General features: G+C 66.6%; 54 protein-coding genes and 1 other RNA gene (2 of these 55 only partly in view). 5 read left to right on the top strand and 50 right to left on the bottom strand.

Going from position 1 to position 55819, the window contains the following annotated elements; translation table 11 throughout:
- From PQU89_RS15340 to PQU89_RS15235, 22 genes are all read right to left on the bottom strand, one after another.
- Nucleotides 1-173 carry the start of an HlyD family type I secretion periplasmic adaptor subunit gene (locus PQU89_RS15340; protein ID WP_272766578.1) on the bottom strand. 1225 nt of this gene lie to the left of the window's left edge, so only the first 173 of its 1398 coding nucleotides appear in the window; the start codon lies at nt 171-173; its stop codon lies off the left edge, out of view.
- Nucleotides 170-2338 (bottom strand): type I secretion system permease/ATPase, encoded by a 2169-nt coding sequence (locus PQU89_RS15335; protein WP_047968111.1) that lies wholly within the window; start codon nt 2336-2338, stop codon nt 170-172. Before PQU89_RS15335 ends, PQU89_RS15340 begins: the two co-directional genes overlap by 4 nt.
- Nucleotides 2339-2553: 215 nt before the next feature.
- Nucleotides 2554-2904, bottom strand: a complete 351-nt coding sequence (locus tag PQU89_RS15330; protein ID WP_272766577.1) for a DUF2069 domain-containing protein — start codon at nt 2902-2904, stop codon at nt 2554-2556.
- Complete coding sequence (gene tatC, locus PQU89_RS15325) at nt 2897-3628, bottom strand: twin-arginine translocase subunit TatC (RefSeq protein WP_255909344.1); 732 nt, start codon at nt 3626-3628, stop codon at nt 2897-2899. Before tatC ends, PQU89_RS15330 begins: the two co-directional genes overlap by 8 nt.
- Nucleotides 3625-4107 (bottom strand): Sec-independent protein translocase protein TatB, encoded by a 483-nt coding sequence (gene tatB, locus PQU89_RS15320; RefSeq protein ID WP_272766576.1) that lies wholly within the window; start codon nt 4105-4107, stop codon nt 3625-3627. Before tatB ends, tatC begins: the two co-directional genes overlap by 4 nt.
- A gap of 5 nt (nt 4108-4112) precedes the next feature.
- Nucleotides 4113-4313: a Sec-independent protein translocase subunit TatA gene (gene tatA, locus PQU89_RS15315; RefSeq protein WP_189375102.1), complete on the bottom strand. Its 201-nt coding sequence runs from the start codon at nt 4311-4313 to the stop codon at nt 4113-4115.
- Between the two features lie 42 nt (nt 4314-4355).
- Nucleotides 4356-4676, bottom strand: coding sequence for a histidine triad nucleotide-binding protein (locus tag PQU89_RS15310; protein ID WP_272766575.1), 321 nt, complete (start codon nt 4674-4676; stop codon nt 4356-4358).
- Nucleotides 4677-4694: 18 nt separating this feature from the next.
- Nucleotides 4695-5024, bottom strand: coding sequence for a phosphoribosyl-ATP diphosphatase (locus PQU89_RS15305; protein ID WP_047968117.1), 330 nt, complete (start codon nt 5022-5024; stop codon nt 4695-4697).
- Nucleotides 5025-5117: 93 nt separating this feature from the next.
- The gene (gene hisI / locus PQU89_RS15300; RefSeq protein ID WP_272766574.1) at nt 5118-5519 is read right to left on the bottom strand and encodes a phosphoribosyl-AMP cyclohydrolase; all 402 of its coding nucleotides are present in this window, start codon (nt 5517-5519) and stop codon (nt 5118-5120) included.
- A 12-nt stretch (nt 5520-5531) separates the two neighbouring features.
- Nucleotides 5532-6299, bottom strand: coding sequence for an imidazole glycerol phosphate synthase subunit HisF (hisF, locus tag PQU89_RS15295; protein ID WP_047968104.1), 768 nt, complete (start codon nt 6297-6299; stop codon nt 5532-5534).
- Nucleotides 6300-6365: 66 nt separating this feature from the next.
- Nucleotides 6366-7109 (bottom strand): 1-(5-phosphoribosyl)-5-[(5-phosphoribosylamino)methylideneamino]imidazole-4-carboxamide isomerase, encoded by a 744-nt coding sequence (hisA, locus tag PQU89_RS15290; protein WP_120812437.1) that lies wholly within the window; start codon nt 7107-7109, stop codon nt 6366-6368.
- 24 nt (nt 7110-7133) lie between these two features.
- Nucleotides 7134-7775: an imidazole glycerol phosphate synthase subunit HisH gene (gene hisH / locus PQU89_RS15285; protein WP_272766573.1), complete on the bottom strand. Its 642-nt coding sequence runs from the start codon at nt 7773-7775 to the stop codon at nt 7134-7136.
- A complete protein-coding gene (hisB, locus tag PQU89_RS15280; RefSeq protein WP_189375115.1) occupies nt 7772-8365 on the bottom strand; it encodes an imidazoleglycerol-phosphate dehydratase HisB in 594 nt (197 codons plus the stop codon). The genes hisH and hisB overlap by 4 nt, the downstream gene beginning before the upstream one ends.
- Before the next feature lie 6 nt (nt 8366-8371).
- The gene (hisC, locus tag PQU89_RS15275) at nt 8372-9436 is read right to left on the bottom strand and encodes a histidinol-phosphate transaminase (protein WP_272766572.1); all 1065 of its coding nucleotides are present in this window, start codon (nt 9434-9436) and stop codon (nt 8372-8374) included.
- Between the two features lie 212 nt (nt 9437-9648).
- A complete protein-coding gene (gene hisD / locus PQU89_RS15270) occupies nt 9649-10950 on the bottom strand; it encodes a histidinol dehydrogenase (RefSeq protein ID WP_272766571.1) in 1302 nt (433 codons plus the stop codon).
- Nucleotides 10951-11007: 57 nt separating this feature from the next.
- Entirely contained in the window at nt 11008-11649 is a 642-nt protein-coding gene (gene hisG / locus PQU89_RS15265) for an ATP phosphoribosyltransferase (RefSeq protein ID WP_047968098.1), read from the bottom strand.
- A gap of 27 nt (nt 11650-11676) precedes the next feature.
- Complete coding sequence (locus PQU89_RS15260) at nt 11677-12441, bottom strand: flagellar brake protein (protein WP_272766570.1); 765 nt, start codon at nt 12439-12441, stop codon at nt 11677-11679.
- A 52-nt stretch (nt 12442-12493) separates the two neighbouring features.
- The gene (locus PQU89_RS15255) at nt 12494-13081 is read right to left on the bottom strand and encodes an SCO family protein (RefSeq protein ID WP_272766569.1); all 588 of its coding nucleotides are present in this window, start codon (nt 13079-13081) and stop codon (nt 12494-12496) included.
- A gap of 4 nt (nt 13082-13085) precedes the next feature.
- Entirely contained in the window at nt 13086-13988 is a 903-nt protein-coding gene (locus tag PQU89_RS15250; RefSeq protein WP_272766568.1) for a heme o synthase, read from the bottom strand.
- Nucleotides 13985-14956 carry a COX15/CtaA family protein gene (locus tag PQU89_RS15245; RefSeq protein ID WP_272766567.1) on the bottom strand — a complete coding sequence of 324 codons (972 nt, stop codon included), beginning with the start codon at nt 14954-14956 and terminating at the stop codon, nt 13985-13987. Before PQU89_RS15245 ends, PQU89_RS15250 begins: the two co-directional genes overlap by 4 nt.
- A gap of 50 nt (nt 14957-15006) precedes the next feature.
- Entirely contained in the window at nt 15007-15420 is a 414-nt protein-coding gene (locus PQU89_RS15240) for a hypothetical protein (protein WP_272766566.1), read from the bottom strand.
- Nucleotide 15421: 1 nt separating this feature from the next.
- Nucleotides 15422-16165, bottom strand: a complete 744-nt coding sequence (locus PQU89_RS15235) for an SURF1 family cytochrome oxidase biogenesis protein (RefSeq protein WP_272766565.1) — start codon at nt 16163-16165, stop codon at nt 15422-15424.
- Between PQU89_RS15235 and PQU89_RS15230 the strand changes: the two genes are divergently transcribed.
- Nucleotides 16164-16358 carry a DUF2909 family protein gene (locus PQU89_RS15230; RefSeq protein WP_272766564.1) on the top strand — a complete coding sequence of 65 codons (195 nt, stop codon included), beginning with the start codon at nt 16164-16166 and terminating at the stop codon, nt 16356-16358. The two genes, PQU89_RS15235 and PQU89_RS15230, sit on opposite strands and share 2 nt — an antisense overlap.
- A 20-nt stretch (nt 16359-16378) precedes the next feature.
- On the opposite strand, the gene PQU89_RS15225 is transcribed toward PQU89_RS15230, so the two are convergent.
- The 11 genes from PQU89_RS15225 to ilvB form a co-directional block, all read right to left on the bottom strand.
- Nucleotides 16379-17233, bottom strand: a complete 855-nt coding sequence (locus PQU89_RS15225) for a cytochrome c oxidase subunit 3 (RefSeq protein ID WP_272766563.1) — start codon at nt 17231-17233, stop codon at nt 16379-16381.
- Nucleotides 17234-17248: 15 nt separating this feature from the next.
- Nucleotides 17249-17428, bottom strand: a complete 180-nt coding sequence (locus PQU89_RS15220; RefSeq protein ID WP_189353779.1) for a DUF2970 domain-containing protein — start codon at nt 17426-17428, stop codon at nt 17249-17251.
- Nucleotides 17425-17967: a cytochrome c oxidase assembly protein gene (locus PQU89_RS15215; RefSeq protein WP_272766562.1), complete on the bottom strand. Its 543-nt coding sequence runs from the start codon at nt 17965-17967 to the stop codon at nt 17425-17427. The genes PQU89_RS15220 and PQU89_RS15215 overlap by 4 nt, the downstream gene beginning before the upstream one ends.
- Before the next feature lies 1 nt (nt 17968).
- Nucleotides 17969-19612: a cytochrome c oxidase subunit I gene (ctaD, locus tag PQU89_RS15210; RefSeq protein WP_272766561.1), complete on the bottom strand. Its 1644-nt coding sequence runs from the start codon at nt 19610-19612 to the stop codon at nt 17969-17971.
- Nucleotides 19613-19624: 12 nt separating this feature from the next.
- Nucleotides 19625-20740 carry a cytochrome c oxidase subunit II gene (gene coxB / locus PQU89_RS15205; RefSeq protein ID WP_272766560.1) on the bottom strand — a complete coding sequence of 372 codons (1116 nt, stop codon included), beginning with the start codon at nt 20738-20740 and terminating at the stop codon, nt 19625-19627.
- 146 nt (nt 20741-20886) lie between these two features.
- A complete protein-coding gene (gene bioD, locus PQU89_RS15200) occupies nt 20887-21528 on the bottom strand; it encodes a dethiobiotin synthase (RefSeq protein WP_272766559.1) in 642 nt (213 codons plus the stop codon).
- 214 nt (nt 21529-21742) lie between these two features.
- On the bottom strand, nt 21743-23533 hold the full coding sequence (locus tag PQU89_RS15195) for a 2-isopropylmalate synthase (protein ID WP_272766558.1): 1791 nt from the start codon (nt 23531-23533) through the stop codon (nt 21743-21745).
- 200 nt (nt 23534-23733) lie between these two features.
- Entirely contained in the window at nt 23734-24498 is a 765-nt protein-coding gene (gene pssA, locus PQU89_RS15190) for a CDP-diacylglycerol--serine O-phosphatidyltransferase (RefSeq protein ID WP_272766557.1), read from the bottom strand.
- A gap of 270 nt (nt 24499-24768) precedes the next feature.
- Entirely contained in the window at nt 24769-25785 is a 1017-nt protein-coding gene (gene ilvC / locus PQU89_RS15185) for a ketol-acid reductoisomerase (RefSeq protein ID WP_047968083.1), read from the bottom strand.
- Between the two features lie 51 nt (nt 25786-25836).
- On the bottom strand, nt 25837-26328 hold the full coding sequence (gene ilvN, locus PQU89_RS15180) for an acetolactate synthase small subunit (RefSeq protein WP_189375149.1): 492 nt from the start codon (nt 26326-26328) through the stop codon (nt 25837-25839).
- A 9-nt stretch (nt 26329-26337) separates the two neighbouring features.
- Nucleotides 26338-28104, bottom strand: coding sequence for a biosynthetic-type acetolactate synthase large subunit (ilvB, locus tag PQU89_RS15175; RefSeq protein ID WP_272758535.1), 1767 nt, complete (start codon nt 28102-28104; stop codon nt 26338-26340).
- Between the two features lie 234 nt (nt 28105-28338).
- On the opposite strand from ilvB, the gene PQU89_RS15170 reads away from it, so the two are divergent.
- Entirely contained in the window at nt 28339-28857 is a 519-nt protein-coding gene (locus PQU89_RS15170) for an RDD family protein (RefSeq protein ID WP_120812389.1), read from the top strand.
- A gap of 79 nt (nt 28858-28936) precedes the next feature.
- Here PQU89_RS15170 and nagE read toward each other — a convergent pair whose 3' ends face one another.
- From nagE to yedA, 6 genes are all read right to left on the bottom strand, one after another.
- Nucleotides 28937-30583, bottom strand: a complete 1647-nt coding sequence (nagE, locus tag PQU89_RS15165) for an N-acetylglucosamine-specific PTS transporter subunit IIBC (protein ID WP_272766556.1) — start codon at nt 30581-30583, stop codon at nt 28937-28939.
- A gap of 79 nt (nt 30584-30662) precedes the next feature.
- Entirely contained in the window at nt 30663-33185 is a 2523-nt protein-coding gene (gene ptsP / locus PQU89_RS15160; protein WP_272766555.1) for a phosphoenolpyruvate--protein phosphotransferase, read from the bottom strand.
- Between the two features lie 120 nt (nt 33186-33305).
- Entirely contained in the window at nt 33306-34316 is a 1011-nt protein-coding gene (locus tag PQU89_RS15155; RefSeq protein ID WP_272766581.1) for an SIS domain-containing protein, read from the bottom strand.
- Nucleotides 34309-35433, bottom strand: a complete 1125-nt coding sequence (gene nagA / locus PQU89_RS15150; RefSeq protein WP_272766554.1) for an N-acetylglucosamine-6-phosphate deacetylase — start codon at nt 35431-35433, stop codon at nt 34309-34311. Before nagA ends, PQU89_RS15155 begins: the two co-directional genes overlap by 8 nt.
- On the bottom strand, nt 35430-36164 hold the full coding sequence (locus PQU89_RS15145) for a GntR family transcriptional regulator (RefSeq protein ID WP_272766553.1): 735 nt from the start codon (nt 36162-36164) through the stop codon (nt 35430-35432). The genes nagA and PQU89_RS15145 overlap by 4 nt, the downstream gene beginning before the upstream one ends.
- A 384-nt stretch (nt 36165-36548) precedes the next feature.
- Entirely contained in the window at nt 36549-37421 is an 873-nt protein-coding gene (yedA, locus tag PQU89_RS15140) for a drug/metabolite exporter YedA (RefSeq protein ID WP_272766552.1), read from the bottom strand.
- A gap of 255 nt (nt 37422-37676) precedes the next feature.
- On the opposite strand from yedA, the gene PQU89_RS15135 reads away from it, so the two are divergent.
- Together PQU89_RS15135 and PQU89_RS15130 are read left to right on the top strand one after the other, a co-directional pair.
- A complete protein-coding gene (locus PQU89_RS15135; RefSeq protein ID WP_272766551.1) occupies nt 37677-38219 on the top strand; it encodes a PAS domain-containing protein in 543 nt (180 codons plus the stop codon).
- The gene (locus PQU89_RS15130; RefSeq protein ID WP_272766550.1) at nt 38216-39658 is read left to right on the top strand and encodes a methyl-accepting chemotaxis protein; all 1443 of its coding nucleotides are present in this window, start codon (nt 38216-38218) and stop codon (nt 39656-39658) included. Before PQU89_RS15135 ends, PQU89_RS15130 begins: the two co-directional genes overlap by 4 nt.
- Before the next feature lie 126 nt (nt 39659-39784).
- Here the strand turns inward: PQU89_RS15130 and PQU89_RS15125 are convergent, their stop codons facing one another.
- The 10 genes from PQU89_RS15125 to rnpB all read right to left on the bottom strand — a co-directional run bounded on the left by PQU89_RS15125 (nt 39785) and on the right by rnpB (nt 49283).
- Nucleotides 39785-41164 carry a class II fumarate hydratase gene (locus PQU89_RS15125; RefSeq protein WP_272766549.1) on the bottom strand — a complete coding sequence of 460 codons (1380 nt, stop codon included), beginning with the start codon at nt 41162-41164 and terminating at the stop codon, nt 39785-39787.
- Between the two features lie 153 nt (nt 41165-41317).
- Nucleotides 41318-41941: a glutathione S-transferase family protein gene (locus PQU89_RS15120; protein WP_272766548.1), complete on the bottom strand. Its 624-nt coding sequence runs from the start codon at nt 41939-41941 to the stop codon at nt 41318-41320.
- Nucleotides 41942-42062: 121 nt separating this feature from the next.
- The gene (gene tolQ / locus PQU89_RS15115) at nt 42063-42731 is read right to left on the bottom strand and encodes a protein TolQ (RefSeq protein WP_189354228.1); all 669 of its coding nucleotides are present in this window, start codon (nt 42729-42731) and stop codon (nt 42063-42065) included.
- Nucleotides 42732-42751: 20 nt separating this feature from the next.
- Nucleotides 42752-43324 carry an L-threonylcarbamoyladenylate synthase type 1 TsaC gene (gene tsaC, locus PQU89_RS15110; protein WP_272766547.1) on the bottom strand — a complete coding sequence of 191 codons (573 nt, stop codon included), beginning with the start codon at nt 43322-43324 and terminating at the stop codon, nt 42752-42754.
- A gap of 59 nt (nt 43325-43383) precedes the next feature.
- Nucleotides 43384-44109, bottom strand: a complete 726-nt coding sequence (locus tag PQU89_RS15105) for a substrate-binding periplasmic protein (protein ID WP_272766546.1) — start codon at nt 44107-44109, stop codon at nt 43384-43386.
- Between the two features lie 130 nt (nt 44110-44239).
- A complete protein-coding gene (purD, locus tag PQU89_RS15100) occupies nt 44240-45517 on the bottom strand; it encodes a phosphoribosylamine--glycine ligase (protein WP_272766545.1) in 1278 nt (425 codons plus the stop codon).
- 73 nt (nt 45518-45590) lie between these two features.
- Nucleotides 45591-47168 carry a bifunctional phosphoribosylaminoimidazolecarboxamide formyltransferase/IMP cyclohydrolase gene (purH, locus tag PQU89_RS15095; RefSeq protein ID WP_272766544.1) on the bottom strand — a complete coding sequence of 526 codons (1578 nt, stop codon included), beginning with the start codon at nt 47166-47168 and terminating at the stop codon, nt 45591-45593.
- Nucleotides 47169-47351: 183 nt separating this feature from the next.
- Nucleotides 47352-47591: a DNA-binding transcriptional regulator Fis gene (fis, locus tag PQU89_RS15090; protein ID WP_047968348.1), complete on the bottom strand. Its 240-nt coding sequence runs from the start codon at nt 47589-47591 to the stop codon at nt 47352-47354.
- 23 nt (nt 47592-47614) lie between these two features.
- Nucleotides 47615-48655: a tRNA dihydrouridine synthase DusB gene (gene dusB, locus PQU89_RS15085; protein WP_272766543.1), complete on the bottom strand. Its 1041-nt coding sequence runs from the start codon at nt 48653-48655 to the stop codon at nt 47615-47617.
- A 178-nt stretch (nt 48656-48833) separates the two neighbouring features.
- An RNA gene (gene rnpB, locus PQU89_RS15080) (RNase P RNA component class A) lies at nt 48834-49283 on the bottom strand.
- Nucleotides 49284-49393: 110 nt separating this feature from the next.
- Between rnpB and PQU89_RS15075 the strand changes: the two genes are divergently transcribed.
- Nucleotides 49394-52522 carry a bifunctional diguanylate cyclase/phosphodiesterase gene (locus PQU89_RS15075; protein ID WP_272766542.1) on the top strand — a complete coding sequence of 1043 codons (3129 nt, stop codon included), beginning with the start codon at nt 49394-49396 and terminating at the stop codon, nt 52520-52522.
- Between the two features lie 137 nt (nt 52523-52659).
- Here PQU89_RS15075 and PQU89_RS15070 read toward each other — a convergent pair whose 3' ends face one another.
- Nucleotides 52660-55819, bottom strand: the 3' portion of a protein-coding gene (locus PQU89_RS15070; protein ID WP_272766541.1) for a translocation/assembly module TamB domain-containing protein. Its footprint extends 668 nt past the window's final position; 3160 of the gene's 3828 nt are visible here — the last part of the coding sequence; the start codon falls outside the window, past its right edge; it ends in the stop codon at nt 52660-52662.

Raw genomic sequence — 55819 nt, 5'->3', positions numbered from 1 at the left:
ATAAACATGCGCGGCCGCTGCGGATTCTGCTCCAGAATCGCCCACTCGGCGTCGGCAGCAAAATCCTGGCGGTCCTGCAGGTCTTCCGCCGTGGTCCAGTCCAGCACGCGGCGCACCAGCGGGCTGCGCTTGGCCTGCGACGTTTGCCACAGTTTGTTGATCAGTTTTTTCATACTTGTGCCCTTCCGATCTTGCCTTGTTGCAGGGCCTGGACCACCTCTGCCTTCGGACCATCCGCCAGGATGCGGCCCTGGTCGATCACGATGATGCGATCCGCCAGATCCAGCAGCGCGGTGTGGTGCGTCACCAGCACCATGGTCTTGCCCGGCATGATTTTCTCGAAGGTACGTTTCATCGCCGCCTCGGTACTGTGGTCCATATTGCTGGTCGGTTCGTCCAGCAGCATGATCGGCGGGGCGTTCAGCAGCGCGCGGGCGATGGTGATCGCCTTGCGCTGGCCGCCGGACAGCGATTCGCCGCGCTCGCCGATCACCATGTCGAAGCCTTCCGGATGGCTGTTGACGAACTCGCTCAGCCCGGCCAGATCCGCGGCGGCGGCGATACTGGCATCGTGTACGTGCGGCTGGCCCATGCTGATGTTCTGGCGCAGCGTGCCGTAGAACAGTACCGGCTCCTGCGACACGTAGCCGACGTTGCGGCGCAACTCGGCCGGATCGATCTGGCGCAGGTCGACACCGTCAATGCGGGTCGAACCCTGCTGCGGCTGGTACAGGCCCATGATCAGCTTCTGGATGGTGGACTTGCCGGAGCCGACACGGCCGAGGATGGCCACCTTCTCGCCGGCCCGGATACGGAACGACACATTGTGCAGCGCGCCAAGCGGGCTGTTGGGATAGGTGAACGATACGTTGGAGAACTCGATGTCGCCGTTGAAGTGGGTACGGTGGAAGAAGGTGGCTTCCTCTTCGCGCTCCACCGGCATTTTCATCAGCCCTTCCAGCGAGTCCAGCGACGACTTGGCGTTGTTGAACTGCGTCATCAGTCCGGCCACCGCGCCCATCGGCGCAATGGCGCGACCGGCCAGCATGGTGCAGGCGATCAGGCCGCCGACCGACGACAGCCCCTCCTTGATCAGGTAGACACCGATGATGATGATCGACACCGACATCAGCTGCTGGATGAAACCGGCGAAGTTCATGGTCACCGCCGACAGGAACTTGAGGCGGCTGCCGACCTGCGCCAGGAACAGCGTCGCCTTCTCCCAGCGCCCCTGCAGCACGCCTTCGGCGCCGAGGGTCTTGATGGTTTCCAGGCCGACCAGGCTTTCCACCAGGTGGGCGTTGCGCTGCGACGAGGCGCGGAAGGTGGTCTCGGTCAGCTCCTGCATCTGCCCCTGTACCGTGAACGCCAGCAGCAGCATCAGCAGGATCGCCACCAGCGGCGGCAACACCATCCACGGCGAGATCCAGAAGATCACGAACACGAACAGCAACGCGAACGGCACGTCCACCAGCGTGGTCACCGTGGCGGAGGCGATGAAGTCGCGTACCGTCTCGAAGGCGCGAAGGTTGGCCGCAAAGGCACCGACCGAGGCCGGTCGCGCCTCCATGCGGATGCCGAGCACGCGCTCCATGATCAGTGCCGACAGCATCACGTCCACCCGCTTACTGGCCAGGTCGATCAGGTAGCCGCGGGTCAGCTTGAGGATGAAATCGAATACCAGGATCAGCAGTACGCCCAGCCCCAGCACCCACAGCGTGTCAAACGCCATATTGGGCACCACGCGGTCGTACACGTTCATCGAGAACAGCGGAAACACCAGTGCGAACACGTTGACGAAGAAAGCGGCGATCAGCGCGTCGCGGTACAGCGGACGCCCCTGCAGGATGGCGTGCCAGAACCAGTGCTGGGTACGTGCCTTGTTCAGCTCCGGCACCCGCTTGTCGAAGCGGAAGCGCGGCTTGACCACGATGGCCAGCCCGCTGTAGCGCGCGGCCAGCTCGCTGCCGCTCAGCACCTGCACCGCTTCCGGCAACTCGGCCGGGCTAATGTAGTAGTTACCGTCGGCGTCGATCTCGCGCAGCAGGCAGGCGTCGTTGCCGTTGAGCAGCAGCACCGCCGGCAACAGCGCCGCCGGCAGCTCGTGCAGCGGCTTGCGCAATACCCGCGACACCAGGCCGGCGCGCCGCGCCGCGCGCGAGAACATCGCCGGGGTCAGCCGCTGTTCTTCCAGCGGGATGCCGGCAATCAGCGAGTCGCGGGTGGTGGTGATGCCGTGCTGCCGTGTCAGTTCGAACAGGCAGTCCAGCAAGGGATCCAGATGGGTGGCACGTTGCGAAATATCCGCCTGTGCGCCTTTGTGTTCCTGATTATTCATATGCGGTCTTTGTCAAGGCATCGCCTTTGGGTCTTCGTGGGCAACGAAAGCTGCGGCCGGCATTGGCAAGCGGCATCATTATTAGCACGGCATGGCCAACTTGCAAATATCTTTTGATTGATTATAAACAAATGATTTCAATTGAGCACCATACGCGGCGCCAATAACAAAAGCCAGCTTACAGGAAGCTGGCTTTTTGCTGCACAAAACCCGGTTCAGGGCTGCTGTAAACGGATCGCCCTGACAAAAAGCACGACACTGGCGAAGTAGCACACCGTCAGCAGCACCTCGAACAAGGCCAGCGTTTGCGACAGTCCGCTATCCGACCAAGCGCGCATCACGCCTTCGGCAAAGAAGGCGAGAATGAACATGCTGGACCACTGGTAGGTGTAGACACGCTGGCGCAGCACCCCCATCAGCGGCAGCAGCAGCAGCACCGCCTTCAGCACCAGGAAGGAGCCGCCGGGACGCAGCGGCGCCAGCACCAGCTCCCACGCCAGACTGAGCAGGATCAGCGCGATCAGGCTGCAGACCGCACCCCAGTGGAACAGGCGGGCATTAGTCATGGCTCACCTCCGTCTGGCGGCCGGTCAGCACCGCCATCAGGATGCCGGCTTCGTACAGCAGCCACAGCGGCACCGCCATCATGATCTGCGACAGCACATCCGGCGGTGTCACCACCGCGGCGATGACGAAGGCACCGACAATGACGTAGGGGCGGCCTTCGCGCAGCTGCGCCAGGCTGACCACACCCATGCGATGCAGCACGATCACCACGATCGGCACTTCGAAGGTCACACCGAAGGCGACAAACATGCCGAGCACGAAGGACAGGTATTTGTCGATGTCGGTCATCATCGACACGCCTTCCGGCGTCACCGCGCTCATGAAGCCGAACACCACCGGGAACACCGCGAAGTAGGCAAAGGCCATGCCGACAAAGAACAGCAGCACGCTGGAGATCACCAGCGGCAGCACCAGCCGCTTCTCGTGGTTGTACAGCCCGGGCGCGACAAAGGCCCAGATCTGGTACATGGTATTGGGCAGCGACAGCAGGAAGGCGACCAGCATGGTGACCTTGACCGGCACGAAGAACGGCGCGGTCACGTCGGTGGCAATCATGTTGGTGCCGGCCGGCAGCACGTCCAGCATCGGCTTGGCCAGCAGGTGGTAGATGTCGCCGGACCAGTGGAACAGCGCCAGGAAGCACACCACGATGCCAAGCGTAATGCGCACCACACGGCTGCGCAGCTCGATCAGGTGCGCGAGCAAAGGTTGTTGATCGCTCATTCGCGCACTTTGACCACAGGGTTGTCCGGCGGTGCCGCAGACGGCGCCGCCTCGAAAAGATCCAGCTGATTATCGTCCGCCACCGCGGCCGGCACGGCAGTCGCACCGTTGCTGTCGGCCGCAGGTTCGGCCAGCGGGGCGATCTGGCGTGCCGCCTCGTCCAACAGCTGGCCGGCCTCCTGCTCCACCGCCTGCGCCGTCTGCCCGATCTGCTGCGACAGCTCGCGCACGCCGGCGACTTCGCTCTCGATCTGGCTGCGGAAGGCGTCGGCCGCCTGCTGCACGTCCTGCTTCAGGTCGTCGAAACCGGCCATCTGGCTGTGCTGATGGATGTCGGACTTGACGCTGGCGACAAAGCGCTGCGCGCGGCCGACCAGCGCACCGATGGTACGGGCGACGGTCGGCAACCGTTCCGGCCCCAGAACGATCAGGGCCACCAGGCCGACAATCAGCAGTTCACCGAAGCTGATATCAAACACGCGGCTTACTTCTTGTTGTCTTGGTCGACATCAATCACGCGGCCGCCCTGCTCCGGCTTGTCGCCTTCCTCGCCCTTCATGCCTTCCTTGAAGCCCTTGACGGCGCCGCCCAGGTCCTGGCCGATATTGCGCAATTTCTTGGTACCGAAGACCAGTACCACCACCAACAAAACGATCAGCCAGTGCCAGATGCTAAAAGAACCCATGACCACTACCTCAATGTTGAACGGACGCACTGCGTCGCATGGTTATTTGTTGCCGTAGACGTGTACGTGCAGGTGAAACACTTCCTGGCCGCCACCGCGCCCGGTGTTGATCGCAGTCTTGAAGCCGCCGGCCAGACCCTGCCCGGCGGCCAGCTTCGGCACCAGCAGCATCAGCTTGCCCAGCATCGCCGCGTCGTCGGCGCTGCAGTGCGCCAGCGACTCGACGTGCCGTTTCGGCACCAGCAGGAAGTGCACATCGCCGGCCGGCTTGATGTCGTGGAAGGCCACCACATCGTCGTCTTCGTATACCTTGTTGGCCGGGATGTCGCCGGCCGCAATCTTACAGAAAATACAATCGCTCATGTCTACTCTCTCTCCGCCTCAGGACTGCGGGTTGCGCGCGGCTTTCTCGTCGAGGCCGGAGATGCCCTCGCGGCGCTTCAGCTCCACCAGTACGTCTTCCGGGCGCAGGCCGTGATGCGCCAGCAGCACCATGGTGTGGAACCACAGGTCGGCCACTTCGCGCACCAGATGCAGGCGGTCCTTGTCCTTGGACGCCATCAGCACCTCGGCTGCTTCTTCCGCCACTTTCTTCAGGATCGCATCCTCGCCCTTGTGGAACAGCGAGGCCACGTAGGACGAGCTGGGGCTGGATTCCTTGCGGGCTTCCAGCGTGTCACCAATGTGCTGTAATACGTCAGCGGCAATCATGTGCATCCTTTCAAACCGTCAGCGCGGCCAGTATATGTCGATTCTGTGACAATTCGATAACAAGGCGTAGAGGGGCAACCCTTGCCCTGCGGCTCAGTGCTGATGCGCGCCGTAGATGGCGTGCGGATCCTTGAGCACCGCGTCGGTGACCTGCCACTCGCCGTCGCGCAGCACGCGATAGAAGCAGCTTTCGCGGCCGGTGTGGCAGGCGATGCCGCCGGCCTGTTCGATCTGCATGGTGATCACGTCGCCATCGCAGTCGAGGCGCAGTTCTTTCACCGTTTGCAGGTGGCCGGACTCCTCGCCCTTTTTCCACAGTTTCTGGCGCGAGCGCGTCCAGTAGTGGGCGATGCCGGTTTCGGCGGTCAGCTGCAGCGACTCGCGGTTCATGTAGGCGACCATCAGCACGCGACCCGTGTTGGCATCCTGGGCGATGGCGACCACCAGCCCCTTGTCGTCCCACTTCACTTCATCCAGCCAGTTCAGAGCAGTCATTGCGGCCAACCTTTACAAACGCACTTCGATGCCGGCGGCGCGCATCGCTTCTTTCGCCTGCCGCACGGTGTACTCGCCGAAATGGAAGATGCTGGCGGCCAGCACCGCGTCGGCCTTGCCCAGCGTCACGCCTTCCACCAGATGCTGCAGGTTGCCGACGCCGCCGGAGGCGATCACCGGCACCGGCACCGCATCCGACACCGCCCGCGTCAGCGGCAGGTTGAAGCCGATCTTGGTGCCGTCGCGGTCCATGCTGGTCAGCAGGATTTCGCCGGCGCCGTATTCCGCCATCTTGACCGCCCACTCCACCGCGTCCAGCCCGGTGGCCTTGCGTCCGCCGTGGGTGAAAATCTCCCAGCGGTCGTTGGCCGGCGACACCGCCTTGGCGTCGACCGCCACCACGATGCACTGGCTGCCGAACTTGTCGGCGGCCTCGCGCACCAGGTCGGGGTTGGTGATCGCCGCGGTGTTGATGCTGACCTTGTCGGCGCCGGCGTTGAGCAGGCGGCGGATATCCGCCACCTGGCGCACGCCGCCGCCCACCGTCAGCGGGATGAAGACCTGTTCCGCCACCGACTCGATCACGTGCAGGATCAGGTCGCGGTCGTCGGAACTGGCGGTAATGTCGAGGAAGGTCAGCTCGTCGGCGCCCTGCTCGTTATAGCGCTTGGCGATTTCGACCGGGTCGCCGGCATCGCGCAGGCCGACAAAATTGATGCCCTTGACCACACGACCGGCGGTCACGTCCAGGCAGGGGATAATGCGTTTGGCTAGAGACATGGTGTTCTGTACTGAAGGTTGGCCGCAAGCGCTTGCGGCCAACCCTGGAGATGATTGCAAACTGCCTCAGGCTTCGGACAGTTCGTCGGCCAGATCCTGCGCGGCGGCAAAATCGATGCTGCCTTCGTAGATGGCGCGGCCGGTAATGGCGCCCTCGATGCCTTCGCTCTCCACCGCGCACAGGTTGCGCACGTCGTCGAGATTGGTCAGGCCGCCGGAGGCGATCACCGGAACAGTCAGTGCCTGCGCCAGCTTGACGGTGGCGTCGATGTTGACGCCGTTCATCATGCCGTCGCGGCCGATATCGGTGTAGATCACCGAGTTCACGCCGTAGTCCTCGAAGCGCTTGGCGAGGTCGATCACGTTGTGGGTGGTGACCTTGGCCCAACCGTCGATGGCGACCATGCCGTCCTTGGCGTCGAGACCGACGATCACCTGGCCGGGGAAGGCGTCACAGGCATCGTGCAGGAAGCCCGGATTCTTCACCGCGGCGGTGCCGATGATCACGTATTTCAGGCCCAGATCGAAGTACTTCTCGATGGTATCCAGGTCGCGAATGCCGCCGCCGAGCTGTACCGGCATGTCGTCGCCGACCGCGCCGAGAATGTCGCGGATCACCGACAGGTTCTTCGGCTTGCCGGCAAAGGCGCCGTTCAGATCCACCAGGTGCAGGCGGCGGGCGCCCTGGTCACGCCAGTGCAGCGCGACCTTGACCGGGTCATCGGAGAAAACGGTGGCGTCGTCCATCACGCCCTGTTTCAGGCGTACGCATTGACCATCCTTGAGGTCGATAGCAGGTATCAGCAGCATGGTGCGAACAGAATCTTCGGTAAGTTAAACAGTGCCATCCCAGGCCAGGAAATTCTTCATCATCTGAAGTCCGGCGCGATGGCTCTTTTCGGTGTGAAATTGGGTGGCAAAGATATTGCCACGTCCGACGATACAGGAAAACCGGTCGGGGTACTCGCTTTGTGCCAGCGTCAGCTGCGGGTCCTGCGGTGCAAAGTGGTAACTGTGCACAAAATAGAAACGCTCGCCGTCTTCGATACCGGCAAACAGCGGGTGAGCCACGGTCTGGAACACGCGGTTCCAGCCCATGTGCGGCACTTTCAGGCGTTCGCCCTGTGCGTCGCGCAGGTTGGCCGCAAAGCGTTTGACCTCGCCCTTGAAGATGCCGAGGCCGGGGGTATTGCCCTCCTCGCTGCGCTCGAACAGCAGCTGGGCGCCGACGCAGATGCCGAAGAACGGCTTGGTCTGCGTGGTCTCGCGTACCGCCTCGGCCAGGCCGTGCGCGTTCAGTTCGCGCATGCAGTCCGGCATCGCGCCCTGGCCGGGAAACACCACCTTGTCCGCCTTCACCACCCGCTCCGGATCGGAGGTCAGGAAGATATCGGCGCCGATGTCGTTGACGCTCTGCACGGACTTCAGCACCGAGTGCAGATTGCCCATGCCGTAATCGATGACGGCTACCTTCATGCTGTCAGCGTCCCCTTGGTGGACGGCGTCTGGCCGGCCATGCGCTCATCAAACTCCACCGCCATGCGCAGCGCGCGGCCGAAGGCCTTGAACACCGTCTCGGCCTGGTGGTGGCTGTTCACGCCGCGCAGGTTGTCGATGTGCAGCGTCACCATGCTGTGGTTGACGAAGCCATGGAAGAATTCGCTGAACAGGTCGACGTCGAAACCGCCGATGGCGGCGCGGGTAAACGGGATGTGGTACTGCAGCCCCGGGCGGCCGGACAGGTCGATCACCACCCGCGACAGTGCCTCGTCCAGCGGCACGTAGGCGTGGCCGTAGCGGCGGATGCCCTTCTTGTCGCCGATGGCCTTGGCGAAGGCCTGGCCCAGGGTGATGCCGATGTCTTCGACGGTGTGGTGAGCATCGATGTGCAGGTCGCCGCGCGCGCTGATGTCGAGGTCGATCAGGCCATGGCGGGCGATCTGGTCCATCATGTGATCGAGAAACGGCACGCCGGTGTCAAAGCGGCCGACGCCGCTGCCGTCGAGATTGACGGTGGCGGTGATCTGGGTTTCCAGGGTATTGCGGGTAACGGTAGCGGTGCGCATGGTGGCTCAGGCAAAGTAGGTGGTGATCGCGGCCAGGACCGCGGTGTTTTCGGCCGGGCTGCCGACGGTCAGGCGCAGGCAGTTGGCCAGCAGTGGATGGTAACCGTGCAGGTTTTTCACCAGGATGCGCGCCTCTTTCAGCGCGGCAAACAGCGCCGGCGCATCCGGCACGCGCACGGTGAGGAAGTTGGCCTCCGACGGGAACACCTTCAGCTGCGGCAGCGCGCCCAGCGCTGCGGCCAACCTTTCGCGTTCACGGCGCAATTCCGCCGCCTGCGCGTCGAATACCTCGATGTGGCGCAGCGCGAACTTGGCGGCGGCCTGGGTCAGCACGTTGATGTTGTACGGCGGGCGCACCTTGTCCAGCTGCGCGATCACCTCCGGGTGACCGGCGGCGTAGCCCAGACGCAGCCCGGCGAGGCCCAGCTTGGACAGCGTGCGCATCACGATCAGGCGCTCGTGGCTGCCGGCCAGATCCATGAAGGTGTCGTCGGCAAACGCCTGGTAGGCCTCGTCGACCACCACCAGCCCCGGAGCGGCATCGAGTATCGCCTGCACCTCGGCGCGGGCAAAGCGCGGCCCGGTCGGGTTGTTGGGGTAGGAGACGAACACCACGGCCGGCTGTTCGCTGGCGATGGCGGCCAGCGTGGCCGGCAGGTCGAGGCTGAAATCGGCGGCCAGCGGCACGCCGACGTAGCGCACGCGCGAGAACTGCGCGTTCAGCCGGTACATCACGAACGACGGCTCCAGCGCCATCACCACGATGTCGGGGGCGGCCAGTGCCTGGGTGATCAGGGTGATGATTTCGTCGGAGCCGTTGCCGAGAATGACATCGGCGGCGGCGGGGATCGCAAAGGCAGCCTTGAGCTGCGCCTTCAGGCCATCGCCGTGCGGGTCGGGGTAACGGTTGAGGGCGACATCGGCCAAGGTCTGGCCCAGCTCGCTGCGCAGCGCTTCTGGCAGACGGTACGGGTTTTCCATGGCGTCCAGCTTGATGAAGCCGGCGGCATCGGCAACGTGGTAGGCCTGCATGGCCAGCACGTCGGGGCGGAACAGTTGCTGTATAGACATTTTATTCGACATTTCGTTACCGGCGGCGCCGGATGGAACTGCCGGCATAGCCCGACACAATCAATTCACAAGACTTTCATCCTACCTGTTTTGACAGGGGGCGCCTAGCTCCGCGGCGGCTTTTCTGCGGCAGCGCAGCAGCGTGGCGCCGCCGCGCCATGACATGAAAATGGCCAGCAGTGCTGGCCATGACAAGACAGGGTTGGGCGCGCTCAGTCGCCGGCCGGGTCCAGTCGCAGTTCCGCGGCGCGGGCGTGGGCGGTCAGCCCCTCGCCATGCGCCAGGATGCTGGCGATCTTGCCCAGCTTCTGGGCCCCGGCGTGCGACACGCGGATCAGGCTGCTGCGCTTCTGGAAGTCGTACACCCCCAGCGGGCTGGCAAAACGCGCGGTGCGGCTGGTCGGCAGCACGTGGTTGGGCCCGGCGCAGTAGTCGCCCAGGCTTTCCGAGGTGAAGCGGCCCATGAAGATGGCACCGGCGTGGCGTAGCTTGTCCAGCCACGCTTCCGGCTCCGCCACCGACAGCTCCAGGTGCTCCGGCGCGATGTAGTTGGAGATGGCGCAGGCTTCGTCCAGGTCGCGCACTTCGATCAGCGCGCCGCGGTTGCCGAGGCTGGCCTCGATGATGGCGCGGCGCGGCATCGCCGGCAGCAGCTTCGCTATGCTGGCCTCGACGCGGGCGATGAAGTCCGCCGACGGGGACAGCAGGATGGCCTGCGCGATTTCGTCGTGCTCGGCCTGGCTGAACAGGTCCATCGCGATCCAGTCCGGGTCGGTGTCGCCGTCGCAGATCACCAGGATCTCGGACGGGCCGGCCACCATGTCGATGCCGACCACGCCGAACACGCGGCGCTTGGCAGCGGCAACGTAGGCATTGCCGGGGCCGGTGATCTTGTCCACCTGCGGCACGCTCTCGGTGCCGTAGGCCAGTGCGGCGACGGCTTGTGCGCCACCACAGGTGAACACCTTGTCGACGCCGGCGATGTAGGCGGCGGCCAGCACCAGGTCGTTCTGTTCGCCGTTCGGCGTCGGCACCACCATGATGATCTCGCCCACGCCGGCGACCTTGGCCGGCAGCGCGTTCATCAGCACCGAGCTGGGATACGCCGCCTTGCCGCCGGGCACGTAGATGCCGACGCGGTCCAGTGGTGTCACCTGCTGGCCGAGCAGGGTGCCGTCCTCGTCCTCGTAGCTCCACGAGTGCGCCAGCTGCTTCTCGTGGTAGCGGCGTACGCGCTCGGCGGCGGCTTCCAGCGCGGTACGCACGTGCGCCGGCAGGCGGCCGTGGGCGGCCTGCAACTGCTCGCGGCTCAGCGTCAGCGCCGCCATGTCGGCCACGCTCATGCGGTCGAAACGGTTGGTGTATTCCACCACTGCCGCGTCGCCGCGCGCCTTGACGTCGTCGCAGATGGCGGCGACGGCGGCGTCGACCGCCGGATCCTGGGCGGTTTCAAAGGCCAGCAGCGCCTTGAGGCGGGCGTCGAAATCGGCTTGGGAGGAAGACAGGCGTTGCATGGTTACGGCTCCATAGGCTTGCGGCCAACCTCAAGGTTGGCCGCAATAGGCATAGGCTTACTGCGACACCGCGCCGGCAAAGGCGTCCAGCACCGGCTGGATGGTGTCGTACTTGAGTTTGAGCGCGGCCTGGTTCACCACCAGTCGCGAGCTGATGTCGATGATGTGTTCCACCGCCAGCAGGTTGTTGGCTTTCAGCGTGCTGCCGGTGGACACCAGATCGACGATGGCGTCGGCGAGGCCGACCAGCGGCGCCAGCTCCATCGAGCCGTACAGCTTGATGATGTCGACGTGCACGCCCTTGGCGGCGAAATGCTCGCGTGCGATCTGCGGGTACTTGGTGGCGATCTTCAGGCGCGCGCCGTGCTTGACCGCGGCGTCGTAGTCGAAGCCGTTTTCCACCGCCACCATCATCTTGCACTTGGCGATGTTGAGGTCCAGCGGCTGGTACAGGCCGGCGCCACCATGCTCGATCAGCACGTCGCGACCGGCGATGCCGAGATCGGCGGCGCCGTACTGCACGTAGGTCGGCACGTCGGACGCGCGCACGATCACCAGCTGCACGTCGGGACGGTTGGTGCCGATGATCAGCTTGCGCGACGATTCCGGGGCTTCGGCAGGTTCGATGCCGGCAGCGGCCAGCAGCGGCAGGGTTTCTTCAAAAATGCGGCCCTTCGAGAGGGCAATGGTCAGGGTCATGATATTGATGCGTTGCAATAATGGGGATCAGCGTACCAGAGCTCGGCGCTCGCGCTCAAGGTTGGCCACATAACGTTGCACCATGGTTTCGCGCGGGGTGTTCATATTGGCGAAGCAGCATCCGGCACGGATGCTTTCCTGGCCGTTTTTATGCTGAACCGGAATCAGGTGACGGATTTCCAGCAGCACCTGCAGCACGCCGAACGGCTTCAGCTCGATCGACACCTGGTAGTGGTCACCGATATGGAACTTGGCCGCCTGTGCCGTCGACAGCACCAGCGCGGCACCGCCGAGGCTGATGTCGGCCAGCGGCAGCGCCAGCTCGCCGGCGGGATGGTCCAGGAACTGGCACAGCACCGGGTTGGCGATCGGGGTCGGAATGCGGAAGAACTCGCGACGCTGCAGCTTGATCACCTGCTCCGGCAGGTCTACCTCGAAGGCGTCGCCGCCCTGGTAGCGGATGCGGCGCGGCTGGCCGGTGGTGAACTGGGTTTTGACCCCCGCCGGCGAACAGACGTAGATATTGCGCTCGCTCTCCAGGAACAGCTTGTTGGCGTGCTCGTTGGCGCCCCAGTCCAGCACCATGGTGCGGGCGACGTTGTCCAGTTCCAGGATGCGGGTCAGGATGAAGGATTTTCCCTTGTTGGAAAATACCGTCACCATCTGCCCCTGCTGCACGATGCCGCGCAGGTGATGCACCACTTCAGCCGCACTGGTCAGCGTGTATTTGCTCAGGTCTATGCTTGGCGGGGTGCTGCCACTGGCGGCACCTGGCGTGAGGTCATCGGTCACGGTTACGACGTCCGGAATGCGGTAGTAAAGGATACAACGGTCACTACGGAGTTTAACCCAATAAGGCCTTTACATCATGGGCGATATCGCTGGCCGGCGTGGCGTAGGGCAAATACACCCGCAACTTGCCGTCCCGATCGAACAGATAGCTGCCGGCGCTGTGATCCACGCTGTAGCCGCCGCCCGCCGCCGGCTGGCGCTGGGCGACGATCTTGAAGTTGCTGGCCACGGCGGCGACTTCCGCCTCGCTGCCGGTCAGGCCGAGAAAGCGCGGGTCGAAATGCGGGATGTAGCCGGCCAGCACCGGCGGCGTGTCGCGCTGCGGGTCGACGCTGACGAACAGCACCTGCAGCCGGTCACCATCGGCGCCCAGCTGCTTGGCCGCCTGGGCGAACTCCAGCATGGTGGTCGGACACACGTCCGGGCAGTGGGTATAGCCGAAGAACAGCGCCACCACCTTGCCCTTGAACTCGTCCAGCGAGTGGCGCTTGCCATCGTGGCCGGTGAGGGTGAACGGCTGGCCAAAGCTGGCACCGCTGATGTCGGTGCCCTTGAACGCCGGCGGCGGCGGTGCGCCATCACAGGCGGCCAATCCGGTCATCAGGGCAACAAGCAGCAGCAAACGTACAAGCAAGGGCATGAGGTCATCCACTCAGGGGCAGGAAAAAGACGCGGTCTAGCAGCAGTGCGGCGAACAGCCAGGTCAGGAACTGGATCGACCAGCGGAAGCAGCGCCGCGCGGAGTCGTCAGCATAATGACGGTGCAGGCGGGCGGCAAGCTGCACAAAGCGCGCGTTGAGCAGCAGGATCGCCAGCAGGTACACCGCCCCCGCCGCCTGCAACGCCAGCGGCAGCAGGGTCACCGCCGCCAGCAGCACGGTGTAGAGCAGGATGGACAGCGTGGTGAACGACTGGCCGTGGGTCAGCGGCAGCATCGGCAGGCCGGCGCGGGCGTAGTCGTCGCGGCGGTACAGCGCCAGCGCCCAGAAGTGCGGCGGCGTCCAGGTGTAGATGATCAGGAACAGCACCATCGCCATGGCGCTGACCTCGCCGGTCATCGCCGCCCAGCCGAGGATGGGCGGCATCGCGCCGCTGGCGCCGCCGATCACGATGTTCTGCGGCGTGTTCGGTTTCAGCAGCAGGGTGTAGACGATGGCGTAACCGGCAAAGGTGGCCAGGGTCAGCCACGCGGTCAGCGCGTTGACCAGCGCGATCAGCAGCGCCATGCCCAGCCCCAGTGCGGTCAGCGCCACCAATAGCGTCTCGGCCGCCCCCAACTCGCCGCTGGCGGTGGCGCGGCGCGCGGTACGGCGCATGCGCGCGTCGATGGTGCGCTCCACCAGGCAGTTGATCATCGCCGCGGCACCGGCCACCAGCGCGATGCCGAGCGTGGCGGCCAGCATGCGGCCGGGGTCGGGCCAGCCCGGCACCGCCAGCACCATGCCGATCACGGCGCAGAACACGATCAGCGCCACCACTTTCGGTTTCGCCAGCTGCCACAGGGCACCGGCATGACGACGCAGGGAAGGGGCGGTCAGGGCATTCATCGTGTTCTCCTCGGGGCGGGGTTCAGCGACAGCAAGAGCAGCGTGGCGACGATCAGCAGCAGCATGGCACCGGCGTTGTGCGCCACCGCCAGCGACAGCGGCAGCTGCAACAGCACATTGCCGATACCGAGCGACAGCTGCAGTAGCCAGCAACCCAGCAGCAGGCACAGCAGCGGCCGCAGCGGCGGCTGGCGCCACAGCCGCAGCGCCAGCCACAGCAACAATAGCGACACCAGCGCGGCGCCCAGCCGGTGCACCCAGTGTATGGTCAGCAGATGACTAGTCAGCAGCGGCGCGCCGTCCGGGCCTTCGCCCAGCTCGCGCAGCAGATGAAAGGCGCCGTGCCACTGCCCCGCCGGCCACCACTCGCCGTTGCAGGCCGGAAAGCCCTGACAGGCCAGCGCCGCGTAATTGCTCGATACCCAGCCACCGAGCGCGATCTGCAGCAGCAGCAGCAAGGGCAGCAACAGCGCCAGCGCGAAGCTGACCGCCCCCACCGCATGGCGCTGCGGCAGGCGCCGCTGCCACCAGCAGCAGGCGGCCAGCAGCGCCGCCAGCGTCATGCCGCCCAGCAGGTGGGCGCTGACGATGGCTGGTTTCAGCAACAGGGTAACGGTCCACATTCCCAGCGCGCCCTGTACGCACACCAGCAACAGCAGCAGCGCCGCCCAGCCTCGCAGCCGGCGCTGGCGCCAGGCCAGCACGTTCAGCGCCAGCAGCAGCAGACCGAGACTGGCGGCGAGATAGCGATGGCTCATTTCCTTCCACGCCTTGGCCATGCTCACCGGGCCGTCAGGGTTGGCCGCATGCTGTTCCTGGATCAGCGGCGCCGCGTGCAGCGGCGACAGCCGGCCATAGCAGCCCGGCCAGTCCGGACAGCCAAGCCCGGCATCCGACAGCCGCACGTACGCCCCCAGCGGCACCACGATGCACACCAGCAACAAGGCCAGCCACAGCACGTGTCTCATCCTGCCCCTTCCCTGCCCGCGCCAGCACGGACAGCCGTTGCCGCGGCCACTCAGCCGAGGCTGTTATTGTTTTTCAGCACACTGCGGATTTCCTTGATCACCGTCGCCGGTGCGGCGCCATCCGGGTAGAACAGCACGCCGTTGCCGTGCGGGTCCACCAGATAGAAGCCGTCCTGGCGCAGCCCGGCATCGGCTTGCTGGCGCCGCACCAGCCGCGTGGCGGCCTCGCCCTGCGCGGTGTGGATCTGGCGCATCGCAAAGCGGCGCTGCTCGCAGGCCGGGCCACAGGCCGCGGCGGCGTCGAGCAGCACCCAGCGCCCTTGCGGCCAACCTGGCTGCCGCGCCTGCGGCAGCGGTGTCGCCAGCAGCTGGCCGTAGCTCTTGCCGCCGGCCGGCGGCAGCCAGCGGTAGGACAGCCACGACGCCAGCACCGGCAGCGCGCACAGCAGCACAATCAGCAGCAACTTAATCCGTCCGCGATCCCGAGCGCTCATCCCGACCCCTCCTCTGCACAATCCATGCTCCTGTAGTCAGGCATAGCCCAAGCAGCAGCCATTGCAAGGCATAGGCATAGTGGCGCTGCGGATCGAACGGCGGCCGCACCGGCCACGGTGCTAGCGGCGGCAGGGTCACATCCAGCACCAGCAGGCCGTCATGCAGCCGCCCCGGCAGGCGCCGCGCCAGTGCCGCCCAGTCCAGCGCATCGACCTCGCCACTATCCGCCACCCGCGCGCCGGACAGCAGATAGGGCTGCGGTCGCGGCAACCAGTAGCCCTGCAGCCGCAACGGCGGCAGCGGGATGCGCACATAGGCCGCCGGCCCGCGCAGCCAGCCCCGATCGACCACCACCCAGCTGCCGTCGGGCAGCTGCACCGGCTGCCAGATGCGGATGCCGCTGGCGCCGCCGAGCAGGGCATTGGCCACCCGGATCTCCGGCTCGCTGCCGCGTACCTGCAGCCAGGCACGCTGGCCGGCCGGCGCCGTGCTGGCGGCCAGTGCGGCCAACGGCTGCGGCGCCTGCCGCAGGTTGAATTCATGGTGGGCCAGCTGCGCTTGCCGCTGCTGGCCGCGCTGCCACTGCCACAACGCCAGCAGGAAAGGCAGCAGCGCCAGCAACCACAACAGCCACGCCAGTCGCAACCGGCCACGCTGGCGGCGAAAGCCGGCACGGCTGCTAGACTGGATTACACCCACCGGAGAACATGTCATGAAGATTGCCGCCATCACCCTGCTGTTGCTGATCATGCTGACCCTGGCCTTTGCCCTGCGCAGCGTCAGCCGCGGCGACGCACCGCGCCAGACCGTCAAGGCGCTGACCCTGCGCGTGGCACTGTCGCTGGGGCTGTTCCTGCTGCTGATGGCCGGCGGCATGCTCGGCTGGTGGCTGCCCCACGGGCGCTGACGCGCTTCCGCCTTGCGCCGCTACAGCCAGTACACGAACACGAACAGGATCAGCCACACCACGTCGACAAAGTGCCAGTACCACGCCGCCGCCTCGAAGGCGAAGTGGTGCTCGGCATTGAAATGGCCGCGCAGCACTCGTAGCCACACCACCGCCAGCATGATGGCGCCCAGCAGCACGTGCAGGCCGTGAAAGCCGGTGAGCATGAAGAAGGTCATGCCGTAGGCGCCGGAGGCCAGCGACAGGCCTAGCTCGTTCATCGCGTGCGCGTACTCGTAGATCTGCAGCCCGAGAAACAGTGCGCCCAGCACCACCGTCAGCCCGAGACCGAACACCAGCCGCCACCGCAGGCCGGACAGCAGCCCCCAGTGCGCCCAGGTCAGCGTGGCGCCGGACGACAGCAGGATCAGGGTATTGACCGCCGGCAACCCCCACGGCCCCATCGCCTGGTAGGTGGCACTGATGCCGGGGCCGGTGGCCAGCGGCCAGCTGGCGGCAAAGCCGGGATACAGCAGCTGGTGCTGCTCGTTGCCCAGCTCCGGCACCGAGATGGTCCGCACGTAGAACAGCGCGCCGAAGAAGGCGGCGAAGAACATCACCTCGGAAAAGATGAACCAGCTCATGCCCCAGCGGAACGAGGCATCCTCGCGCCGCTGGTAGCGGCCGGACAGGCTTTCGCGGATCACGTCGCCAAACCAGCCGAACAGCATCCACAGCAGGATCAGCACTCCCAGCAGCAGGCCGAACTTGCCGGCAGCGATGCCGTTGACGGTGAAGGCGGCGCCCAGCCCCAGCGCAAACAGCGCCACCGCGCCGATGATCGGCCAGCGTGACGGATCGGGCACGAAATAGTGGTGCGACGTGTCGTTATGCATGATTCCTCCGTCCGCTCAGGGCGCCGTCAGCCAGCTGACCAGCAACAGCAGGCCGCCGACAAACAGCGCCACCAGAATGATCGCCGCCGCGATGAGGTCGGCGAAGCGCAACTGGCGGTCAACGTTGGCCGCACGGCCGCGCCGCACGCCGAAGAAGGCGGCCAGCACCGCGGCCAGGGCGCGCAGCGGTCTCATGATCGCCCCGGCACATCGAATACGGTGTAGGCCAGCGTGATGCTGTCGAGGCCGGCCGGCACGTTCTTGTCGACCACGAACACCACAGGAAAGCGCCGGGTCTCGCCCGGTGCAAACGCCTGCTGCGCAAAGCAGAAGCAGTCCAGCTTCTTCACGTACTCCGCCGCCGCCGCCGGCAGGTAGCGCGGGATCGCCTGGCCGATGACTTGGCGGTTGCTGGCATTGGTGATCTCGTAATCGACGCGCACGAACTCGCCCGGCACCGCGCGCAGCGTGCGCGTCAGCGGCCGCACCTGCCACGGCAGCCCCGGCTGCACCGTGGCATCGAAGGTCAGCAGCACCGGCGCCAGCGGCGTTGCGGCCAACCTTTGGCTGCCGACCTCATCCGGCCGCTGCAGGCTACCCAGCCCGGTCAAGCGGCACAGCGCGTCGTAGACCGGGATCAGCCCCCAGGCGAACACGAACATCACGCACGCCAGCAGCAGCAGCTTCAGCAGCAGCAGGCGGTTGTCGTGCAGGGTGGCGGGCGGCTTGTCCATGTCAGTGGTGCTTTCCGCCGTGCATGGCGTCGATGCGGCCGTTTTCGCCGACTTCCAGATCCGGCGCCTCGACAAAGCTGTGATACGGCGCCGGGGTGGCGATCTGCCACTCCAGGGTGTCGGCACCTTCCCACGGCTTGGCCGCGGCCGGCCGGCCGTGACGCAGGCTGTGCAGCATGTTGGCGAAGAAGATCAGCTGCCCCAGCCCGAAGCAGAAGGCGCCGACGCTGGCCATGGTGTTGAAATCGGTGAACTGCATGTTGTAGTCGGGAATGCGGCGCGGCATGCCGGCGAGGCCGAGGAAGTGCATCGGGAAGAAGGTGACGTTGAACCACAGCAGCGACCACCAGAAGTGGAACTTGCCCCAGAACTCCGAATACATGCGCCCCGTCATCTTCGGAAACCAGTAGTACACCGCAGCGAACAGGCTGAACAGCGCGCCGGCCACCAGCACGTAGTGGAAGTGCGCCACCACGTAGTAGGTGTCCTGCAGCTGGATGTCGATGGCGGCGATGCTCAGCGTCACCCCGGACAGGCCGCCGACGGTAAACAGGCAGATGAAGCCGATGGCGAACAGCATCGGCGTCTCGAAGCTCATGCTGCCCTGCCACATGGTGCCGATCCAGTTGAACACCTTCACCCCGGTCGGCACCGCGATCAGCATCGTCGCGTACATGAAGAACAGCTGCGCGGTGGCCGGCATGCCGGTGGTGAACATGTGGTGCGCCCACACCATGAAGCTGAGGATGGCGATGGAACTGGTGGCGTACACCATCGAGGTGTAGCCGAACAGCGGTTTGCGACTGAAGGTGGGGATGATGTGGCTGACGATACCGAAGGCCGGCAACGCCATGATGTAGACCTCCGGGTGGCCGAAGAACCAGAAGATGTGCTGGTACAGCACCGGGTCGCCGCCACCGGCGGCATTGAAGAAGTGGGTGCCGAAGTGGCGGTCGGTCAGCACCATGGTCACCACCCCGGCCAGCACCGGCATCACCGCGATGATCAGGTAGGCGGTAATCAGGCTGGCCCAGGCGAACATCGGCATCCTCATCATCGTCATCCCCGGCGCGCGCAGGTTGAGGATGGTGACGATGATGTTGATCGAGCCCATGATCGAGCTGACGCCCATGATGTGGATGGCGAAGATGGTCAGGTCCATGCCCATGCCCATCTGCGTCGACAGTGGCGCGTACAGCGTCCATCCGGCCGCCGCCGCCCCGCCGGGCACCGCAAACGAGATCAGCAGCAACAGGGCCGCCGGCGGCAGCAGCCAGAAGCTCCAGTTGTTCATGCGCGCAAACGCCATGTCCGGTGCGCCGATCATCAGCGGCAGCATCCAGTTGGCCAGCCCGGTGAACGCCGGCATGATGGCACCGAACACCATGATCAGCCCGTGCAGGGTGGTGAACTGGTTGAACAGCTCCGGCTGCCAGAACTGCAGCCCGGGGCGGAACAGCTCGGCACGAATGCACAGCGCCAGCACACCGCCGAAAATGAACATGCTGAACGCGAACCACAGGTACAACGAGCCGATGTCCTTGTGGTTGGTGGCGAACAGCCAGCGGGTGATGCCGCTTGGCTTGGCGTGGTGGCCGTGCGCGGTGTCGTGCGCCGGCTGCAGTGCAGTGTCGATCGCAGTCATGCCCTCTCCCCCTTACGCTTTGCCGCCGCGGGCAGCCTTGATGTCCTTGGGCTGCACCACGTCGCCGGTGTGATTGCCCCACGCGTTACGCTCGTAGGTGATCACCGCCGCAATATCGGTATCTGACAGCTGCTTGCCCCAGGCCGCCATCGCGGCATTCTTCTTGCTGCCGTTGAGCACGATGTCGATGTGGCCGGGCTTGTCCTTGGTCGCCATCGCCGAGCCGTCCAGCGCCGGGAAGGCGCCGGGGATGCCTTTGCCGTTGGCCTGGTGGCAGGCGACGCAGTTCTGCGTGTACACCTTCTCGCCGCGCGCCATCAGCTCGGCCAGCGGCCAGACCTTGTTCGGGTCTTCAAGGTTGGCCGCAGCGGTTTTTTGTCTTGCGGCCAACCATGCCTGGTAATCGGCCGGCGCCCTGGCCTCGACCACGATGGGCATGAAGCCGTGATCCTTGCCGCACAGTTCGGCGCACTGGCCGCGATAGGTGCCGGGGCGATCGACCTTGAACCAGACATCGCGCACGAAGCCGGGAATCGCGTCCTGCTTCACCCCCAGCTGCGGCACCCACCAGGCGTGGATCACGTCGTTGGCGGTCAGCAGCAGCCGTACCTTGGTGCCGGTCGGCACCACCAGTGGCTGGTCGACCTCCAACAGGTAGTGCTCGCCACGGTCGGCCACCTGGTGGATGGCGCTTTGCGGCGTGGCCAGATGACTCATGAAGGCGACGCCGTCGTCGAGGTAGTCGTAGTGCCACTTCCACTGGTAGCCGGTGACCTTGATGGTCAACTCGGCGCCGGCACTGCTCTTCTGCTGCAGGATCAGCCGCGTCGCCGGCCACGCCATCGCCACCAGGATCAGCAGTGGAATCAGCGTCCAGATGATCTCGACGGTGGTGTTTTCGTGAAAGTGTTTCGCCTGATGGCCGGCGGATTTGCGGTGGCGCAGGATGGCCCAGAACATCACGCCGAAGACCAGCACGAAGATGCCGCCGGTGATGTACAGCAGCAGCATGTGCAGGTCGTAGATATCCTGCGCAACGCCGGTGACCGGCGGCGGCAGGTTGACACCGGCCGCCAGCACGGCAGACGACCAGCCCGTGAGCAGTAACAGGACGCGACGACTGGCCATGGCGTCTTCCCCAAGTAAAGTCTCGTGTTGGCCGGAAACCCGGTCGCTGGCCGCGATCTGTGCCGCAGCGCTTTATCGAGAATAGGAAGATCAGCCGATAAAACAAGTATTTATCATGGTGCGGCGCCGCAAAACGGCACCGATGCTCAGGCTGCCGGCGTGGCCGGCGCCTCGTAAGGCAGGCTCAGCAGCGGCTCGCCCAGTGCGCGCACGAGCGTCGCCAGATTGTCTTCAAAGGCCAGCTGCGCCGGCACCACGCGGTTGGCTACCCAGCCGGCGAGGGTGCAGCCACTGGCGCGGATCGCCTGCGCCGTCAGCAGCGCGTGGTTGATGCAGCCCAGCTTCATGCCCACTACCAGGATCACCGGCAGCTGCAGCTGCTGCGCCAGCCCCTGCATGTCCAGCGTGTCCGACAGCGGCGCCAGCCAGCCGCCGGCGCCCTCCACCAGCACCACGTCGGCGTCTGCGGCCAAGCTTTGGTAGTGTGCGACGATCAACGCCGGATCGATGCTCACGCCGGCGTCGCGCGCGGCGATGTGCGGCGACACCGGCGGCAGGAAGCGGTACGGGTTCATCAGCGCCAGATCGGTCTGCCCGGTGGCCGCCACCAGCCGTGCCACGTCGTCGTTGTGCCAGCTGCCGTCCGGCAGGATGTCGCAGCCGGAGGCCACCGGCTTCATCGCCAGCACGCACTTACCCTGCGCCTGCCAGTGGCGGATCAGCTTCACCGCGCTGTGGGTCTTGCCGATCTCGGTATCGGTGCCGGTAATGAAATAGCCTTGTGCCATGGGCAGTGTCCTTGTGGAAAGCTTCGCCTGCAGATGCGGCCAAACCGGAAAATGAAAAGACAGACGCGACAAGGCCGACCTCGTGGGTCGGCTGTCTGCGTCTGCCGTGGTGCTGGCAAAGGCGGAAGGGGGCGGCCTTGTGGGCCTTTGATCTTTACCGCGGCGGCCAACCTTTCCGGGTCGGACGTTTTGCTGCCGCGGTTGCGCGCTCGGTTTAGACCGGGCCCTGGGCGTATACCCGCTCGGTCTTGCTGTGCAGCTTGTTCAGTGCCGCGAGGTAGGCCTTGGCACTGGCGACGATGATGTCAGTGTCGGAACCCTGGCCGTTGACGATGCGGCCGTCCTTGGCCAGGCGCACGGTCACTTCGCCCTGCGATTCGGTGCCCTTGGTGATGGCATTGACCGAGTACAGCTCCAGCTCGGCCTCGCTCTTCACCACGCTCTCGATCGCCTTGAACGCGGCATCGACCGGGCCGGAGCCGGTGGATTCGGCACGCTGCTCGTTGCCGTGCTCGACGAACACGATCTGCGCCTGCGGCGCCTCGCCGGTCTCGGTCGCCACTTTCAGCGACACGAACTTGTAGTCTTCCTGCTCGGCGGTGACCAGCTGGTCGGACACCAGCGCGTGCAGGTCTTCGTCGAAGATCTCGCGCTTCTTGTCGGCCAGCTCCTTGAAGCGGGCGAAGGCGGCGTTCAGTGCCTCTTCGCTGTCCAGCACGATGCCCAGCGCGGTGAGCTTGGTGCGGAACGCGTTGCGACCGGACAGTTTGCCCAGCGTCAGGCGGTTGGCGGTCCAGCCCACCGATTCGGCGGACATGATCTCGTAGGTTTCGCGGTGCTTGAGCACGCCGTCCTGGTGGATGCCGGATTCGTGGGCGAAGGCGTTGGCGCCGACGATGGCCTTGTTCGGCTGCACCGGGTAGCCGGTGATGGTCGACACCAGCTTGGACGCCGGCACGATCTGGGTGGCGTCGACGCGGGTTTCCACGTTGAACACGTCCTTGCGGGTACGCACCGCCATCACGATTTCTTCCATCGCGGCGTTGCCGGCACGCTCGCCGAGGCCGTTGATGGTGCATTCCACCTGCCGCGCACCGCCCAGAACTGCACCGAGGCTGTTGGCGACCGCCATGCCGAGGTCGTTGTGACAGTGGGCCGACCACACCACCTTGTCACCGCCCGGCGTCTTGGCGATCAGCTCGCGGAAGAAGGTCTCGGTAATCTTCGGCACCGCATAGCCGACGGTGTCCGGCACATTCAGCGTGGTGGCGCCGGCCTTGATTACTTCGCCGAAGATGCGGGCGAGGAAGTCGATGTCGGAGCGCAGCGCGTCTTCGGCGGAGAACTCGACGTCGTCGGTGTATTCACGCGCCAGCGTCACCGCCTTCACCGCGGCAGCGACCACCTCGTCCGGGGTCATGCGCAGCTTCTTCTCCATGTGGATCGGGCTGGTAGCGATGAAGGTGTGGATGCGGCCGCGTGCGGCCGGCTTGATCGCCTCGCCGGCGGCGCGGATGTCGCGCTCGTTGGCCCGCGCCAGCGAACAGACGGTCGACTCCTTGATCACTTCGGCAATGGCGTGGATGGCGTCGGCATCGCCGGGGCTGGCGGCGGCAAAGCCGGCCTCGATCACGTCGACACCGAGGCGCTCCAGCTGACGGGCGATACGGATTTTTTCTTCCTTGGTCATCGACGCGCCCGGCGACTGTTCGCCATCACGCAAGGTGGTATCAAAAATGTAAAGACGATCGCCCATGTCAGGTGTGCTCCCTTGTCCCGAGGCCTGTGCCCCGGTCAGATAGTCGTTGAAATCGAACCGTTTCCCTTGGTCGGCGGCGAGCCGCGCCAGCTTGTTCAGCTGCGCCAGCGGCAGGGTGCCGCGCTCGCGCCACTTGTAGATGGCGGCACGCGACACCGGCTCATCGGGGAAGGCCGCATTCAACGCTTCCGCGAGCGCGCCTGGGCCTCCAAAATCCTCGATCAGACGTTCGATGTCCAATTGCATGCCACTGCTCCTTGTTTGTTATGGCTCAACCTTACGTTTCGCCCGACAAGCTGTCAAATTTTGTCGAATAATTTTGTTGCAGCACGGCAAAACCTGTTGTCAAACCGTAAATATCGGACAATATGTAGAATTTACGGACAAAACAAAGGCGACCGCAGTCGCCCGTGTCCAGCTTGCCGCTTAGCGGCACCACGCTTGTCTTACGTTTGCGGCGGCAACAACGGCGCCGTCTTCTTGCCCAATCCCATCAGCGCCATCACGTAGCCGGACAGCGCGTAGCAGACGAAGAAGCCGAACAGCACCAGCGGCGGCTCCGACATCAGCAGCATCAGCACCACCACCAGCGCCAGCAGCATCACGAACGGCACGCGACGGCGCAGGTGGATCTCCTTGAAGCTCCAGAATTTCACATTGGTGACCATGGTGATGCCGGAAAAGGCGGTGAAGCCCAGCGCCACCCACTGCAGGCCCGGCAGGTCGTTGTAGCCGTAGGCGTGGCAGATCCACACCAGGCCGGCCACCAGCGCCGCCGCCGCCGGACTGGGCAGGCCGATGAACCAGCGCTTGTCGGTGGAGCCGATCATGGTGTTGAAGCGTGCCAGCCGTAGCGCGGCACCGGCGCAGTGGATGAAGGCGATCATCCAGCCCAGCTTGCCCAGGTCCTTCAGCATCCATTCGTAGGCAATCAGCGCCGGCGCCACGCCGAAGCTGACCATGTCCGACAGGCTGTCGAACTCGGCGCCGAACGCGCTCTGGCTGTGCGTCAGCCGCGCCACGCGGCCGTCCATGCCATCGAGGATCATGGCGATGAAAATCGCCACCGCCGAGTGTTCGAAGTTCTGGTTCATCGCCTGCACGATGGCGTAGAAGCCGGCAAACAGCGCGGCGAGGGTAAAGGAGTTGGGCAGCAGGTAAATGCCCTGGCGGCGCAGGGACGGCTTGATAGGCTTCGGGTCAATATGCATGCAGACTCTCGACATCGGGCAGCGGCAAGGCGCGCCGGAAAGAAACGGGACTTGCGGCCAACGCTGTGCGCCAGCGGCAAGACAATGCTGCATTCTAATGCGCGATGCCACGCTTACCAAGCGTCATGCGGCGCGGCGCCGTCGTCACGACGAGCACAACGCCGCTGACGCGCCGCACGCGGCCGCGCCAGCCGCCGCCACCGCGCGGGGCGCAGGCAAAGAAAAAGCCGGGCAGCTGCCCGGCTTGACACTGACCGCGAGGCGGCAGGCTTAGTTCTTGGACTGGTCAACCAGCTTGTTCTTGGCGATCCAAGGCATCATCGCGCGCAGTTCGGCACCGACTTTTTCGATCGGATGATCGGCAGTCAGGCGACGACGGGCAGTCATGCTTGGATAGTTGGTCTTGCCTTCCAGGATGAACATCTTGGCGTATTCGCCGGACTGGATGCGGTACAGCGCTTTTTTCATCGCTTCCTTGGTGGCGGAGGTCACCACTTCCGGGCCGGTCACGTACTCGCCATACTCCGCGTTGTTGGAGATGGAGTAGTTCATGTTGGCGATGCCGCCTTCGTACATCAGGTCCACGATCAGCTTCAGCTCGTGCAGGCACTCGAAGTAGGCCATTTCCGGCGCGTAGCCGGCTTCGGTCAGGGTTTCGAAACCGGCTTTCACCAGTTCTACCGCGCCGCCGCACAGTACGGCCTGCTCGCCGAACAGGTCGGTTTCGGTTTCTTCGCGGAAGTTGGTCTCGATCACGCCGCCCTTGGTGCCGCCGTTGGCCGCAGCGTAGGACAGGGCCACGTCACGTGCCTTGCCGGACTTGTCTTGGTACACGGCGATCAGTGTCGGCACGCCGCCGCCCTTCACGTACTCGGAACGCACGGTGTGACCCGGACCTTTCGGAGCGACCATGATCACGTCCAGGTCTTCGCGCGGCACGATCTGGTTGTAGTGCACGTTGAAGCCGTGCGCGAAGGCCAGGGTGGCACCCTTCTTGATGTTCGGGGCGATTTCGCTGTGGTACACGTCAGGCTGCGATTCGTCCGGCAGCAGGATCATCACCAGATCCGCCTTCTTCACGGCATCGGCCACTTCTTTCACTTTGTGACCGGCCGCTTCGGCTTTTTTCCACGATGCGCCGTCCTTGCGCAGGCCCACCACCACATCCACGCCGGAATCCTTTAGGTTCTGCGCGTGCGCATGGCCCTGGGAACCGTAACCGATGATGGCAACTTTCTGGTCCTTGATGATGGAAAGATCAGCGTCTTTGTCGTAGAAAACTTTCATTGTCTTATGTCCCTAGTTTGTTCTAGGGCAGCTGATGGCCGCCCCGGTGATTCAGATCTTCAAAATACGTTCGCCGCGACCAATTCCGGATGCACCGGTACGCACCGTTTCCAGGATCACTGAACGGTCGATCGCCTCGATAAAGGCGCCCAGCTTGTCGCTCGTACCGGTGAGCTCGATGGTGTAGGTCTTTTCCGTCACGTCGATGATGCGACCACGGAAGATGTCAGCCATCCGCTTCATTTCTTCCCGATCCTTGCCGGTGGCACGGACCTTGATCAACATCATCTCGCGTTCGATATGGTCGGACTCGTTGAGGTCAATCACCTTGACCACCTCGATCAGCTTGTTGAGCTGCTTGGTGATCTGTTCGATGACTTCGTCGGACCCGTGGGTGACGATGGTCATCCGTGACAGTGTCGGGTCTTCGGTAGTCGACACCGTCAGTGAATCGATATTGTAAGCGCGTGCGGAGAAAAGTCCCACTACTCGCGACAGCGCGCCCGCTTCGTTTTCCAGCAAAATCGAAAGTATATGTCTCATGCCACTGCCTTAGCACATGTTGCCGTAGTCACGGTTGTTCTCGAAAGGAGCAATCTGCAGCTCGCGCATGTGCGGCGGCAGATCCATCTGGTCCAGACCCTTGCCGTTCTGGATCATCGGGAACACGTTTTCGGACTGGTCGGTACGGAAGTCCATGAACACCAGACGCTCTTTCAATGCCGGGCTGAATGCTTCACGCAACGCACCCTCGACATCGGCCGGGTTCTCGATCTTCATGCCGACGTGGCCGTAGGCCTCGGCGATGCCGACGAAATCCGGTAGTGCATCCATATAGGACTCGGCGTACCGCGTGCCGTAGAAGAACTCCTGCCACTGGCGCACCATGCCCAGGTAGCGGTTGTTCAGCGCAATCACCTTCACCGGCGTGTGGTACTGCTTGGCGGTGGACAGCTCCTGGATGTTCATCTGGATCGAGCCTTCGCCGGTAATGCAGGCCACCTGCGCATTCGGGTTGGCCAGCTGCGCGCCGATGGCGGCCGGCAGGCCGAAACCCATGGTACCCAAACCGCCGGAGTTCAGCCATTGTTTCGGGCGCTTGAACGGGTAGTACTGCGCCGCCCACATCTGGTGCTGGCCGACGTCGGAGGTGATGATGGCGTCGCCGCCGGTAATCTCGTACAGCTTCTGCACCACCGACTGCGGCTTGATGAACTCGGTCGACGGGGTGTACAGCAGGCTGTTGTAGCTGCGCCATTGCTCGATCTGCTTCCACCAGCCGGCGAGGTTGGCCGCATCCGGGCGCTGCCCGTTCTGCTTCATCAGGTCGATCAGGTCGCGCAGCACGTGTTTCACGTCACCGACGATGGGCACGTCCACCTTCACGCGCTTGGCGATGGAGGACGGGTCGATGTCGATGTGCACGATCTTCTTCGGCTGCGCCAGGAAGTGCGACGGCACGCTGATCACGCGGTCGTCGAAACGGGCGCCGACGGCGATCAGCACGTCGCAGTACTGCATCGCCATATTGGCTTCGTAGGTGCCGTGCATGCCGAGCATGCCCAGACACTGGCGATCGTCGCCGGGATAGGCGCCCAGGCCCATCAGCGTGTTGGTACACGGCAGGCCCAGCATGCGCACCAGCTCGGTCACTTCGGCCGAGGCACCGCCCTGCACTGCGCCGCCACCGATGTAGATGTACGGGCGCTTGGCTTCGGCCAGCAGGCTGGCGGCCTTCTTGATCTGGCCGGGATGGCCACGGGTGACCGGCACGTAGGAGCGGATGCTCACGCTTTCCGGGTAGTGGAATTCGGCCAGCTGCTGGGTCACGTCTTTCGGGATGTCCACCACCACCGGACCGGGGCGACCGGTGGCGGCAATGTAGAACGCCTTCTTGATGGTGGTGGCCAGCTCGTTGATGTCCTTGACCAGGAAGTTGTGCTTCACGCATGGACGGGTGATACCGACCATGTCCACTTCCTGGAACGCGTCGAGGCCGATGGCCGGCGTCGACACCTGGCCGGAGATCACCACCATCGGCACCGAGTCCATGTAGGCGGTGGCAATGCCGGTCACCGCATTGGTGGCACCCGGGCCGGAAGTGACCAGCGCCACGCCGACCTTGTCACAGGAGCGCGAGTAGGCGTCCGCGGCGTGCACCGCGGCCTGCTCGTGGCGCACCAGCACATGCTTGAACTCTTGCTGCCTGAAAATTGCATCATATATCTCAAGTACCGCGCCGCCGGGGTAGCCGAAAACGAATTCGACTCCTTCTGCCTGCAAGCTGCGCACCAGGATTTCCGCGCCCGATATCTGCATCTTTGCCTCTTTGATTGCTGAGTAGTTGTTTTATGTCCCGTAGTGAATGAACTTAGCTTAAGTTTGAAATAGCGGTCAAGCGCTTTTGTGCAGGTGCAAAAAAGCGCCAAAAACATTCAAAAACAGCCACTTTTGCAGGGTAGGCGGCACGGGACGGCTTTGATACCATGTCTGGTTGCTTGCGCCGGTTTTACCGCCGCTGCCCTTTCACTCCCTCACTATTATTTTCACGGCATGAATCAACATTTCACCCACCCCGGATTGCTGCGCCGACTGGCCAGCCTGTGCTACGAAGCTTTGCTGCTGGGCGCCGTGCTGCTGGTCGCGGCCGCGCTGTTCACCCCGCTGGTGGTGTGGAGCGGCAACGCGCGCTGGATGAGCGTGCTGATGCAGCTGTTCCTGGCGCTGGTGATGTTCGGCTACTTCGGCTATTGCTGGACCCGCGGCGGGCAGACGCTGGCGATGAAGCCGTGGCGGCTGCAGCTGACGCTGGCGGATGGCGGCGCGCTGCGCTGGCCGCACGCGGCGATGCGCTTCGTGGTGGCGCTGGTGCTGTACCTGGGCGTACCGGCGCTGGCCTACACCGCGTGGCAGCCGCTGTTCGAATCACGGCAGCATGCGCTGGCGGTGGCCTTGCTGTGGGACGCACTGCCGGTGCTGTGGGCGCTGATCGACAACGACAAGCAGTTCCTGCACGACCGCCTCGCCGGCACCCGCCTGCGCCTGCTGCCACCGCTGGCGCGCAAACGCTGAGCCGATCGCCATAAAAAAAGCCGCCAGACCGTACGGTCTGGCGGCTTTTTTTTTGTTGCCCGACGCGGGCGGCAGACGGCTACACCTGCAGCGCGGCCGCGTAACGCGGTGCGTCCGCACCCAGCACCAGGTGCAGCAGGTTGCCCGGCAGCGGCATCACCCCGGCGGCGCCCAGCGCGCTCAGCTGTGCGCTGTCGACGCGGCTGGCGTCGGCCAGCTCCACCCGCAACCGGCTGCCGGCCACCAGCGCCACCGCCTTGACGTTGGCCGCACCGCCCAGCGCCGCCAACCACTGTGCACGGTCGATGTCCTCAGCCGTGACCGTGCCGCTCGCCAGCGCGCTGCGAATCTCGTCGGCGACGATTTCTGCCTCCGGCCCCAGCACCACCTGCACGCTGCCGGGGGCCGGGCGGATCAGCCCGCGCGATCCCAGCGACTTCAGCGCCGCCTCGTCCACCAGCTCGTTGCGGCCCACCTGCAGGCGCAGGCGCGTGGTGCAGGCATCCACCGACTTCAGGTTGCCAGCGCCACCCAGCGCCGCGACGAAGCCCGCGGCGCGCGCGCTGCCCTTGCGGCCAACGTTGGCCGCAATTGGTGCGCTGCCGGCCGGCTCGCGCCCCAGCGTCATCAGGTTGTACTTGCGGATGAAAAAGCTGAACACGCCGTAGTAGACGGCAAAGTAGGCCACGCCCACCGGCAGCATCAGCAGCGGATTCTGCCCCTTGCCCGCCGACAGCGCGTAGTCGAACAGGCCGGCGGAGAAGGTGAAGCCGAGGCGGATGTCCAGCGCGTGCATCAGCGCCATCGACAGCCCGGTCAGCACCGCGTGGATCGCGTACAGCAGCGGCGCCAGGAACATGAAGGCGAACTCCACCGGCTCGGTAACGCCGGTGAGCATCGCGGTCAGCGCCATCGACAGCAGGATGCCGCCGACCGCAGCCTTGTTTTCCGGCAGCGCGGCGCGGTACATCGCCAGGCACGCCGCCGGCAGGCCGAACATCATCACCGGGAAGAAACCGGCCATGAATTGCCCGGCGCCCGGATCACCGGCGAAGAAGCGGTTGAGGTCGCCGGTGGCCACCTTGCCGGCAATCGTCGGGTCGGGGAAGCTGCCGAACACGAACCACACCAGCGAATTGAGGATGTGGTGCAGGCCAGTGACGATCAGCAGGCGGTTGAGCACGCCGTAGATGAACAACCCGATCTCGCCGGCGTTGATCAGCCAGTGGCCGACGCTGTCGATGCCGTGCTGCACCGGCGGCCACACCTGGCCCAGCACCACGCCGGCCAGCAGCATGGCAAAGCCGGTGGCGATCGGCACGAAGCGCTTGCCGCCGAAGAAGGCGAGATAGGACGGCAGCGCGATGTCCTTGTAGCGGTTGTACAGCAGGCCGGCGCTGATACCGGCGGTAATGCCGGCCAGCACGCCCATATTGATCTTGGCGTCGATCACCTTCAGCACCGCGGTCAGCACCAGGTAGCCGATGGCACCGGCGAGGCCCGCGGTGCCGTTGTTGTCCCGCGCAAAACCGACCGCCACGCCGATGGCAAACAGCAGCGCCAGGTTGCCGAAGATGGCGTCGCCGGCCTGCGCCATCACCGCGATATTCAACAGGTCGGGCTGCCCCAGCCGCAACAGCAGGCCGGCCACCGGCAGCACCGCGATCGGCAGCATCAGTGCGCGACCCAGCTGCTGGATACCGGCAAATTTGCTCGTAGTATTCACTGTGTTCTCCTCTGCCTCGTTTATGAATCAGTCGTGGCGGCGAGGCCCGCCACGCTGTGTTGTGTTCTGCGTGTGCGGCTCAGTGCTGGCCGGTGTCCGCCAGCTGCAGCAGCGCTCGCACCGCCTGCGGCGAGCTTTGCTGCAGCAGCGCCTGCACCTGTTCGCGGCACTGCGCCAGCTGCAGCTGGCGGACGCAGGCCTTCACCTCCGGTACCAGCGCCGGGCTGACCGACAGCTCGGTGACGCCGAGGCCGAGCAGTACCGGCACCGCCGCCAGATCCGACGCCATCGCGCCGCAGACGCCGACCCACTTACCGTGCTGGCGGGCGCCGCGCACCGTGAGCTCGATCAGGCGCAGCACCGCCGGGTGCAGCGGGTCCAGCCGCGCCGCCAGCGCCGGGCTGCAGCGGTCCATCGCCAGCGTGTACTGCGTCAGGTCATTGGTGCCGATGGACAGGAAGTCGGCGTGGGCGGCCAGCTGCTCGGCCAGCAGCGCGGCGGACGGCACCTCGATCATCACTCCCAGCTGCGGCCGCTCGCTAAGCCCCATCTCGCGCGCCAGCTCGTCGATGCGCGCACGCACCTGCTGCAGCTCGGACAGGTCGGTAATCATCGGCAGCAGGATGCGCAGCCGCGACAGCGGCGTGAGCGACAGCAGCGCGCGCAGCTGGCTGTCCAGCACCGCCGGCATCGCCAGCCCGGTGCGGATGCCGCGCAGGCCCAGCGCCGGGTTGTCTTCCGGCGGCAGCGGCAGGTAGGGCACCTCCTTGTCGCCGCCGGCGTCGAGGGTGCGGATGATGGCCGTGCGGCCGTCCAGCGCGTCCAGCACCGCCTGGCAGGCGGCACGCTGCTCGGCTTCGTCCGGGGCGTCGCTGCGGTGGGCAAACAGGAATTCGGTACGCAGCAGGCCGACGCCGTCGGCGCCGTGGCGCACCGCCTCGGCGGCCTCGGCCGCGTTGACGATGTTGGCGGCGACCTCGATGGCGACGCCGTCCAGCGTGCGCGCCGGGGCGGCCGCGTGCCGGCGCAGGCTGTCGCGCCGCGCCTCGCGCTCGGCGATCTGCTGCCGCGCGGCGGCAAGGTTGGCCGCAGTCGGCGCCGGATCAAGCCAGCCGTCGCTGGCGTCCAGCCACACCGTGCTGCCGGCGGCCAGCGCCAGCACCGCGTCGCCGGCGGCGACCAGCGACGGGATCGCCAGCGCGCGGCAGAGGATGGCGACGTGGTTGCTGGCACCGCCGCGGGCCAGCACCAGCGCGGCGAGGCGTTCGCGCGGCAGCTGCGTCAGCTGCGACGGCGTCAGGTCGTCGGCGACCACCACCGCCTGCGGCGGCAGCTCGGCCAGCTCCGGCGCCGCGCCCAGCAGCGCGTCGATGACACGGCGCTCGAGGTCCCTCAGGTCGGCGACGCGCTCGGCCAGCAGCGCATTGTCCAGCGCCAGCAGCACCTCGCTCTGCTGCCGGATCGCGCGGCGGTAGGCAAACGCCGCGCTAGAACCGTCGTGCACGAAACGCTCCGCCGCCTGCTGCAGCTGCGGGTCGTCCAGCAGGGCCAGATGGGCACCGAAGATCTCGCTCTCGGCGTGCGCGCCGCGCGCCGCGGCCTGCGCCACTTCCTGTGCCACCGCCTGCTGCACCTGTGCCAGCGCCCGCGTCAGCGCCGCCAGTTCCGCCGCGATGCCTTGGCCATGCTCGTCGAGCACCCGCTCCTGCTGCGCCAGCAGCACCACGGTGCCGACTGCCATCCCCGGCGCGGCGCAGACGCCGCCGAGCCGGCCGGCGCTGCGGGCCGCTGGTGCGGTAACCGGTGTCGTGACCACGGCCGCCGCCGGTGCATGACCGGCCGCAGTGGCAGTCTCCAGCGCGGCCAGCATCGCCGCCAGCGCTTCGGCCGCCTGTGCGCCGCCGGCGTGCACGGTGACGCAGTCGCCCTCGCCGACGCCCAGCGCCATCAGCGCGGTGACGCTGCGGGCATTGGCGCGCTGGCCGTTGAATTCGATGTCCAGCTGCGCGTCGAAACGGCGCGCCACACCCTGTAGCAAGGCACTGGGGCGTGCGTGCAGGCCGCCTTCGTGCGCCACCCGCGCGCTGTCGCGACAGGCCGACGCGGGGCTGGCGACCGGCGCCAGCGCTTCACCCGCGCTGTTGGCACGGATGGTCAGCAAGCCGGCGCCACCGGCCTGCACCGGGCCGCTGGCGCTGTCGGACAGCGTCATCGCGTCGCTGTTGCTGACCACCACCACGGTCAGCAGCGACGGCGCGCGGCGGGCGATGGCGTCGATGTCGAACTCGATCAAGGGTTGGCCGCAGACCACCTGCGCACCCCTGGCCACCAGCGGCGTGAAGCCGGCGCCGCCCAGCTGCACGGTGTCGATGCCGATGTGCAGCAGTACCTCGGCGCCGTTGACGGCGCGCAGGGTCAGCGCGTGGCCGGTGGCGGACAGCTGGACGATCTCGCCGGCGCACGGCGCCAGCAGGGTGGACGACAGCGGCTCGATGGCCAGGCCCTGGCCCATCATGCCGCCGGCAAACACCGGGTCCGGCACGGCAGACAGGGGGAGCGCAAGGCCGCTCAACGGCGCGGCCAGCGTGATGGTTGCGGACATGGAATGCCTCCGTTCTCTGTGTGTTGCGGGTGCGGCTTTCCCCAGCCGTACGCGCAGTCGTGCTTGTGTGTGTTGTTCTTGTGAGGATTGTGGCGGCGTGGTGCCGCCGGCAGCGACGCCTTACAGCGTGCAGGTCACCTTGTTCAGGTGCCGTGGCTCATCCGGGTTCAGCCCGCGCGCCTCGGACAGCCGTGCCGCCATCAGGTAGAAGCTCTGGATCGCCAGCAGCGGGTCCAGCGCCTCGTCACCAGCCACCGCCAGGCTCAGGTCGCGGCTGGCGACATCGGCCGGTGCGGCCAGCAGCACGCGGGCGCCGCGGCGGCGCATCTCGTCGGCCAGCGCGATCAGGCCGGCCTGTTCCGGGCCGCGCGGCGCGAAGATCAGCAGAGGGTAGCCGTCGTCGATCAGTGCCATCGGGCCGTGCTTGATCTCGGCGCCGGAGAACGCCTCCGCCTGGATGGCGCAGGTTTCCTTGAATTTCAGCGCCGCCTCCAGCGCCACGGCAAAGCCCAGCCCGCGGCCAACCACCATGATGCGTTCGGCGCTCTGCAGTACCTCGATGGCCGGCGTCCAGTCCTGGCGGGTGGCCTCCTGCAGCGCCTGCGGCAGAGTTTCCAGCGCCGCCAGCAGCGCTTCGTCGCGCTGCCAGTGCGCCACCAAGCGGGCAACGGCGGACAGCGAGGCGATATAGCTCTTGGTGGCGGCCACGCTCTTCTCGGCGCCGGCGCACAAGGGCAGCGACCACTCGCAGGCGGCGGCCAGCGGCGAATCCGGCTGGTTCACCAGCGCCACGGTGCGGGCGCCGGCTTGCGACAGCGCCGCCATGGTGTCCACCAGGTCCGGGCTGCGGCCGGACTGCGACAGCGCCACCGCCAGCTGCCCGCGCACCGCCAGCGGCGCGTGGTGCAGGGTGATCAGCGACATCGGCAGCGACACCACCGGGGTGCCGGTGCGCTGCATCGCCAGGTAGGCGAAATAGTTGGCCGCATGGTCCGAGCTGCCACGGGCCACGGTCAGCGCCAGCTGTGGCGGCGCCTTGGCCAGTTCGCGCCCCAGCAGCGCCAGCCCTTCGTCGGCGTACATGTGCTGGGCGGCGACCGCCTCGGCGGCAAACAGGGCTTCATCAAGCATCAGGCTCAAGGCACTCTCCTTCTACGTAAACGTGTTGCAGTTGCAGGTCTGTATCCATCACCACGATGTCGGCCCAAGCGCCGGTTTCCAGCCGGCCACGGTCGGCCACGCCCAGGTAATCGGCCGGGTACAGCGACAGCCGGTTGCTGGCCTGCGCCAGCGGCAGGCCGATCTGCACCAGATTGCGCAGCGCCTGATCCATGGTCAGGGTGCTGCCGGCCAGGGTGCCGTCGGCCAGGCGCACCCCGCCCATGCACTTGGTCACGGTGTGGGAGCCCAGCTTGTACTCGCCGTCCGGCATACCGGCGGCGGCGGTGGAATCGGTGACGCAGTAGAGGCGCGGAATGGCGCGCAGCGCGGCATGCATGGCCCCCGGGTGCACGTGCAGCAGGTCGGGGATCAGCTCGGCGTATTCGGCGTGCGCCAGCGCGGCGCCCACCATGCCCGGCTCGCGGTGGTGCAGCCCGGTCATGGCATTGAACAGGTGGGTGAAGCCGCTGGCGCCTTGCTGCAGCGCGGCCACGCCGTCTTCGTAACTGCCCAGGCTGTGGCCGATCTGCACGCGGATACCGTCTGCGCTCAGGCGGCGGATCACCTCGTGGTGACCGGCGATCTCCGGCGCCAACGTCAGCACCTTCAGCGGTGCCAGCGAACGGTAGTAGTCGATCTCGTCCATCACCGCTGCCACGGCGTCGTCCGGCTGGGCGCCCAGCTTGCCGGGGTTGATGTAGGGGCCTTCCAGGTGCACGCCCAGAATGCGGGCGCTGCCGGCGCTGCCGGCGACGCGCTCTTGCGCTACCTTGCCCAGCGCGGCCAGCACCTGCGCCAGTTCGGCGCGCGGAGCGGTCATGGTGGTGGCCAAGAGCGACGTGGTGCCAAAGCGGGCGTGGGTACGCGCCACATGGCTCGCCGCATCGCCGGCCTGCATGATGTCCACCCCGCCGCCGCCGTGTACGTGCAGGTCGATGAAACCGGGCAGCAGGTAACGCGCCGGTGTGCCCGCGCCGGCCAGGCGGCCGTCGATGGCGGCGATGTGGCCGTTGTCGTCCAGATGCAGCTCGCCATCCAGCCAGCCGGCGGAAGTCAGCATGCGTCCCTGCAGTACCCGTGTGTTCATCGTCTCAGCTCTGCCACAAAGTCGTAGTAATCGTTGCGACACCAGGTGTCGGTCAGTTCTATCGCCACGTTGTCGGCGGTGTAGCCGATACGCGTCATCAACAGCATCGCCTCGCCCTGCTTGATGCCGGCGCTGGCGGCGATATCCGGCCCTGCGTTTACCGCGCGGATGTGCTGCAGCGCGCGCACCACCGGGTGGCCGGCGGCATCCAGCCAGGCATACAGCGAGCTGCCTATCGCCTGCGGGTCCGGCAGGTAGGCCAGCGGCAGCGTGCTCTGCTCGATGGCCATCACCACGCCGTCTGCCAGCCGCTGGCGCTTGAGCCGCACCACCTGCGCGGTGGGCGACAGCCCCAGCTTGATCACCTCGTCGTGCGTCGGCGTGGCGATGCTGCGCTCCAGCCATACCGACGACGGTTCAAACCCCTTCTGCTTCAGCATCTCGGTGAAGCTGGTCAGCCGCGACAGCGGTTGCTCCAGCCGCGGGGTGATGAAGGTGCCGGAGCCATGCCGGCGGCGAATCAGCCCCTGCTCCAGCAGCACGTCCAGCGCCTTGCGGGCGGTAACGCGCGAGATGCCCAACTCGTCGGAGAAGGTGCGTTCCGACGGCAGCGCCTCGTCGGCCTGCCACCAGCCGGCGTTGATGGCCTCGGCCAGCTTGCGGGCGAACTGCAGGTACAGCGGCGTGCTCTGCGCCTCGTCCGGTTTCAGTGCCTGCCAGCGTTCATCCATGGCGAAATCCTCAAGTGGTCTTGGAAAGGCATCAGTTTACGTGTTGGCCGCCTGCCGTCCCAGCCGCTCAGTTGTCGCAAAATTAATACCACCACCCAACCACGTCAATACCAGTTGTAGACCAGTTACCGATATTGGCAACGCTGCGATGCAGCATTTTCAGCGGGAATCGGCACCGGAAAATGCCGGGCCGCGCCAGTGCTGGCGCTGCGGGGAGTCGGGGAAGCGGCGCAACTGGTATTAAGCAGGTATCAAAAATGCAACACCGGGGGAGTGAGGGAAGTGTTTGCGGCCAACCTTGGCCGCACGCCAGCAAACAAAAACCGCCCGTGAGGGCGGTTCGATAGGTAGCCCGGACAAGCGCAGCGCATCCGGGAATACGAGCTAGCGCGGCGACTTCTTCCAGCCGATCAGCAGCACCCCGGCCAGGATGATGGTCATCGACAGCAGCTCGGCCACGCCGATGTGCTCGCCCAGCAGCCCCACTCCCAGCAGCACCGCGATAACCGGATTGACATAGGCATAGCTGGTGGCGGCGGCGGCGCTGACGTGCTGCAGCAGGAACATGTAGGCGGTGTAGGCGATCAGCGAGCCGAAAACGGCCAGGTACAGCATCGCCAGCCAGCCGGACAGCGGCGGCAGCGCCAGCAGCTGCTCGCCACTGGCGAAACTGCCCAGCAGCAGCGCGATGCCGCCGGTGAGCATCATCATCGCGCTGGACATCAGCCCCTTGGGCTGGGTCAGATGCTTGCTCCACGCCGAGCCCAGCGCCCAGCCGGCGGAGGCGAACAGCAGCGCCGCGGCCCCCGCCGGCGACGCCTGCAGGTTGCTGCCCATGTTCAGCACCACGATGCCGACGATGCCCAGCAGCACGCCGGCCAGCTCCATCTTGCGCGGGATGTGGCCGAACAGGCGCGCGAACAGGATGGCGAACAGCGGCACGGTGGCCACCACCAGCGCCGCCACGCCGGAGGACACCTCTTTCTGCGCCAGGGTCACGAAGCCGTTGCCGATGGCCGGCATCAGGATACCCAGCAGGGTGGCGCCCTTCAGCTCCGCCAGCGTGGGATTGGCCGCACCGCGCCAGCGCAGGTAGCCGTACATCAGCGTGCCGGCCAGCACGAAGCGCACCCCGGCCATCAGGAACGGCGGCCACGACGTCACGGCGATGTGGATGGCAAAGTAGGTCGAGCCCCAGATCAGGTACAGGGCAAGGAAGGCGGCGAGCAGTTTCAGCTGGTGCGAGGTCAGGTTCATGGCGGTCTACCGGTCGGGCTGCCAACAATGCCTTTCGCATCGCGGCAGCACAAGGGGCAAATGCCGAAAAGCCTGTTCTCGCCACGGCATGGCCTTGATTTTTAACGATATTGTCATAATAAGAAACAGACTGTTGCAACTATGCCAAGCAAACAAGCGGCAAAGTTGACGCAGGACAAGCGGCCGCCCGCTGGCCACTTGCCGCTACCGGTGGCGCCGTATAGTGGCGGCTACCCATTTTGCAAGAGGCGCACCATGAGCCCATCCTCCCGTCTATCCGGCGGACGAGAAATCCAGCTGGCCCCCGACGACCTGATCATTACCAAGACCGATCCTTCCGGCCACATCAGCTACGCCAACCGCACCTTCATGCGCATCGCCGGTTACGCCGAGCACGAGCTGCTGGGCAAGCCGCACAACCTGATCCGCCACCCCGACATGCCACGCGGCGTATACCGCCTGCTGTGGCAGACGCTGCAGGCGGGGCAGGAATTCTTCGGCCTGGTGAAAAACTACACCGCGCAGGGCGACTACTACTGGGTGTTCGCCAACATCACCCCCGACTACACCGCGCAGCGCACGCTGGCCGGCTACTACTCGGTACGGCGTCAGCCGACGCGCGCCGGCATCGCCGCAGTCAGCCCGCTGTACCAGCAGATGTGCACCATTGAGGCACAGGCCGGCAAGGCGGCGGCGCCGGACGCGTCGATGCAGTGGCTGCTGGCGCAACTGGCCGCCAAACAAGTCAGCTACCAGCAGTTCGTGCTGGCGCTGGAACAACCGGGAGCCGCGACATGAAACAACGCCGCAAATGGCCGCCACTGTTGCGCACACAGATGGGCTACTGGCTGCTCGCCTCCAACCTGCTGACCCTCGGCTACGTGGCCAGCGGCTTCTTCCTCGACGATACGCTGCACCTGGCGCTGGGTGCGCTGCTGGTGCTCAGCGGCCTTGGCCTGGCGCTGTACCTGTGGCTCAGCTGCGGCCGCATCTTCCGCCTGCTGGACACACTGCACCTGCAGCTGGGCCTCGCCTGCAAGGGCGAGCTGCACCATCGCGCCACCGACACCCGCAACCTCGGAGAGGTCGGGCTGGTGGCGTGGGAGCTGAACGACTTCCTCGACCAGATCGAGACCTACTTCAAGGAGGTCAACACCTGCTTTGCCCGCGTCAGCGCCGGCGACTACAGCCGCCGCCCGCTGAGCAAGGGCCTGCCCGGGGTGCTGGCCAGCTCGCTGCAGGCGATGGACACCGCCATCCAGGCGATGCAGGACAACGACAGCTTCGTGCGCCGCAACCGGCTGTCGTCGCAGCTGGCGGCACTGAGCAACCCGCACCTGCGCAGCAACCTCGCCAGCAGCCAGCAGGATCTCGGCGCCATCAGCGCGGCGATGGCCGACGTTGGCCGCATCACCCGCGATACCGCCAGCGGCGCGCGCGACAGCCTGCACAGCGCGGAGCAGCTGTCCACCCAGCTGGACACCATCGTCGGCAGCGTCGGCAGCATGAACGAGGCCAGCAGCGCGCTGGCCGGCGAATGGCAGGGCATCGAAAGCTCGCTGGCGGCGATCTCCGACATCGCCGACCAGACCAACCTGCTGGCGCTGAACGCGGCGATCGAGGCGGCGCGCGCCGGCGAGACCGGGCGCGGCTTTGCCGTGGTCGCCGACGAGGTGCGCAAGCTGGCCGAACGCAGCAAGGACACCGCCAACCGCGTGCAGCACATCCTCGCCACCCTCTCCAGCCGCATCGGCCACATGCAGGCGCGCGCCGGCGAGGCCGGCAGTGTCGCCGGCCACGTCAAGGAATCGGTGGAGTCGTTCCGCCAGCGCTTCGCCAGCCTCGCCGGCCAGTCCGACCAGGTACTGGCGCAGGTGCTCAGCGTGCGCAACAAGTCGCACCTGTCGCTGCAGAAGATCGGCCACGTGATGTACAAGCAGCAGGCCTACAACGCGCTGGAGGAAGGCAAGCCGCTGGGCGAGCACCACGACGGCCTGGACCTCGCTGCGCTGGACAGCGGCACGCAGCAGGCCGAGCTGCAGCGGCTGGCAGAGCAGATCCGCCGCCACGGCAGCAGCGCCATCAGCGCCGTGGCCACCGGCGGCGCGCTGGAAGAGACACGCATCGTCGCCGACATGCGCGAGCTGGAACGGCACAGCGACGCGCTGCTGGCGCTGTTCGACCGCCTCGCCGACAGCGCCCCCGCCACCGACGGCACGCCGGCCAGCGGGCGCTAGGCGGTGGTCCTCACCTCGCAAATCCGTGCGCGACAAGGCGGCGGTGCCTGCGCGTTGCTGGCGCGTGCTTGACTAGCGCACGCCGGCGCGCAGCCGGTGCGACGGCGGCCAGGGTTGGCCGCAAGGTCACAGCCCGCCGTGGGTCAGCTTGGCCGGGTCCAGCAACCGCGCCAGCTCGTCGCGGTCGATGCCGGTCTGCTCGGCGGCGACATCGATGATGGCGCGGCCCTCGCGGTAGGCCTGCTTGGCGATCTCGGCGGCGCGGGCGTAGCCGATCACCGGATTCAGCGCGGTGACCAGGATCGGGTTGCGCGCCAGCGCCTGCTGCAGCCGCGCCTCGTTGACGCTGAAACCGGCGATAGCCTTGTCCGCCAGCAGCCGCGACACATTGGCCAGCAGCGCGATGCTGCCCAGCAGGTTGCTGGCGATCAGCGGCAGCATCACGTTGAGCTCGAAATTGCCGGACTGCCCTGCCACTGCAATCGCCGCATCCAGCCCTATCACCTGCGCCGCCACCATGCAGGTCGCCTCCGGGATCACCGGGTTGACCTTGCCCGGCATGATGGACGAGCCAGGCTGCAGCGCCTCCAGCTCGATCTCGCCCAGCCCGGCCAGCGGCCCGGAATTCATCCAGCGCAGGTCGTTGGCGATCTTCATCAGCGACACCGCGGTGGTGCGCAGCTGGCCGGACAGCGCCACCGCGGTGTCCTGCGCCCCCATCGCCGCGAAATAGTCCGGCGCCGGCACGAACGCCAGCCCGGTCAGCGCCTGCAGCTCCTGGCAGAAACGGGCTGCGAAGCGCGGATCGGCGTTGATGCCGGTGCCGACCGCGGTGCCGCCCTGCGCCAGCTGCAGCAGGCTGGGCCGCAGCTGCTGCAGGTGGCCAACGTTGGCCGCAATCTGCTGCGCCCAGCCGTTCAGGCTCTGGCCCAGGCGCACCGGCATCGCGTCCATCAGGTGGGTACGGCCGGTCTTGATGTGGTGGTCGACCTGCAGTGCCTTGGCCTGCGTGGTCTGCTGCAGGTGCTGCAAGGCCGGCAGCAGCTGCTCGCGCAGCGCCAGCGCCGCCGCGATGTGGATGGCGCTGGGGATGGTGTCGTTGCTGCTCTGCGCGCAGTTGACGTGGTCGTTGGCGCTTACCGCGCTGCCCAGCGCGCGGCTGGCGAGGGTGGCGATCACCTCGTTGGCGTTCATGTTGCTGCTGGTGCCGGAGCCGGTCTGGTACACGTCTAGCGGAAAGTGCGTCATCAGCGCCGCGTCGTCCAGCAGCTGGCGGCAGGCAGCGGCGATGGCGTCGCCCTGCGCCGCCGTCAGCTGCCCCAGCGCGACATTGGCGCGCGCCGCCGCCAGCTTGGCCAGCAGCAGCGCGCGGATGAATTCTTCCGGCAGGCGCTGGCCGCTGACCGGAAAATTCTGCACCGCGCGCTGGGTCTGCGCGCCGTAGAGGGCGTCGGCCGGCACCGCCAACTCGCCCATGCTGTCCCGTTCCATCCGTACTGCGCTCATCGTCGTTCTCCTGCCGGTTGCCTGCGGCCGCCTGCCGCTTGCTTCACTGTAGACCCTGTGCGCCGCCGCGCTGCGGCCATGAAAAAAGCCGACGCGGGGCGTCGGCTTCGATGCTAGGCGGCCGGGGTGTGACACCGCGAGCCGGGCGGGCGCTTACGGCGTGCCGTTTCTGCCGTGCAGCAGGTAGCCCGGCCGCTGGCTCAGCCGCTCGTAATAGGCCGTCACCGCCGGCAGCGGCGGATGCTCGAGCGGGGTGGCAAACCAGCGCTGTACCGACAGCCCGATCGCGATATCGGCGAGCGAAAACTCGTCGCCGCTGACGTAGGCTCCGGTGCTGTCCAGCTGGCGCTCGAGGATGGCCATATGCCGCGACCACGTGCTGCACGCCTGCGCCAGCGCGACGCTGTCCTGGTGCGCTGGCGAGTGCCGGACCAGGGACATGAAGGCATAGCTCCACGAGTTGTTGAGATCCGTGGCCTGCCAGTCCAGCCATTGGTCCACCCTGGCCCTCGCCTGCGCCTGCGGCGGATAGAACGGCTCGCTACCGTAGCGGGACGCCAGGTAGCGGATGATGGTATTGGACTCCCACAGCACAAAATCGTCGTCCTTGATCACCGGCACCATGGCGTTGGGATTCAGCGCCAAGAATTCAGGGGTCTGCGGCGAGCGGAAGCCGGCACCCCAGTCCTCGCGCTCGAACGCGATGTCCAGCTCGGCGCAGGTCCAGAGTACCTTGCGCACGTTGATCGACGATGCCCTACCAAGTATCTGCAGCATTGCGTGTCCTTGACGTTTGCGGCCGGGCGCCGGCTGGCGCCTGCCGTACTGCTCATTGCGGGGGGAAAATCAGCTGCAGCCGGACCTTGCGCCGCAGGACGGCAACGGCCGGCACGCCGCGTCAGCGTGCGGCCAACCTTTGCAGGATGTTGGAGAACTCTTCCATGAAGGAATCGAAACGGCCGGCGAGGCGGTCGACGTCGGCGGCGAAGCGGTTGTAGGCCACCACCGCCGGGATCGCCGCGAACAGCCCGATGGCGGTGGCGATCAGCGCCTCGGCGATGCCCGGCGCCACCGTGGCCAGCGTGGCCTGGCCGGCGTTACCCAGCCCGATGAAGGCGTGCATGATGCCCCACACCGTACCGAACAGGCCGATATAGGGGCTGACCGAACCGACGGTGGCGAGGAAGCTGTTGTGGTGGTCGAGCGCGTCCAGCTCGCGCTGCGCGGCGGCACGCATGGCGCGGCGGGCGCCGTCCAGCTGCTCGGAATTGTCGACGCCGCCTTGGCGCCGCAGCTTGGCGAACTCGGCAAAACCGGCCTGGAACAGCTTCTCCACCCCGGCCGCGTGCTGGCGCTGGCGGGTGTCCTCGTACAGGCGGTTGAGGTCGATGCCGCTCCAGAACTGCTGCTCGAAGTCCTGGGTGGCGAGGCGGGCGCGGCGCAGTACCGCCAGCTTGTTGAAGATGATGCCCCACGACAGCAGGGACAGCACCACCAGCCCCGCCATCACCAGCTGCACCGGCAGGCTGGCGTGGAGGATAAGACCAATGACCGAAAGTTCTTGCACGATGGCTCCTGGGTTGGCGGTCAGCGCAGTACGCGACCGGTATCGAGATCGATGATGGTGGAGGGCTTGCGCCGCTTGCCGATGCGGCCCTGCAGCGTCAGCACCCGTGCGCCGAAGGCCTGGCGACAGCCGCGCGCCGTCTTCAGCGAGCGCTGACCGGCGCGGTTGGCCGAGGTTGACACGATGGCGTGGCCCAGCGCCTGGCACAGCGCCGCCGCCTCGCCGTGGGCGGTGACGCGCACCGCGATCTTGTCGTGGCGGCCGCGCAGCAGCGCCGGCACCCGTGGCGCGGCCGGTAGCAAGAAGGTGTACGGCCCCGGCCAGTAGCGGTTGACGACGGCCAGCTGTGCCGGCGTCAGCGGCCGGATCAGCGGCCGCAGCTGCTCAAGGTTGGCCGCAATCACGATCAGGCCCTTGTGGTTGGGGCGCGCCTTGATCGCCAGTAGGCGGCGGATGGCGCGCACGTCGAACGGATCGCAGCCCAGCCCGAAGCAGGACTCGGTGGCATAGGCGATCACGCCACCCTGCTGCAGGTGGCCTCGTGCGGCATGCTGTTGCCCGTGGCGGGGCAGACGGGGAAATGGACGGTTCACGTAATGGCAGGTCGCAAGGTCATGACCGGACAGACCGCGCGCGCCGCGGCGGGTTCCGTTCAGTCGTTCAGGTATTGGGCGTTGATTCTAGCCACTGTGCCGTCTTTGTGCATCCCTCGCAGGTGCTCGTTGAGCAGCCGTACCGTGCCGTCCGCCATCATCTGGTTGCAGGCGAGGTAGAGGAAGGTGGTGTTGAAGGTCAGCAGCGGGCGCAGCCTGACGGTCTTTTCGCGCGCCACCAGCGCGGCGCCGAGGTACTTGCCGGTCGCCCACAGGTCGATGCGGCCGGCGAGCAGCTTGCGCAGGTTCTGCACGTCGTTGGACGCCAGGTCGACCTCGAAGCCGCGGCTGATCAGGTACTGCGCCACCGCGTCGCCGGAATAGCCGCCCAGCCGGTAGCGCCGTGCCGCCTCCAGATTGCTCAGTTCCTGCGGCCCGTCGTCGCGGCCGTACAGCACCCACGGGTTTTCCACCACCGGGCCGATCCACTTCAGCTGGTGCTCGCGCTGCTCGCTGCGGGTGGTGGAGTAGACGCAGGTGTTCGGCTCCAGCACCGCGCTGTTGTAGGCGCGCACCCACGGCAGCAGTTCGATGCGGTAGCCGATGCCGGCGCGGCGCAGGATCTCGCGCACGATGTCGCTGGACAGGCCGCCGATCCGGCCGTCCGGCAGTTGCATGTTGAACGGCGGGTAGTCCTCGGTCAGCAGCCGCAGCTGCAGCGGTTCGGCGGCGTGCAAGGGCAGCGCCAGGCAACACAGCAGGCCAACACGACGCAGGAAGTTCATGGCACGCCCTTTCTTGCCAACGCTTACTGCAGTGTAGACCGCCCGCGCGACGTGCCGCCGCCCGCTTTGGCGTGGCGGCAACCATGAAAAACGGCACCCGAAGGTGCCGTTGCCTGTCTGCCGTCGCGCCTTACTTGGCGCGGTTCAGCGCGCGGTTGCCGATGTCGCGGCGCAGCTGCTTGCCGGCGAACTGGATCTGGTCGGCGACCGCGTACGCCTTCTGCTGTGCCACGCGCACGCTGTCGCCGAGGCCGACCACACACAGCACGCGGCCGCCGCTGGTGACCAGCTGGCCGGCATCGTTGACGCTGCTGCCGGCGTGGAAGGTGATGGTGTCGTCGGTAGCGGCCGGGATGGCGCTGATCACGTCACCCTTGCGCGGCGCGTCCGGGTAGCCGGCGGCAGCCAGTACCACGCCCATCGCCACACGGCGGTCCCACTCCGCTTCCACCTTGTCGAGGGTGCCGTTGATGCCGGCCTCCAGCAGTACGGTGAAGTCGGATTTCAGGCGCGCCATGATCGGCTGCGTTTCCGGATCGCCGAAGCGGCAGTTGAACTCGATGGTGTACGGGTTCCCCTGCTTGTCGATCATCAGCCCGGCGTACAGGAAGCCGGTGTAGCTGTGGCCGTCGGCCTTCATGCCGCGCACCGTCGGCAGGATGATGTCGCGCATCGCGCGGTGGTGCACTTCCGGCGTCACCACCGGTGCCGGGCTGTAGGCGCCCATGCCGCCGGTGTTGGGACCCATGTCGCCGTCGAGCAGGCGCTTGTGGTCCTGGCTGGTGGCCATCGCCAGCACGTTGTCGCCGTCGACCATCACGATGAAGCTGGCTTCCTCGCCTTCGAGGAAGTCCTCGATCACCACGCGCGAGCCGGCGTCACCCATCTTGTTGCCCAGCAGCATGTCGTCGATGGCGGCGTGTGCCTCGTCCAGCGTCATCGCCACCACCACGCCCTTGCCGGCGGCCAGGCCGTCGGCCTTGATCACGATCGGCGCACCCTTGCGGGCAACGTAGTCGTGAGCGGCGGCGGCATCGCTGAAGGTTTCGTAGCCTGCGGTGGGGATGCCGTGGCGCTGCATGAACGCCTTGGCGAAGTCCTTGGAGCTTTCCAGCTGTGCGCAGTACTGCGTCGGGCCGAAGATCTTCAGTCCGGCGGCGCGGAAGGCATCGACCACGCCAGCGGCCAGCGGCGCTTCCGGGCCGACCACGGTCAGTTCGATCTGCTCGTTCTTTACAAACTCGATCAGCTCGGGAATGGCGCTGATCGCGACATTGCTCAGGTGCGGATCGAGCGCGGTACCGGCGTTACCCGGCGCCACGAATACCTTGGACACGCGCGGCGATTGCGCCACACGCCAGGCCAGCGCGTGTTCGCGGCCGCCGGCACCGATAACGAGTACTTTCATGACTCAGCTTCCTTGAGGTCGGGTCTGCCACGGTTGGCCGCAGGCTGCGGCCAACCTTTGCAACGATTGAAGATTAGTGGCGGAAGTGGCGCACGCCGGTCAGCACCATGGCGATGCCGTGCTCGTCGGCGGCGGCGAACACTTCGTCGTCACGCATGGAGCCGCCCGGCTGGATGATGGCCTTGATGCCCTGCTCGGCGATGACATCGATGCCGTCGCGGAACGGGAAGAACGCGTCACTGGAGGCCACGGCACCGATCAGGCTGAGGCCGGCGTCCTGCGCCTTGCGCGCGGCGATGCGGGTGGAGTCGACGCGGCTCATCTGGCCGGCGCCGATACCGGCGGTCTGGCCGTTCTTGCAGAAAACAATCGCGTTGGACTTCACGTACTTGGCGACGCGCCAGGCGAACAGCAGGTCGGCCATTTCCTGTTCGGTCGGCGCACGCTTGGTCACCACGCGCAGCTCGTCGAGGCCGACGTTGCGGATGTCCGGGGTCTGCACCAGCACGCCGCCGCCGACGCGCTTCAGCTCGAAGCGGTTGGCACCGGCTTCCAGCGGGATCTCCAGCACGCGCACGTTTTTCTTGGCGGCGATGATGGCCTTGGCTTCGTCGGTGAACGCCGGTGCCATCAGCACTTCCAGGAACTGGCCGGTCACGGCTTCAACGGTTTCGGCATCCACCGGACGGTTGAAGGCGATGATGCCGCCGAAGGCGCTGGTGGTGTCGGTGGCGAACGCCAGCTTGTAGGCGCTCAGGGTGTCGCTGGCGATGGCCACGCCGCACGGGTTGGCGTGCTTGACGATGACACAGGCCGGTGCGTCGAAGGTCTTCACCGCTTCCCACGCCGCATCGGCGTCGGCGATGTTGTTGTAGGACAGTTCCTTGCCCTGCAGCTGGCGGTAGCCGGCGATGGTGCCGGCGGCCGGGTCGAGGTCGCGGTAGAAGGCGGCGGCCTGGTGCGGGTTCTCGCCGTAGCGCATGTCCTGCACCTTGATGAACTGCGCGTTCAGGCGGTTCGGGAACGCCACGCGTTCCGGCACGCCGCTGTCCACGCCTTCCACCAGGCTGGTCAGGTAGTTGGAGATCGCGCCGTCGTAGGCGGCGGTGTGGGTGAACGCCTTCTTCGACAGGTTCAGGCGGGTCAGCTTGGACAGCTTGCCGCCATTGGCCGTCATTTCTGCGGCCAACGTTTCGTAATCAGCGGCATCGGTGACGATGGCCACGTGCTGCCAGTTCTTGGCGGCGGAGCGCACCATGGTCGGGCCGCCGATGTCGATGTTCTCGATGGCGTCTTCCAGCGGGCAGTCCGGGTTGGCGATGGTGGCTTCGAACGGGTAGAGGTTCACGCATACCAGGTCGATGTTGCCGATGCCGTGTTCCTTCATGGTGGCGACATGTTCCGGCAGGTCGCGACGGCCGAGGATGCCGCCGTGCACTTTCGGGTGCAGGGTCTTGACCCGGCCGTCCAGCATTTCCGGGAAGCCGGTGTAGTCGGACACGTCGATCACCGGCACGCCGGCGTCACGCAACAGTTTGGAAGTCCCGCCGGTGGACAGGATTTCAACGCCAAAGCCTGCCAGCGCCTGGGCAAATGCCAGTACGCCGGTTTTGTCAGAAACGCTGATCAGCGCACGTTCGATCTTGGTCATGGTTTTCTACCGCCTTCAAAGTAAAACGTGGCAACGGGCACGCCCGCGGCCAACTCAAATCTTGCTGTATACCGGCCGGCGCGCTGGCGCCGCCCGGTGCTGGTGATCCCGTCCCCCGCCCCTGCGCTGCAGGGGAGTTCGCTATCCAAAAAAAGCCATCCGCGACGGCGGATGGCTTCGGTTTCAAATCAGGTCGTACGACTTCATCTTCTTGCGCAGCGTGTTGCGGTTGAGGCCGAGCAGCTCGGCGGCGCGCGTCTGGTTGCCCTGGGTGTGGTTGAGTACCACCTCCAGCAGCGGTTTTTCCACCCGCGCCAGCACCATGTCATAGATGGCGGCCGGCATCTCGCCGTCCAGATCGCGGAAGTACTGCTCCATCGCCAGCCTGACGCAATGGGAAATATCGTCGTTATTGTTGTTCATGGTTTGCCGCTTCGTATTGTTGCTTAATCGCCCGCACACGCTGTCGCGTCCTCGTCCTCGTGCGGTCCGGTGGACACGTACTCCAGCCGCTCGGAACGGGTCGCAAGCGTTGCAAAATACTGTGCCACTGCCTGGCGCTGTGCACTGGTCGATTCCAGCGCGTACATCGCCTGACGGAATTCGTTGCTGCCACGCAGGCCGCGGGTGTACCAGGCGATGTGCTTGCGCGCGATGCGGCAGCCGGAATATTCGCCGTAAAAACGGTACAGCTCGTCGAGGTGGCCCTGCATGATGTCGTCGATCTCGCTGATGCGCGGCGGCAGCAGCGTCTCGCCGGTATCCAGGAAGTGCTGGATCTCGCGGAAAATCCACGGCCGCCCCTGTGCGGCGCGGCCGATCATGATCGCGTCGGCGCCGGTCGCGTCCAGCACCTGCTTCGCCTTGTGCGGGCTGTCGATGTCGCCGTTGGCGATCACCGGGATAGCCACCGCCCGCTTCACCGCGGCGATGGTGTCGTACTCGGCGGCACCGCGGTACATGTCCTCGCGGGTGCGGCCGTGCAGTGCCAGCGCCGCGATGCCGGCGTCCTCGGCCATCTTCGCCACCTGCAGCGCGGTCTTGACCTCGCTGCTCCAGCCGGTACGGGTCTTCAGCGTCACCGGCACGTCCACCGCGCGCACCACCGCGTCTAGGATGCGGCCAACGTTGTCGAGGTCGCGCAGCAGCGCGGAGCCGGCGGCGACATTGCACACCTTCTTCGCCGGGCAGCCCATGTTGATGTCGATGATCTGCGCACCGCGCGCCACGTTCAGCTGCGCCGCCTCGGCCAGCATCGCCGCGTCACCACCGGCGATCTGCACCACGATGGGCTCCACTTCGCCGCTGTGGTCGGCGCGCAGCAGGGTTTTCTTGGTGGTCCACAAGGTCTTGTTGGCGGTGATCATCTCCGACACCGCCATGCCGGCGCCCAGTCTCTTGCACAGCATGCGGAACGGCCGGTCGGTGACACCCGCCATGGGGGCAACGATCAGCTGGTTCTTGAGCGTGTAAGGGCCGATTTGCATTGCAAAAGAAAGACATGGAGGGCGAAAGGGCGGCCATTGTACTGCCTTTTGTGCAGGCGGTAAAAACCTTTTTGCTTATTTTTTAAGCTAAAACAACGCCGGCTGCTGCGCGGCCATGGCCGCTGGCGGCCGGCTGCATGACAAGTGAAAAACGGGGGATATTGCGGAAGGGATGGGGGTGGGAAGTCGGTCGATAAGCCGGGTTTTGTCGTTGGACAGTCATTCCTCTAGTCTTGCCGTTACCGACAAGCTCAAGCAACCTACCCGGGTACAGCGCGGGCCACGCCAATGTACCCCTATTTGGTCTTGCTCCGGATGGGGTTTAGCCTGCCGTCCGTATCGCTACGTCCGCGGTGCGCTCTTACCGCACCTTTTCACCCTTGCCTGTGCCGCTGTCAGCGGGCTGGCGAACCAGCACTAACGCAAAACGTACGCTGCACGCAGCGCGTATTCTGCCCTGAACAGTACGATGCGCACCCTTGCGGGTGACACATCCGGCCATCGGCGGTTCAGCTCTCTGTTCCACTTTCCGTCGCCTCACGACGCCTGGCCGTTAGCCAGCATCCTGCCCTTTGGAGCCCGGACTTTCCTCCCCGTGCAAGCACGCGGCGACTGCCTGGCCGACTTCCCGGCGCGGATTGTAGCGCAAAGCGCCGCCCGGCACTGACAATTATCAATCCGCCGCCGCGAGCGGCTCCCTATACTGTTCCTCCCCCCCACCGCCCCCGCAACCGCCTCATGACAGATCACCACAAACTTGCACGATTACAACTGAGCGGCATGCTGGGGCTGGTGCTGATGGTGGTGCTGCTGCTGGCCAGCTACTTTTTCTACCAGCAGTGGCGCGACTACCGCGACGGCAGCACGGTGGTGGCGGCCGAGGCGCGGCTGCGCGGCCAGACCTTCCTCAAGGCCTACGGCGACCACGCCAGCAACTCGCTGGAGACGCTGTACTCGCAGACGCACGACATCCTGCGCCTGCGCCTGCGCGAGCAGGTCGACCAGGCCTATGTGCTGGCCGACAGCCTGTACCGCCGCCATCATCGCCGCCTCGGCGACGCGGCGCTGCGGCGCGAGATCGTGGAAAGCCTGCGCCCGCTGCGCTACTTCGGCGGCCGCGGCTACTACTTCATCGACACCCTCGACGGCGACTGCGTGCTGCTGCCGACCAGCCCGCAGCGCGAGGGCCGCAACCTGCTCGACAACCAGGACGACCAGGGCGCCTACATCATGCGCAAGCTGCTGCTGTCGGTGGACAACCACGCCGGCAGCGGCTATGCCAGCTATCGCTGGTACCGCCCCGGCGAGGCGTTCATGTCGGAAAAGATCGCCTACTCGCGCCGCTTCGAGCCGTTCGGCTGGCTGATCGGCGGCGGCGAGTACGTGCTGAACGTGGAAGAAGACCTGCAGCAGCAGGCGCTGCAGACGCTGGCGCAGATGCCGGTCGGCGAGCACGGTTTCTTCGCCGTCATCGACCAGCACGGCCGCCTGCGCCAGCTGCCGGGCCAGCGCGGCTTCGCGCTGCCCGCCGCGCTGCAGCAGCAGCTGGCGGCCACGCCACCGCAGTATTTCGTCAGCTTCAGCCACCCCGCCGCCGGTGGCAGCCAGCGCTACAGCGCCTACGTGGCGCTGGTGCCGTCGTGGCAGTGGCGGGTGGTCAGTATCATCCCCGAGCGCGAGCTGACGCTGTCCGGCGCCGCGCAGGCGCAGGCGCTGGGCGAGAAGACCCGCAACCGGGTGCTGACCACGCTGCTGATCCTGACGCTGGCGGTGTGCCTGGCGTGGCTGTTCTCGGTGCACTTCAGCCGCTGGCTGGGGGCGCTGATCGCGCAGTACCAGCAGCGGCTGCAGGCGTCGCAGCGGCAGGTGGAGGACAAGGCGCGCGAGATCGAGCTGACGCGCTACATGAGCGACAGCGCCGCCGACGCCATCGTGCTGCTCAACGCACAGGGCCGCGTGGTGTACCACAACGAGGCGGCCAAGCGCTGCTTCTGCGACGACAACGAGCACCGCATGCCGGAGCTGTTCGAGGAGCGCTTCAGCGGCGGCCAGCACCACTACGTGCGCAGCGTGCGCTGCTGCAGCGGCGAGGTGACGCTGGAGATCAGCCTCACCGGCCTCAGCTACCAGGGCGAGTACTACCGCTGCGCCACCGCGCGCGACATCAGCGCCCGCGTCAGCCACGAACGGCAACAAAGGTTGGCCGCAACGGTGTTCGAGGCCAGCTCGGAGGCGATCCTGATCACCGACGCCGACAGCCGCATCATCGCCGTCAACCGCGCCTTCAGCGACATCACCGGCTACAGCGAGGCCCAGGCGCTGGGCAACACCCCGGCGCTGCTCAATTCCGGCCGCCACGACGCCGCCTTCTACCGCGACATGTGGAACCACCTGCACGCGCGCGGCTACTGGAGCGGCGAGATCTGGAACCGGCGCCAGAACGGCGAAATCTACCCGGAGTGGCTGACCATCAACCAGGTACGCAACGGCGACGGCGGCGTCAGCCACTACGTGGCGCTGTTCTCCGACATCAGCGAGCGCAAGGCCACCGAGGCGCGGGTGCAGCACCTGGCCGAGTACGACTTCCTCACCAACCTGCCCAACCGCCTGCTGCTGCACGACCGCCTGCAGCAGTCGCTGCACCTGGCCGAGCGCAAGCAGCACGCGGTGGCGGTGCTGTTCATGGATCTGGACCGCTTCAAGAACGTCAACGACACCCTCGGCCACGACGCCGGCGACGAACTGTTGCGCCAGGTCGCCAGCCGCACCCAGCACATGCTGCGCGAGATGGACACCGTTGGCCGCACCGGCGGCGACGAGTTCGTCATCATCCTGCCGGAACTGTCCGGCAGCGCGCAGGCCGGCATGGTCGCCGAGCGCGTGCTGCAGGTGCTGGAGGCGCCGTTCACCCTGCGCGGCCACACGCTGGTGATCAGCGCCAGCATCGGCATCGCGGTGTCGCCGGCCGACGGCAGCAGCCCGGAAGTGCTGCTCAAGAATGCCGACATGGCGATGTACCAAGCCAAGGCCAGCGGCCGCAACGCGTTCCGCTTCTTCACGGCCAGCATGACCGCCGAGGTCAGCGAGCGGCTGCTGCTGGAAAACCAGCTGCGGCTGGCGATGGTGCAGCAGCAGTTCTATCTTGAGCTACAGCCGAAGTACCACATCGCCAGCGGCCGCCTCAACGGCTTCGAGGCCTTGCTGCGCTGGCGCCAGGCGGACGGCAGCCTGGTGTCGCCGGCACGCTTCATCCCGGTGGCCGAGGATTCCGGCGTGATCACCGAGCTGGGGCTGTGGGTGCTGGAACAGGCCTGCCGCACCGCGACCGAGTGGGTGCGCCACGGCCGGCAGCTGACCATCGCCGTCAACGTCTCGGCGCGGCAGCTGACCCACGGCGACTTCTGCGCCGAGGTGGCGCGGGTGCTGCGCGACAGCGGCCTGCCGCCGGCGCTGCTGGAGCTGGAAGTGACCGAGGGCACGCTGATCGACTACAGCGGCCCGGTGCGGCAGCAGCTGGCCGGCATCAAGGCGCTGGGGGTGCGGCTGGCGGTGGACGATTTCGGCACCGGCTACTCCAGCCTCGCCTACCTGAAGAACTTCGCGCCGGACACGGTGAAGATCGACCGCTCCTTCGTCAGCGAGCTGCAGCACAACCGCGACAACGCCGCCATCGTCTCCGCCATCATCACCCTGGCGCGCAACCTGGACATGGAGTCGCTGGCCGAAGGCGTGGAGACCGAGGCCGAGCTGGCAGCGCTGCAGGCGCTGGGCTGCGACACGGTGCAGGGCTTCCTCACCGGCCGTCCGCTGGCGGTCAACGACGCGCTGGCGCTGTGCCGGCTGCAGGCACCGGCCGACGTGGTCTGACGCCTAAAGCCTGTTCAAGCTGTCGCGCGCGCACGCAACGCCCGTGGCGTCTGGCTGGCGCTGAACCGGCAGGCCGCGGGCGTGTTTAACCCCGCACCCGCCATCGGGATCCGCTGCCGCAGGCCTTGAACCGCGGCTCAGTCGAAGCGGCGGGTGTAGCGCACTTCCGTCGACGCGTCGCGGCCGGCGCGGCCGATCAGCGACAGCGTGCGCGACAGCTGGTAGCTGACCTTCAGCGCCTGTTCGGCGCTCTTCAGCCCGTACTCGTAGCCGACGTACAGCTCGCGCGTCAGCTGCTTGCCCAGCGTCACCACCTGCTCCGCCGGGCTGACCACGCCGGCGCTGCTGGTGCTTTCCGCCCGCGACTGCACGCCGATATCGTCGAACAGCCCGACCTGGTCGTTGATCAGGCCGGCGAGCAGGCCGCCGGCGGCGGCACCGGCGCCACCGGTGTTGTCGCCGACCGCGGCGGCGCGACCCAGCACCAGCCACGACAGCTTGTCCTTTTCCGACATCGCCTCGTCCGCCACCAGCTTCACCGTCGGCGTCAGCAGCGCGCCGCGCACCTCGACCCCGGCGCCGACCGGCGAGAAGCGGCGCGTGGCGCGCAGGTCCAGCGCCGGGTTGTCCAGCGGCCCGCTGAAGGTGACCAGGCCGCGGCTGATGTCCAGGTCCTGGCCGTAGGCCTTGAAGCGGCCCTTGTCGACACGGATCTGGCCGCGCGCCTGCAGCGTGCCGCCCTGCTCCGCCAGCAGCCGCACCTCGCCGCCCAGCCACGCCTCCAGCCCGTTGCCACCGAAGCGCAGCTTGTCGCCAAGCGCGATGCGCAGGTCCAGCGCCAGCGGCCAGCGGTTGCCGGCATCGTCGACCACCTCGCGCCCCACCACCACCACGTCGTCGGACAGTCGCGGCCCGCCCAGTTTCGGGATGTCGATGCGGCCCTCGTCGACGCTGAGGTTGCCGCTCAGCGTCACCACCCGCTGCCGCACCTCGACGCGGCTGCGCCCGGACAGCAGCAGGCGCCGCCCCGGCCGCTCCAGCGCGGCGAAGCGCTTGAAGTCGAGCAGCAGCAACACGTCCGGCGTCGCCTGGAACAGGTCGATGCGGCCGCTACCGGTCAGCTCGCCCTGCTTGCCGAAGCGCAGGCTGTCGATCAGCAGCTGCTGGCCGGCCAGCCGCGCCTGCAGCTGGCCCTGCTCCAGGCGGATGCCGTTGCGGCGCTCGACAAAGCGCAAGTCGTGACCCAGCAGCGGCCCGTCCAGCGTCGGCGACGACAGCGTGCCGCCCAGCTGTAGCGTGGCGTCGAGGCTGCCGGACAATTCCATGCCCGCCTTCAGCCACGGTTGCGCCTGCGCCAGTGACGGCAGCTGCAGCCGCACGCTGCCGGCCAGTGCCGCGTTGGCGACGCTGCCGCCGTTGCCCCACAGCACGCTGCCGTCGGCGGCAAGCTTGCCGAAGCGGCTGTCCAGCGCCAGCGCCAGCGGCCCGCGTTCGCCGAGGCCCACGCTCAGCGTCGCCCGGCTCAGCCCCAGCGCCTGCTCGCCGGCCGGGGCCGGCAGCCAGACATCGCCCTGGGTGCGCTGCAACTGCACGCTGCCTTGCGGCCAACCTTGCGCGCTGCGCACTTGCCAGCCGGCGTCGAACACCAGCGTCTGCCGCAGCGGCGGGCTGAACCACGGCGCCAGCGCCGACAAGGCCAGCCCCTGCACCCGGCCCTCGCTGCGCCAGCCACCATCGCGCTGCCAGCTGCTCTCGCCCAGCTGCCACTGCGCGCCCAGCGCCTGCCAGCGGCTGGCCGCCAGCGCCACGTTGGCCGCAGCGGCACGCAGCGCCACCGGCTGCTGCAGGCGCAGCGGCAGCCAGCCCGTCGCCTCCAGCTGCTGCAGCGTGCCGCGCCAGTTGCTGCCGCCGCGTTCGAAACCGCCGACCAGCTGCAGTTGCAGCTGCTGTTCATGCTGTTGCAGGCGACCGTCGGCGCTCAGCTGCAAGCGGTGCGCCAGACGGCTGCCGTCGGCCTGCAGGCTCAGCCGCGCCAGCTGCTTGTCGCCCAGCGACAGCGTGCGGCCGTCAAGGCGGATACGGAACGGGCTGTCGTCGGCGATGCCGCTCTCGCCCTGCAGGCTGAGGCTGACCACCGCCAGCGCCCCCGGCAGGCGCAGATTGCTGGCCTGCAGATCGGCGCGCACCTGCGGCCGCGCCGGCACCCCGCCCAGATCCAGCTCGCCGCGCACCCGCCCGGAGAACGCCGGGCCGAGCAGGCCCAGCTGCGGCGCGTCGAGCAGCAGCTGCAGCCGGTCGCCCGGCTTGCCGTAGCTGCCATTCAGCCGCAGGCTGTTGCCGCCCAGCTGCAAGCGGCCCTGCAGCGCGCGCAGCTGCTGCGCCTGCCAGCTGGCCTGCAACTGGCCGGACAAGGGCGCGCCGGACAGCGTGCCCGGCGTCAGCTGCAGCCGCAGCTCGCCCTGCGGCGCCTGCGCCAGCCGTACCCTGGCGCTGAAATTGCCGTTGATATTGCCCACCGGCAGCTGCGGCGAGATCGCCGCCGGGTTCAGCGCCTGCAACTTGCCGCGCGCATCCAGCTGCGGCACGTCGCCCAGCGCCAGCGTGCCGTCCAGCAACAGGCGGCCGGCGCCGGTGCCCAGCTGCAGTTGCTGCAATTGCCACTGCTGCGGCGCCGGCAGCGCCAGGCCGCCGCGCAGCGACAGCTTGCCGCTGGCCAGTGCCAGCGCCAGCTGCGGTGCGCGCGGGCTGCCGCTCACGCGGATGTCGCCGCCGATGCGGTGCGACGGCAGGCTGGCCAGCAGCGCCTGGCTGTGGATGCCGTCCAGCCGCAGCGCCAGTGCCAACGCGGCGGGACTGACGCGGCCATCCAGCGTGACGCGGCCCTCGGCCAGCTCCGCCACCAGATTGTTCAGCAGCAGGGTGTCGTCGCGGATCTGGAACGGGCCGTACAGCAGCGACAGCGGCAGCCGCTGCGCGCTGAGCGCGCCGGGCTGGTAGTTGATCAGTGACACGCCACCGTCGAGCACGCCGCCCGCCCCCGGCGCCAGCTGCAGCGCGAGGCCCAGCCGTGCCTGCGGCCAGCCCGGCTGCAGCGCCTGCGGGTTGATGCCGCCGATGCGCACGTCCAGCTGCTGCAGGCGCTGCAGGGCCTGTGGCGCGAACGGCCGCAGCCGCGCGCTCAGGTCGGCCGACAGCCCCAGCGCGCTGACGGTGCCGCTGACGCGCGGCGCCAACAGCGACTGCTGCAGCGTCAGCACGCCGCGGCTGGCGACGCCTTCCAGCACGCCGTCGTATTCC

Origin of the sequence: Vogesella indigofera (genome assembly GCF_028548395.1) — a bacterium.
Taxonomy (GTDB): Bacteria; Pseudomonadota; Gammaproteobacteria; order Burkholderiales; family Chromobacteriaceae; genus Vogesella; species Vogesella indigofera_A.
This window is presented reverse-complemented; position numbering and strand designations above follow the sequence as displayed.

What these genes read in the sequence shown, in the direction of transcription:
- ilvN (WP_189375149.1), bottom strand. Translation starts at nt 26,328, where the DNA reads ATGAGACATATACTTTCGATTTTGCTGGAAAACGAAGCGGGCGCGCTG.
- pssA (WP_272766557.1), bottom strand. Translation starts at nt 24,498, where the DNA reads ATGCATATTGACCCGAAGCCTATCAAGCCGTCCCTGCGCCGCCAGGGC.
- PQU89_RS15235 (WP_272766565.1), bottom strand. Translation starts at nt 16,165, where the DNA reads ATGACATGTTCTCCGGTGGGTGTAATCCAGTCTAGCAGCCGTGCCGGC.
- PQU89_RS15230 (WP_272766564.1), top strand. Translation starts at nt 16,164, where the DNA reads ATGAAGATTGCCGCCATCACCCTGCTGTTGCTGATCATGCTGACCCTG.
- PQU89_RS15250 (WP_272766568.1), bottom strand. Translation starts at nt 13,988, where the DNA reads ATGAATGCCCTGACCGCCCCTTCCCTGCGTCGTCATGCCGGTGCCCTG.
- bioD (WP_272766559.1), bottom strand. Translation starts at nt 21,528, where the DNA reads ATGGCACAAGGCTATTTCATTACCGGCACCGATACCGAGATCGGCAAG.
- dusB (WP_272766543.1), bottom strand. Translation starts at nt 48,655, where the DNA reads ATGCAAATCGGCCCTTACACGCTCAAGAACCAGCTGATCGTTGCCCCC.
- ilvB (WP_272758535.1), bottom strand. Translation starts at nt 28,104, where the DNA reads ATGCAGATATCGGGCGCGGAAATCCTGGTGCGCAGCTTGCAGGCAGAA.
- yedA (WP_272766552.1), bottom strand. Translation starts at nt 37,421, where the DNA reads ATGAACCTGACCTCGCACCAGCTGAAACTGCTCGCCGCCTTCCTTGCC.
- coxB (WP_272766560.1), bottom strand. Translation starts at nt 20,740, where the DNA reads ATGGCCAGTCGTCGCGTCCTGTTACTGCTCACGGGCTGGTCGTCTGCC.
- tatC (WP_255909344.1), bottom strand. Translation starts at nt 3,628, where the DNA reads ATGAGCGATCAACAACCTTTGCTCGCGCACCTGATCGAGCTGCGCAGC.
- PQU89_RS15305 (WP_047968117.1), bottom strand. Translation starts at nt 5,024, where the DNA reads ATGATTGCCGCTGACGTATTACAGCACATTGGTGACACGCTGGAAGCC.
- PQU89_RS15310 (WP_272766575.1), bottom strand. Translation starts at nt 4,676, where the DNA reads ATGAGCGATTGTATTTTCTGTAAGATTGCGGCCGGCGACATCCCGGCC.
- PQU89_RS15335 (WP_047968111.1), bottom strand. Translation starts at nt 2,338, where the DNA reads ATGAATAATCAGGAACACAAAGGCGCACAGGCGGATATTTCGCAACGT.
- nagA (WP_272766554.1), bottom strand. Translation starts at nt 35,433, where the DNA reads ATGAACACACGGGTACTGCAGGGACGCATGCTGACTTCCGCCGGCTGG.
- hisH (WP_272766573.1), bottom strand. Translation starts at nt 7,775, where the DNA reads ATGAAGGTAGCCGTCATCGATTACGGCATGGGCAATCTGCACTCGGTG.
- PQU89_RS15330 (WP_272766577.1), bottom strand. Translation starts at nt 2,904, where the DNA reads ATGACTAATGCCCGCCTGTTCCACTGGGGTGCGGTCTGCAGCCTGATC.
- PQU89_RS15225 (WP_272766563.1), bottom strand. Translation starts at nt 17,233, where the DNA reads ATGCATAACGACACGTCGCACCACTATTTCGTGCCCGATCCGTCACGC.
- PQU89_RS15075 (WP_272766542.1), top strand. Translation starts at nt 49,394, where the DNA reads ATGACAGATCACCACAAACTTGCACGATTACAACTGAGCGGCATGCTG.
- hisI (WP_272766574.1), bottom strand. Translation starts at nt 5,519, where the DNA reads ATGACTGCTCTGAACTGGCTGGATGAAGTGAAGTGGGACGACAAGGGG.
- ilvC (WP_047968083.1), bottom strand. Translation starts at nt 25,785, where the DNA reads ATGAAAGTTTTCTACGACAAAGACGCTGATCTTTCCATCATCAAGGAC.
- hisA (WP_120812437.1), bottom strand. Translation starts at nt 7,109, where the DNA reads ATGCTGCTGATACCTGCTATCGACCTCAAGGATGGTCAATGCGTACGC.
- PQU89_RS15220 (WP_189353779.1), bottom strand. Translation starts at nt 17,428, where the DNA reads ATGAGACCGCTGCGCGCCCTGGCCGCGGTGCTGGCCGCCTTCTTCGGC.
- PQU89_RS15195 (WP_272766558.1), bottom strand. Translation starts at nt 23,533, where the DNA reads ATGCAATTGGACATCGAACGTCTGATCGAGGATTTTGGAGGCCCAGGC.
- PQU89_RS15120 (WP_272766548.1), bottom strand. Translation starts at nt 41,941, where the DNA reads ATGCTGCAGATACTTGGTAGGGCATCGTCGATCAACGTGCGCAAGGTA.
- PQU89_RS15105 (WP_272766546.1), bottom strand. Translation starts at nt 44,109, where the DNA reads ATGAACTTCCTGCGTCGTGTTGGCCTGCTGTGTTGCCTGGCGCTGCCC.
- hisD (WP_272766571.1), bottom strand. Translation starts at nt 10,950, where the DNA reads ATGCAACGCCTGTCTTCCTCCCAAGCCGATTTCGACGCCCGCCTCAAG.
- hisB (WP_189375115.1), bottom strand. Translation starts at nt 8,365, where the DNA reads ATGCGCACCGCTACCGTTACCCGCAATACCCTGGAAACCCAGATCACC.
- PQU89_RS15155 (WP_272766581.1), bottom strand. Translation starts at nt 34,316, where the DNA reads ATGCTTGATGAAGCCCTGTTTGCCGCCGAGGCGGTCGCCGCCCAGCAC.
- fis (WP_047968348.1), bottom strand. Translation starts at nt 47,591, where the DNA reads ATGAACAACAATAACGACGATATTTCCCATTGCGTCAGGCTGGCGATG.
- purD (WP_272766545.1), bottom strand. Translation starts at nt 45,517, where the DNA reads ATGAAAGTACTCGTTATCGGTGCCGGCGGCCGCGAACACGCGCTGGCC.
- purH (WP_272766544.1), bottom strand. Translation starts at nt 47,168, where the DNA reads ATGACCAAGATCGAACGTGCGCTGATCAGCGTTTCTGACAAAACCGGC.
- PQU89_RS15255 (WP_272766569.1), bottom strand. Translation starts at nt 13,081, where the DNA reads ATGCCCTTGCTTGTACGTTTGCTGCTGCTTGTTGCCCTGATGACCGGA.
- ctaD (WP_272766561.1), bottom strand. Translation starts at nt 19,612, where the DNA reads ATGACTGCGATCGACACTGCACTGCAGCCGGCGCACGACACCGCGCAC.
- PQU89_RS15145 (WP_272766553.1), bottom strand. Translation starts at nt 36,164, where the DNA reads ATGGATGAACGCTGGCAGGCACTGAAACCGGACGAGGCGCAGAGCACG.
- ptsP (WP_272766555.1), bottom strand. Translation starts at nt 33,185, where the DNA reads ATGTCCGCAACCATCACGCTGGCCGCGCCGTTGAGCGGCCTTGCGCTC.
- PQU89_RS15130 (WP_272766550.1), top strand. Translation starts at nt 38,216, where the DNA reads ATGAAACAACGCCGCAAATGGCCGCCACTGTTGCGCACACAGATGGGC.
- tatA (WP_189375102.1), bottom strand. Translation starts at nt 4,313, where the DNA reads ATGGGTTCTTTTAGCATCTGGCACTGGCTGATCGTTTTGTTGGTGGTG.
- hisG (WP_047968098.1), bottom strand. Translation starts at nt 11,649, where the DNA reads ATGACCCTGACCATTGCCCTCTCGAAGGGCCGCATTTTTGAAGAAACC.
- PQU89_RS15170 (WP_120812389.1), top strand. Translation starts at nt 28,339, where the DNA reads ATGAATCAACATTTCACCCACCCCGGATTGCTGCGCCGACTGGCCAGC.
- PQU89_RS15215 (WP_272766562.1), bottom strand. Translation starts at nt 17,967, where the DNA reads ATGGACAAGCCGCCCGCCACCCTGCACGACAACCGCCTGCTGCTGCTG.
- hisF (WP_047968104.1), bottom strand. Translation starts at nt 6,299, where the DNA reads ATGTCTCTAGCCAAACGCATTATCCCCTGCCTGGACGTGACCGCCGGT.
- PQU89_RS15245 (WP_272766567.1), bottom strand. Translation starts at nt 14,956, where the DNA reads ATGAGACACGTGCTGTGGCTGGCCTTGTTGCTGGTGTGCATCGTGGTG.
- PQU89_RS15125 (WP_272766549.1), bottom strand. Translation starts at nt 41,164, where the DNA reads ATGAGCGCAGTACGGATGGAACGGGACAGCATGGGCGAGTTGGCGGTG.
- hisC (WP_272766572.1), bottom strand. Translation starts at nt 9,436, where the DNA reads ATGTCTATACAGCAACTGTTCCGCCCCGACGTGCTGGCCATGCAGGCC.
- PQU89_RS15135 (WP_272766551.1), top strand. Translation starts at nt 37,677, where the DNA reads ATGAGCCCATCCTCCCGTCTATCCGGCGGACGAGAAATCCAGCTGGCC.